The sequence below is a fragment of the Flavobacterium aquidurense genome, from assembly GCF_002217195.1.
In the GTDB taxonomy this organism is placed as follows: Bacteria; Bacteroidota; Bacteroidia; order Flavobacteriales; family Flavobacteriaceae; genus Flavobacterium; species Flavobacterium frigidimaris.
Genome location: NZ_MUGR01000034.1, coordinates 230,685 through 288,355, shown reverse-complemented (window position 1 = coordinate 288,355; position 57,671 = coordinate 230,685). Strand labels below are relative to the sequence as shown.

Annotated in this window: 50 protein-coding genes and 3 tRNA genes (2 of these 53 cut by a window edge); 32 read left to right on the top strand and 21 right to left on the bottom strand. The window is 34.5% G+C overall.

The window, feature by feature from the left end; translation table 11 throughout:
• Both B0A67_RS17835 and B0A67_RS17830 read right to left on the bottom strand, forming a co-directional pair.
• Window positions 1-2,051: the 5' portion of a TonB-dependent receptor gene (locus tag B0A67_RS17835; RefSeq protein WP_072955246.1), read on the bottom strand. The gene continues 157 nt to the left of window position 1, outside the view; only the first 2,051 of its 2,208 coding nucleotides appear in the window; it begins with the start codon at window positions 2,049-2,051; its stop codon lies beyond the left edge, outside the window.
• A 356-nt stretch (window positions 2,052-2,407) separates the two neighbouring features.
• The gene (locus B0A67_RS17830; protein WP_072955244.1) at window positions 2,408-2,761 is read right to left on the bottom strand and encodes a hypothetical protein; all 354 of its coding nucleotides are present in this window, start codon (window positions 2,759-2,761) and stop codon (window positions 2,408-2,410) included.
• Window positions 2,762-2,952: 191 nt separating this feature from the next.
• Here B0A67_RS17830 and B0A67_RS17825 point away from each other — a divergent pair, with 191 nt between their 5' ends.
• Window positions 2,953-3,687 (top strand): porin family protein, encoded by a 735-nt coding sequence (locus B0A67_RS17825; RefSeq protein ID WP_317044089.1) that lies wholly within the window; start codon window positions 2,953-2,955, stop codon window positions 3,685-3,687.
• On the opposite strand, the gene B0A67_RS17820 is transcribed toward B0A67_RS17825, so the two are convergent.
• Complete coding sequence (locus B0A67_RS17820; protein WP_072955597.1) at window positions 3,682-4,287, bottom strand: hypothetical protein; 606 nt, start codon at window positions 4,285-4,287, stop codon at window positions 3,682-3,684. The two genes, B0A67_RS17825 and B0A67_RS17820, sit on opposite strands and share 6 nt — an antisense overlap.
• A 307-nt stretch (window positions 4,288-4,594) precedes the next feature.
• Here B0A67_RS17820 and B0A67_RS17815 point away from each other — a divergent pair, with 307 nt between their 5' ends.
• The 6 genes from B0A67_RS17815 (at window position 4,595) to B0A67_RS17790 (ending at window position 10,591) form a co-directional block, all read left to right on the top strand.
• The gene (locus B0A67_RS17815; protein WP_072955240.1) at window positions 4,595-7,066 is read left to right on the top strand and encodes a bifunctional UDP-N-acetylmuramoyl-tripeptide:D-alanyl-D-alanine ligase/alanine racemase; all 2,472 of its coding nucleotides are present in this window, start codon (window positions 4,595-4,597) and stop codon (window positions 7,064-7,066) included.
• A gap of 68 nt (window positions 7,067-7,134) precedes the next feature.
• Window positions 7,135-7,515: a large conductance mechanosensitive channel protein MscL gene (mscL, locus tag B0A67_RS17810; RefSeq protein ID WP_072955237.1), complete on the top strand. Its 381-nt coding sequence runs from the start codon at window positions 7,135-7,137 to the stop codon at window positions 7,513-7,515.
• 169 nt (window positions 7,516-7,684) lie between these two features.
• Window positions 7,685-8,674, top strand: a complete 990-nt coding sequence (locus B0A67_RS17805; protein ID WP_072955234.1) for an aspartate-semialdehyde dehydrogenase — start codon at window positions 7,685-7,687, stop codon at window positions 8,672-8,674.
• A gap of 158 nt (window positions 8,675-8,832) precedes the next feature.
• The gene (locus B0A67_RS17800) at window positions 8,833-9,513 is read left to right on the top strand and encodes an XAC2610-related protein (RefSeq protein ID WP_089069557.1); all 681 of its coding nucleotides are present in this window, start codon (window positions 8,833-8,835) and stop codon (window positions 9,511-9,513) included.
• Between the two features lie 24 nt (window positions 9,514-9,537).
• Window positions 9,538-9,939, top strand: a complete 402-nt coding sequence (locus tag B0A67_RS17795; protein ID WP_072955227.1) for an immunity 22 family protein — start codon at window positions 9,538-9,540, stop codon at window positions 9,937-9,939.
• A gap of 151 nt (window positions 9,940-10,090) precedes the next feature.
• Window positions 10,091-10,591 carry an SMI1/KNR4 family protein gene (locus tag B0A67_RS17790; protein WP_072955224.1) on the top strand — a complete coding sequence of 167 codons (501 nt, stop codon included), beginning with the start codon at window positions 10,091-10,093 and terminating at the stop codon, window positions 10,589-10,591.
• An 83-nt stretch (window positions 10,592-10,674) separates the two neighbouring features.
• Here B0A67_RS17790 and B0A67_RS17785 read toward each other — a convergent pair whose 3' ends face one another.
• The 4 genes from B0A67_RS17785 to B0A67_RS17770 form a co-directional block, all read right to left on the bottom strand.
• Window positions 10,675-10,992, bottom strand: a complete 318-nt coding sequence (locus B0A67_RS17785; protein WP_007805184.1) for a 2Fe-2S iron-sulfur cluster-binding family protein — start codon at window positions 10,990-10,992, stop codon at window positions 10,675-10,677.
• Window positions 10,993-11,052: 60 nt separating this feature from the next.
• Window positions 11,053-11,535, bottom strand: coding sequence for a hypothetical protein (locus B0A67_RS17780; RefSeq protein WP_072955221.1), 483 nt, complete (start codon window positions 11,533-11,535; stop codon window positions 11,053-11,055).
• Window positions 11,536-11,750: 215 nt separating this feature from the next.
• Window positions 11,751-11,990 (bottom strand): NifU family protein, encoded by a 240-nt coding sequence (locus B0A67_RS17775; RefSeq protein WP_055097397.1) that lies wholly within the window; start codon window positions 11,988-11,990, stop codon window positions 11,751-11,753.
• 106 nt (window positions 11,991-12,096) lie between these two features.
• The gene (locus tag B0A67_RS17770) at window positions 12,097-13,230 is read right to left on the bottom strand and encodes an Mrp/NBP35 family ATP-binding protein (protein ID WP_072955219.1); all 1,134 of its coding nucleotides are present in this window, start codon (window positions 13,228-13,230) and stop codon (window positions 12,097-12,099) included.
• A gap of 413 nt (window positions 13,231-13,643) precedes the next feature.
• Between B0A67_RS17770 and B0A67_RS17765 the strand changes: the two genes are divergently transcribed.
• Window positions 13,644-15,263 carry a L,D-transpeptidase family protein gene (locus B0A67_RS17765; RefSeq protein WP_072955216.1) on the top strand — a complete coding sequence of 540 codons (1,620 nt, stop codon included), beginning with the start codon at window positions 13,644-13,646 and terminating at the stop codon, window positions 15,261-15,263.
• Between the two features lie 78 nt (window positions 15,264-15,341).
• On the opposite strand, the gene B0A67_RS17760 is transcribed toward B0A67_RS17765, so the two are convergent.
• The 3 genes from B0A67_RS17760 to B0A67_RS17750 form a co-directional block, all read right to left on the bottom strand.
• Window positions 15,342-17,771: an ABC transporter permease gene (locus B0A67_RS17760; RefSeq protein WP_072955214.1), complete on the bottom strand. Its 2,430-nt coding sequence runs from the start codon at window positions 17,769-17,771 to the stop codon at window positions 15,342-15,344.
• 132 nt (window positions 17,772-17,903) lie between these two features.
• Window positions 17,904-18,611 (bottom strand): ABC transporter ATP-binding protein, encoded by a 708-nt coding sequence (locus tag B0A67_RS17755; protein WP_072955210.1) that lies wholly within the window; start codon window positions 18,609-18,611, stop codon window positions 17,904-17,906.
• A 135-nt stretch (window positions 18,612-18,746) separates the two neighbouring features.
• Window positions 18,747-19,991, bottom strand: coding sequence for an efflux RND transporter periplasmic adaptor subunit (locus B0A67_RS17750; RefSeq protein ID WP_072955207.1), 1,245 nt, complete (start codon window positions 19,989-19,991; stop codon window positions 18,747-18,749).
• A 157-nt stretch (window positions 19,992-20,148) separates the two neighbouring features.
• On the opposite strand from B0A67_RS17750, the gene B0A67_RS17745 reads away from it, so the two are divergent.
• Window positions 20,149-21,492, top strand: a complete 1,344-nt coding sequence (locus tag B0A67_RS17745; protein WP_072955593.1) for a sigma-54-dependent transcriptional regulator — start codon at window positions 20,149-20,151, stop codon at window positions 21,490-21,492.
• Between the two features lie 148 nt (window positions 21,493-21,640).
• The gene (locus B0A67_RS17740; RefSeq protein WP_072955588.1) at window positions 21,641-22,966 is read left to right on the top strand and encodes a sensor histidine kinase; all 1,326 of its coding nucleotides are present in this window, start codon (window positions 21,641-21,643) and stop codon (window positions 22,964-22,966) included.
• Window positions 22,967-23,155: 189 nt separating this feature from the next.
• Here the strand turns inward: B0A67_RS17740 and B0A67_RS17735 are convergent, their stop codons facing one another.
• From B0A67_RS17735 to B0A67_RS17715, 5 genes are all read right to left on the bottom strand, one after another.
• Window positions 23,156-23,482, bottom strand: coding sequence for an MGMT family protein (locus tag B0A67_RS17735; RefSeq protein WP_072955204.1), 327 nt, complete (start codon window positions 23,480-23,482; stop codon window positions 23,156-23,158).
• Between the two features lie 186 nt (window positions 23,483-23,668).
• A complete protein-coding gene (locus B0A67_RS17730; RefSeq protein WP_072955201.1) occupies window positions 23,669-24,304 on the bottom strand; it encodes a LysE family transporter in 636 nt (211 codons plus the stop codon).
• Window positions 24,305-24,344: 40 nt separating this feature from the next.
• Entirely contained in the window at window positions 24,345-25,022 is a 678-nt protein-coding gene (gene trmB / locus B0A67_RS17725; RefSeq protein WP_026982683.1) for a tRNA (guanosine(46)-N7)-methyltransferase TrmB, read from the bottom strand.
• Between the two features lie 202 nt (window positions 25,023-25,224).
• Entirely contained in the window at window positions 25,225-26,607 is a 1,383-nt protein-coding gene (locus B0A67_RS17720; protein ID WP_072955198.1) for an ammonium transporter, read from the bottom strand.
• Between the two features lie 262 nt (window positions 26,608-26,869).
• Window positions 26,870-27,361, bottom strand: a complete 492-nt coding sequence (locus B0A67_RS17715) for a nuclear transport factor 2 family protein (RefSeq protein ID WP_072955195.1) — start codon at window positions 27,359-27,361, stop codon at window positions 26,870-26,872.
• A 389-nt stretch (window positions 27,362-27,750) separates the two neighbouring features.
• On the opposite strand from B0A67_RS17715, the gene B0A67_RS17710 reads away from it, so the two are divergent.
• Window positions 27,751-28,404, top strand: a complete 654-nt coding sequence (locus B0A67_RS17710) for a hypothetical protein (protein ID WP_072955191.1) — start codon at window positions 27,751-27,753, stop codon at window positions 28,402-28,404.
• 527 nt (window positions 28,405-28,931) lie between these two features.
• On the opposite strand, the gene wrbA is transcribed toward B0A67_RS17710, so the two are convergent.
• The gene (gene wrbA / locus B0A67_RS17705) at window positions 28,932-30,092 is read right to left on the bottom strand and encodes an NAD(P)H:quinone oxidoreductase (protein WP_072955188.1); all 1,161 of its coding nucleotides are present in this window, start codon (window positions 30,090-30,092) and stop codon (window positions 28,932-28,934) included.
• A gap of 730 nt (window positions 30,093-30,822) precedes the next feature.
• Between wrbA and B0A67_RS17700 the strand changes: the two genes are divergently transcribed.
• Complete coding sequence (locus B0A67_RS17700) at window positions 30,823-31,482, top strand: oxidoreductase (protein ID WP_072955185.1); 660 nt, start codon at window positions 30,823-30,825, stop codon at window positions 31,480-31,482.
• 54 nt (window positions 31,483-31,536) lie between these two features.
• On the opposite strand, the gene B0A67_RS17695 is transcribed toward B0A67_RS17700, so the two are convergent.
• Entirely contained in the window at window positions 31,537-31,851 is a 315-nt protein-coding gene (locus B0A67_RS17695; RefSeq protein ID WP_072955183.1) for an HPF/RaiA family ribosome-associated protein, read from the bottom strand.
• A gap of 455 nt (window positions 31,852-32,306) precedes the next feature.
• On the opposite strand from B0A67_RS17695, the gene B0A67_RS17690 reads away from it, so the two are divergent.
• Complete coding sequence (locus tag B0A67_RS17690) at window positions 32,307-32,540, top strand: hypothetical protein (RefSeq protein WP_072955179.1); 234 nt, start codon at window positions 32,307-32,309, stop codon at window positions 32,538-32,540.
• Between the two features lie 364 nt (window positions 32,541-32,904).
• On the opposite strand, the gene B0A67_RS17680 is transcribed toward B0A67_RS17690, so the two are convergent.
• A complete protein-coding gene (locus B0A67_RS17680) occupies window positions 32,905-33,174 on the bottom strand; it encodes a hypothetical protein (protein WP_072955171.1) in 270 nt (89 codons plus the stop codon).
• Window positions 33,175-33,254: 80 nt separating this feature from the next.
• Between B0A67_RS17680 and B0A67_RS17675 the strand changes: the two genes are divergently transcribed.
• From B0A67_RS17675 to B0A67_RS17665, 3 genes are all read left to right on the top strand, one after another.
• Window positions 33,255-33,461: a helix-turn-helix domain-containing protein gene (locus B0A67_RS17675; protein WP_072955166.1), complete on the top strand. Its 207-nt coding sequence runs from the start codon at window positions 33,255-33,257 to the stop codon at window positions 33,459-33,461.
• A gap of 63 nt (window positions 33,462-33,524) precedes the next feature.
• Entirely contained in the window at window positions 33,525-34,976 is a 1,452-nt protein-coding gene (locus B0A67_RS17670) for an McrB family protein (RefSeq protein ID WP_242670983.1), read from the top strand.
• Entirely contained in the window at window positions 34,973-36,343 is a 1,371-nt protein-coding gene (locus B0A67_RS17665; RefSeq protein WP_072955163.1) for a hypothetical protein, read from the top strand. The genes B0A67_RS17670 and B0A67_RS17665 overlap by 4 nt, the downstream gene beginning before the upstream one ends.
• Window positions 36,344-36,657: 314 nt before the next feature.
• On the opposite strand, the gene B0A67_RS17660 is transcribed toward B0A67_RS17665, so the two are convergent.
• Window positions 36,658-39,120, bottom strand: coding sequence for an AsmA family protein (locus tag B0A67_RS17660; protein WP_072955160.1), 2,463 nt, complete (start codon window positions 39,118-39,120; stop codon window positions 36,658-36,660).
• A 247-nt stretch (window positions 39,121-39,367) separates the two neighbouring features.
• Between B0A67_RS17660 and trxA the strand changes: the two genes are divergently transcribed.
• The 11 genes from trxA to B0A67_RS17600 all read left to right on the top strand — a co-directional run bounded on the left by trxA (window position 39,368) and on the right by B0A67_RS17600 (window position 51,683).
• A complete protein-coding gene (trxA, locus tag B0A67_RS17655; RefSeq protein WP_041516662.1) occupies window positions 39,368-39,685 on the top strand; it encodes a thioredoxin in 318 nt (105 codons plus the stop codon).
• Between the two features lie 325 nt (window positions 39,686-40,010).
• The gene (locus B0A67_RS17650; RefSeq protein ID WP_072955158.1) at window positions 40,011-42,584 is read left to right on the top strand and encodes a M1 family metallopeptidase; all 2,574 of its coding nucleotides are present in this window, start codon (window positions 40,011-40,013) and stop codon (window positions 42,582-42,584) included.
• Complete coding sequence (locus tag B0A67_RS17645) at window positions 42,581-43,507, top strand: DUF58 domain-containing protein (protein ID WP_072955155.1); 927 nt, start codon at window positions 42,581-42,583, stop codon at window positions 43,505-43,507. Before B0A67_RS17650 ends, B0A67_RS17645 begins: the two co-directional genes overlap by 4 nt.
• An 86-nt stretch (window positions 43,508-43,593) precedes the next feature.
• Window positions 43,594-43,667, top strand: a tRNA-Asp gene (locus B0A67_RS17640).
• A 543-nt stretch (window positions 43,668-44,210) separates the two neighbouring features.
• Window positions 44,211-44,284 (top strand) — tRNA-Asp (locus tag B0A67_RS17635).
• Between the two features lie 239 nt (window positions 44,285-44,523).
• On the top strand, window positions 44,524-45,345 hold the full coding sequence (locus B0A67_RS17630) for an AraC family transcriptional regulator (protein ID WP_072955152.1): 822 nt from the start codon (window positions 44,524-44,526) through the stop codon (window positions 45,343-45,345).
• Between the two features lie 376 nt (window positions 45,346-45,721).
• On the top strand, window positions 45,722-47,032 hold the full coding sequence (locus B0A67_RS17625; RefSeq protein WP_242670982.1) for a TolC family protein: 1,311 nt from the start codon (window positions 45,722-45,724) through the stop codon (window positions 47,030-47,032).
• An 86-nt stretch (window positions 47,033-47,118) separates the two neighbouring features.
• Window positions 47,119-48,171, top strand: coding sequence for an HlyD family secretion protein (locus tag B0A67_RS17620; RefSeq protein ID WP_072955146.1), 1,053 nt, complete (start codon window positions 47,119-47,121; stop codon window positions 48,169-48,171).
• Between the two features lies 1 nt (window position 48,172).
• Window positions 48,173-49,756, top strand: a complete 1,584-nt coding sequence (locus B0A67_RS17615; RefSeq protein ID WP_072955143.1) for an MFS transporter — start codon at window positions 48,173-48,175, stop codon at window positions 49,754-49,756.
• Between the two features lie 421 nt (window positions 49,757-50,177).
• Window positions 50,178-50,840 (top strand): HAD family hydrolase, encoded by a 663-nt coding sequence (locus B0A67_RS17610; protein WP_072955582.1) that lies wholly within the window; start codon window positions 50,178-50,180, stop codon window positions 50,838-50,840.
• Between the two features lie 609 nt (window positions 50,841-51,449).
• Window positions 51,450-51,683 (top strand): hypothetical protein, encoded by a 234-nt coding sequence (locus tag B0A67_RS17600; protein WP_072955137.1) that lies wholly within the window; start codon window positions 51,450-51,452, stop codon window positions 51,681-51,683.
• A 304-nt stretch (window positions 51,684-51,987) separates the two neighbouring features.
• On the opposite strand, the gene B0A67_RS17595 is transcribed toward B0A67_RS17600, so the two are convergent.
• A tRNA-Leu gene (locus B0A67_RS17595) sits at window positions 51,988-52,069 on the bottom strand.
• Between the two features lie 109 nt (window positions 52,070-52,178).
• Between B0A67_RS17595 and B0A67_RS17590 the strand changes: the two genes are divergently transcribed.
• The 5 genes from B0A67_RS17590 to B0A67_RS17570 all read left to right on the top strand — a co-directional run bounded on the left by B0A67_RS17590 (window position 52,179) and on the right by B0A67_RS17570 (window position 56,810).
• Window positions 52,179-53,567, top strand: a complete 1,389-nt coding sequence (locus B0A67_RS17590; protein ID WP_072955134.1) for a dipeptidase — start codon at window positions 52,179-52,181, stop codon at window positions 53,565-53,567.
• 547 nt (window positions 53,568-54,114) lie between these two features.
• Window positions 54,115-54,537, top strand: coding sequence for a toxin-antitoxin system YwqK family antitoxin (locus B0A67_RS17585; protein WP_072955131.1), 423 nt, complete (start codon window positions 54,115-54,117; stop codon window positions 54,535-54,537).
• Window positions 54,538-54,759: 222 nt separating this feature from the next.
• Window positions 54,760-55,131, top strand: a complete 372-nt coding sequence (locus B0A67_RS17580) for a BlaI/MecI/CopY family transcriptional regulator (RefSeq protein WP_065449167.1) — start codon at window positions 54,760-54,762, stop codon at window positions 55,129-55,131.
• The gene (locus B0A67_RS17575) at window positions 55,128-56,351 is read left to right on the top strand and encodes a M56 family metallopeptidase (RefSeq protein ID WP_072955128.1); all 1,224 of its coding nucleotides are present in this window, start codon (window positions 55,128-55,130) and stop codon (window positions 56,349-56,351) included. Before B0A67_RS17580 ends, B0A67_RS17575 begins: the two co-directional genes overlap by 4 nt.
• A 27-nt stretch (window positions 56,352-56,378) precedes the next feature.
• Window positions 56,379-56,810, top strand: coding sequence for an energy transducer TonB (locus tag B0A67_RS17570; RefSeq protein ID WP_072955109.1), 432 nt, complete (start codon window positions 56,379-56,381; stop codon window positions 56,808-56,810).
• A gap of 78 nt (window positions 56,811-56,888) precedes the next feature.
• Here B0A67_RS17570 and B0A67_RS17565 read toward each other — a convergent pair whose 3' ends face one another.
• On the bottom strand, window positions 56,889-57,671 hold the 3' portion of the coding sequence (locus tag B0A67_RS17565) for a saccharopine dehydrogenase family protein (protein ID WP_072955106.1). It continues 582 nt past the right edge of the window; 783 of the gene's 1,365 nt are visible here — the last part of the coding sequence; the start codon falls outside the window, past its right edge — the gene reads right to left on this strand; it ends in the stop codon at window positions 56,889-56,891.

Sequence of the window (57,671 nt, the reverse complement as noted above, 5' to 3'; positions counted from 1 at the left end):
CCAAAACCCAGATTTACCAAAGTATATCCGTCTGAAGCTGTTTCGAAACCGCTCACATTTTTCTGCGCGAAAGTAGATGAAACGTTTAAGGAAGCATAACCTTCTTCGAACCAGTTTTTGATTTTAAATTCAGTTCTTAATGTATTGTTCCAGTTGTTGGCAGGAATTAAAGGCAGATAATCATTGTTTTGTTTTTTACCCGTTACAGTTTCAAAACTCGTTTCAAAATGCAGCCAGTCTAATGGATGCGGGTGAAAGTGTAAACCAACTTCACCACCATATAATTTTGCATTGTCCTGAACATAAGCAAAAACATCATTATCATCGCGGGTTTCTCCCGTTGGCGAAGTAAAAATATAATTGTTTACGTGGTTGTAAAAACCATTAATAAAAAACTCGAAATGCGTGTTTTTAAATTCTAAATTTAAATCAGTCTGAACGTTTTGTTCTGTTTTTAAATCAGCATTTCCAATTTCATATCGGTTGGTTCCTTCGTGAACCCCATTTGAAGTTAGCTCAGCTAAATTTGGAGCTCTAAATCCAGTTGCGACATTCAGTCGAAGTGTCAGCGGTTCAGCCAGTTTTGTTTTATATCCCAAAGAAGCATTAAAGCTGTCAAAAGATCGGTCTAAAGGTAAAAAATACCCTTCTTCACCTTCAGTACCATGTGCTATTGAAGTAATGTTTCGGTTGTCAAAACGCAATCCTGCTTGTACAACACTATTGTCCCATTCGTAGTTTGCCGTTCCAAAAACACCAATATCATTTGTGGTAGCATCCGGAATTAAATATTCTTCTCCGGAATTTTTATTCGTTTGATGCATTCCCTGAACACCCAGAATCGTTTCAATCTTGCCCAATTTCGGAAAATGATACTTCGCATTATAATTAAAGGTATTCAATCTCATATGAAGAGAGGCTTCATTGCTGTCTTCAAACTCACTTCTGTCATTCGCGATATAACCCAAATCAACATCTAATTTAGAATTTTGAAAAAAGATAACGTTGTTTAAACTCAATAAATGATTGAAAATTCCTTGTCTCGGGAACATCGTGTTTTTGCTTGACGATTGTTCTGCGATTCCATCTTCAGGCATTCCAAGATCAAGCTTGTTGTAATTGTATCTCAAAACACTGGAGAAACTAGAGTTACTGTAGCCAATTCCGGTTTTAAAATCAGTTTCATTATAACGGGTATTGGTTACGCGATCACCATCGGCAATTTTATAATCAGAATGGGTGTTGAAACTTCCGCGAGCCAGAAATTTCCAGTTATCGGTTGAAGTTTTTAATCCAATAGAAGAATTGCTTCCTTGTGTATTGGTGAAATATTTTTGACTGAAATTTGCCTTGAAAGTGTTCGCATCGGCAAATTTTTCGGGGTTAAAATACAGAACTCCACCCAAAGCATCAGAACCGTATAATAAAGAAGCAGGTCCTTTGATCACTTCAACACTTTCGACTCCGGCATCGTTTAAACCCAAACCATGTTCGTCGCCAAATTGCTGGTTTTCGATACGAACACCCTGAGAATATACTAAAACACGATTTCCGCTCAATCCGCGAATTACCGGTTTTCCGATAGAAGTTCCCGTAGAAATCTGTGAAACTCCGGGAATTGTTGCCAAACCTTCAATTAAAGTAGAAGTCCCTTTTTGTTGTAATGTTTTGATGCTTTCATGTTCAACCTTCATCACGTTTTGCGATTGCAGTTTATTGAAAGGTGTCGAAACCACTACTTCATCCATTTCAAAAACAGATTCAGTAAGCGTTATGTCAATGGTGTTTTCTTTTAATAATTTAGAGATTGATTTACTTTGAGTAGTAAACCCGACAAAAGTGAAAGAAAGTCGAAAACTCCCGTTTGGAAGGTTTTTAAATTCATATTTTCCGTTTGTATCCGTAGTTGTTCCTTTGTGTAATTCCGGTGCATAAACGGATACGTTTGCCAACGGTTGGTTTTCAAGATTTGTTACTGTTCCTGAAACCGAATTTTGAGCAGAAAGAATGCTCGAAAACCCTAAAATAAGGGCTAATATTAGTTTTTTCATTTGAAAAAGATGCTATAGTTAATTGATTTTGATCCTTTGAAAAATAAAAATTATAACCCATTGGTTGTAATTAGTTTTAACACATAGAAACATAGATTCTAAACGCTTAAAAAAGGCGTTTCACTTGTTTATAAAGCACAGAGTTCAGCTTTGTGTAAGAAACATGCTTCTTTTTACAATCTTTTTTACAGATTCTAAATCTATGTTTCTATGCGTTAAATGAATTTTTTAGTAATTGCAGCCAACAGATAAATTATAGTAAAATTTGCCGGTCCTGAAAGTTTCAGAATGGGAAATTGACTAATTTTTAAGAATTAGATTCAAAGGATGTTGATTTTATTTCGAAGGTTTCGAAATTAAGAAGCTATAGCTGCAGGCGGGCCACGTAATTGATACGGGTTTTCTGAAATTGAAAATATTTTTTCTGAAAGGGCGAAAAAATAAGGGATTTCGTTGTTGAAAGTATGAAATTGAAAAGCAAATTGTTCAGGAACAATATAACTTCCAAAAACAAAATGACAAACAAAACATACATCATAATCATGATGCTGATGTGTGATCTCGCCATTAGGATCATTATAATTGTGATGGCATTGTTTTTCTGAAAGTTGCTTTACAATATGCTCATAACTGTGTATCGACTGAAACAATATTGAGAACAATACTGTCAGAGCCAAAGAAACACTTAATATGAGTTGTTTTCTTTTCATTCCCGACAAAGGTATAAAAGATCAAAGTAAAATTGATTTATTTTTTGGATTCTGTTGTCTATTTGTTGAAAAAAGTGCAACAAATGATTTTATTATGAACGAAAAAGCGAATAATTACGATCTAATTGCATCCTGAACTAGCATTATATTATATTTGTAAGTAAAATAAATTTACTCTAAAAAACGTTTACTTGAAAAACTCTTTAAAACCAAAACACGATATGCGATTACTTTTCAGTTGTTTATTTTTAGTATCGTTTTTTAATTCCTTTGCGCAGGAGGTTAAGCCGGAGATAAAACCTATCGTAAAAATTGATTCTTTATACCGCGAAGATCAGTTTTATTTTTCGGTAACCTATAATCTATTGCTGCAGGGGCCAACCGGTTTAAAGCAGGATAAATTCTCGGCAGGACTTTCAGGAGGTTTTTTGCGTGATATGCCTATCAATAAAACCAGAACTATTGCAATTGCAGCCGGTTTAGGGTTGAGCTATCAAAATTTTTATCAAAATCTGACCATCTCCAAAGATCAGAACGGAGGCAACATTTATGGAGTAAACAGTTCCAGTGAATATGTTTCGAATAGATACAAACAGTATTCAGTTGATGTTCCGATTGAGTTTAGATGGAGAAATTCTACCTATGAAAGCTATAAGTTCTGGAGGATTTACAGTGGTGTAAAACTGAGTTATATTTTCTCTGACAAATCAATTTTAAATGATGGAGAAAACACCTATAAAATCTCAAATAATAAGGATGTCAATCAGTTTCAGTACGGCGTATATGTGTCGGCAGGATACAATACCTGGAATGTGTATTGTTACTACGGACTGAATGGTTTGTTTGATAAATCTGTAAAAACACTTTCAGGTGAAAGTATAGGATTGAACACTATGAATATTGGTTTGATTTTCTATATTTTATAACCATAAATATAAAAACAGCAATTGCGGCAGTATTCCAATAAAGGTCCCAATCAACAATTCGTTTGGCGAATGTGCCTCCATTTCTAATCGTGACGAAGCTACAATACCAGTCATTAAAATCAAAAAAGCAGCCCAATAAGGGTTTTGCATTTGAAGATGCATATTCAGTCCGATAACAAAAATGGTAAACCCGCTTATTGCCATCATGTGCAAGCTGGCTTTTATCTTAAATAAAGAGCATACCAAAGCTAAAATAGTACTAAACAAAGCGCCCAGAAAAAAGAAATGTAACTCAGGATATCGTGCGATGACAATGCTTCTTTTTACCAATAAAATGTACAAAAAACACTGTAAAATAAGTGGAATTTTGCGCTGCGAAGTTTCATGAATCATCACTGATTTTACATGTCCTGTTGAACGAAGCAATAAGTAAAACAATACCGGCACCAGAATCGTAATGATCAGGATCTGAAATAAAACATAATATTTTTCCTGATTGGTAAAAGCATCATTTTTGCAGAAAAGATAGAATAAAGTGGCATACATCGAGATAAAAATCGGATGTAATATATACGAAAATAAAGGAAGGATTCTTTTCAAAACGTTGTATTTAGCGGTGTTAAACAAATATAAACAAATAATGTTTTTTTGCCACGAATTAAAAGAATTACACGAATTTTAATTTGTGGCAAACTTTTTAATATTTGTTTCACGCAGATTCTGCAGATTTAAAGAATAAAAAATCTGTGCACATCTGCCAAAATCTTTTTAAATCTGTGTGAAAAATAATTTGTGCACTTTGTGGCAAACTTTTTTATCTGTGAAAGAATGTCTCGTAAATAATTAGTGAAAATTTGTGAAATTCGTGGCAAACGTTTTTTTAAATTTGACAAAAAAGAATTTCTAAATGAGCCTAAATATAAAAAGCCTTATCCCTGTTCTTGATGCCGAATGGATCGGTTCAGACACTGATATTTTTGTCGATCATATTTCAATAGATAGCCGTTCGTTACAAAACGGATCCGGAACTTTGTTTATTGCCTTGTCAGGTCTAAATAATGATGCTCATTTGTATATTGCAGAGTTGATCGAAAAAGGAGTTCGGAATTTTGCGGTACAGCATATTCCTGAGAATTCTGCAGGAAAAGCCAATTTTCTGGTAGTAAAGGACACGCTTAAGACGCTTCAGAAATTTGCCGCGTATTATCGGGACCTTTTTCATTTTCCTGTTATCGGATTGACCGGAAGCAATGGCAAAACAATAGTAAAAGAGTGGCTTAATTTCTTGTTGAGTCCGGATTATAATATTATCAGAAGTCCAAAAAGTTATAACTCACAGGTTGGGGTTCCGTTATCTGTAATTGCCATAAATGAAAAGCATAATCTAGGTATTTTCGAAGCTGGAATTTCTACGGTTAACGAAATGGTAAATCTGGAAAAAATGATCAAACCTACAATTGGAGTGCTTACCAATATAGGAAGTGCACACGATGAGGGTTTTTTGAATTTAGTACAAAAGATTGACGAAAAATTAATTTTATTTAAAGACTGTCCGGTAATAATCTATCAAAAGAACGAAATTGTCGACTCTTGTTTGTCTCAGTTTGTGGCTGAATATATGATGCATCCAAGAACACTTTTTTCCTGGAGTTTTACAGATACTTCTGCAGATGTTTTTATTTTAAATAAAGAAAATAAAAGCGATTCAACTCATATTCAATACCAATATAAAGAGGAAGTTTTCAATTTAGAAATTCCTTTTAGTGATACGGCTTCTATAGAAAATGCCATTTCATGTTTGGTAGTTTTGCTTTATTTGAATTATGATTTCGAAACAATTCAAAATAGATTTGAGCGTTTGTATCCTGTGCATATGCGTTTGGAAGTAAAAAACGGAATCAATAACTGCAGCATAATAGACGATAGCTACAGTTCAGATTTTGAGTCGCTTACAATTGCTCTGGACTTCCTGGAAAGCCAAAAGAAAAAGAATGCTTCAAAAACGATTATTCTGTCTGATATTGTTCAAAGCGGATTTTCTAATGAAGAATTATATTCGAAAGTAGGACAATTAATTACCGATAATAAGATTAATAGAGTAATAGCGATTGGAGCTACAATTTCGGCTTTTAAGTCTAAATTTTCTAATGTTATTACTTTTCAAAATACAGCCGAATTTATTGCTCAGATCGAAAATCTGAATTTCGAAAATGAAACTATTTTAATAAAGGGAGCCAGATCATTTCAATTCGAAGAAATTGTGTCGTTACTGGAAGAGAAAACGCATGAAACAGTTCTCGAAATTAATCTGAACTCTATTAGCTATAACCTAAATTATTACAAATCGAAATTAGCCAATAATGTCAAATTGATGGTGATGGTAAAAGCATTTGGTTATGGCAACGGCGGGTTGGAAATTGCCAAATTGCTCGAACATCATAAAGTAGATTATTTAGGTGTGGCTTTTGCCGATGAAGGCATTTCATTAAAAAATGGCGGAATAAAATTGCCTATTATGGTTTTGAATCCGGAATCGACCAGTTTTCCTTCTATTATTCAGTACAATCTCGAACCTGAAATTTATAGTGTCAAAGGTTTGAAAGCTTTCCTGAAAATTGCACGGGAAAAGAATTTAGAAGATTTCCCTATTCATATAAAACTAGATACAGGAATGCATCGTTTGGGTTTTGAAGAAAACACACTCGACGAACTGATTCAGACCTTAAAAGGAAATTCAACAGTAAAAATAAAAAGTGTTTTGTCACATCTGGCAACAAGTGACGAAGTAAAACATTTTGATTTTGTTCATTCTCAAATTAATTTATTCGAAAAATTATCGTCGAGATTAATTTCAGAATTAAATATAGACCCTATTCGTCATATTCTGAATACATCCGGAATTAGTAATTTTCCTGATGCGCAATACAATATGGTGCGTTTAGGAATTGGTTTGTATGGAGTTTCAAACGATCCGGCAGAACAAAAATATCTTGAAAATGTTGGAACCTTAAAATCAATAATTTCTCAGGTTCGTACCATTCCGGCCGGAGATAGTGTAGGGTATGGACGTCGTTTTATGGCCGAAAAAGAAACTAAAATTGCGACAATTCCAATTGGTTATGCTGACGGAATTTCGCGTCTATGGGGAAATCAGGTTGGCTATGTAGTGATTAAAAACCAAAAAGCATCAATTGTGGGCAATGTTTGTATGGATATGCTCATGGTTGATGTGAGTCGTATTGATTGTAAAGAAGGAGATTCGGTTATTATTTTTGGAGAAAATCCAACCGTTATAGAGATGGCAGCAGCCTTAAAAACAATTCCTTATGAAATAATGACCAGTATTTCGCAACGGGTAAAAAGGGTATTTTTTAGATAGAATTATGAAATTATGCAGAAAATTACGTATTTTCGATATCAATTAATTATAAACTAAAATAAACAATTATGGGGATGTTTTCAGAATTTAAGGAATTTGCAATGAAAGGCAACGTAGTCGATTTGGCTGTCGGTGTGATCATTGGAGCTGCTTTTGGTAAAATTGTAAGCTCATTAATTGAAAATGTAATTACACCATTAATACTAAAACCGGCACTAGATGCAGCGCATTTATCGACGATAGAGGAGCTGACAGCTTTTGGAGGTGTTAAGTACGGTTTGTTTCTTTCAGCAGTAATTAACTTTTTAATTGTTGCTTTTGTTTTATTCTTGATCATTAAAGGAATAAATCATGCAAAAAAGAAAGAAGTTCCGGTACCGGCTGCACCAGCAGGACCAACACAGGAAGAATTGCTTATTCAGATTAGAGATCTGTTGAAAAATAAATAATATACCGCTACACTAAGTCTAATTTAACCGTTCCTTAATTGGGACGGTTTTTTTTAGTTTTGTTTGATTTGTAACATTTTGTTATTTTTTGTGAAGCGCCTTGTTTTGATTTTTATTATGTATACTTTTGTACTGTAAAATTAGATTAATTCATACTAAAAATATAAAAATGAGAATAGCCGTTGTAGGTGCCACTGGTATGGTTGGCGAAATAATGCTTAAAGTTTTAGCAGAAAGAAATTTTCCTGTTACTGAGTTAATTCCTGTTGCTTCTGAAAAATCAGTAGGAAAAGAAATTGAATATAAAGGTCAAAAATATAAAGTTGTAGGATTGCAAACTGCTGTTGATATGAAAGCTGATATTGCTCTTTTCTCAGCCGGAGGTGATACTTCATTAGAATGGGCACCAAAATTTGCTGCTGCCGGAACAACTGTTATCGATAATTCTTCGGCATGGAGAATGGATCCTACAAAAAAGTTGATCGTTCCTGAAATCAATGCAGATACTTTAACAAAAGAAGATAAAATTATAGCAAACCCAAACTGTTCAACCATCCAGATGGTGTTGACTTTGGCTCCATTGCATAGAAAATACAACATCAAAAGAATCATTGTTTCTACTTACCAATCGATCACCGGAACGGGTGTAAAAGCAGTAAGACAATTAGAGAATGAATACGCAGGAGTTCAGGGAGAAATGGCTTATAAATATCCAATTCACAGAAACGCGATTCCACATTGCGATAGTTTTGAAGAGAACGGATATACTAAAGAAGAAATGAAATTAGTTCGTGAAACTCAAAAAATACTTGGTGATAATACAATTAGAGTTACGGCAACTGCAGTTCGTGTACCTGTTGTTGGCGGACACAGTGAAGCAGTAAATGTTGAGTTTACAAATGATTTTGACGTAAACGAAGTACGCGAGATTTTACACCATACAGACGGAGTAGTAGTTCAGGATAATTTAGATACTTTTACCTACCCAATGCCATTATATGCTGAAGGTAAAAATGATGTCTTTGTTGGAAGAATCCGTCGTGACGAAAGCCAGGAAAACACTTTAAATATGTGGATCGTTGCTGATAACTTAAGAAAAGGAGCTGCAACAAACACGATTCAAATCGCTGAATATTTAATTCAGGCAGGTTTGGTATAATCAGAGATTAAATAAAATTGTTATAAAGGAAAGACCGCGATTGCAGCAATGTAATTGCGGTTTTTTTGTATTTTTAAAATAGCTTATTTTAATATTTTTATACTCTTTTGAGAAAATCCTGTAATTTAATTTGAGCTAATTTTATAAAAATTATACAAATGAAAAACATACAATTCATATTGATCTTAATTTCAGGTTTCTGCGTAGCACAAAATAAATTTGAAATAAAAAACGGTTCAGGAAAATATTCTGCAGAAATTTCTGTAGATAGTTGCAGTAATGAAAATTGCGAAGGAAAAGCAACTATAAAGTTAATGGATAAAAAAACAAATCGATTTTTTCAGACATTGAGCTCAGATAATTTGTATTTTTTTCTGGATGAAAAGCAAAATCCAACTGTAAATGTAATTCAGCTTTACAATGAACAAAGCCCATTAATATTTAATGATTTTAATTTTGACGGAACAGAAGATTTGGCCATTAGGAATGGAAACGAAAGTGCTTACGGAGGTCCGTCTTATGATGTGTATGTCTATAATTCGACAAAAAAACAATTGGTTTTTAGTGAACAATTAACCAATCTGGCTGTGGATAATTTAGGTATGTTTGAAACAGATCATAAAAGGAAAAGACTAATTACGTATTCTAAGTCAGGATGTTGCTGGCATATAACGGCAGAATATGAAGTTGTTCCCAATAAAGGGCTGCGTAAGGTTTATGAATTTGAAGAAGATGCAATGAATGGTGAAGTTGTAACGGTGACTACAAGAAATCTTGTAAATAATAAGTGGCAAAGTAAAACTAAAAAGTATAAAATTAGCGAGTATTATAAGCAATAGAGGCTAAATAAAAGAAATGAAATAATGAGAACAGAGATTAGTCATTTTTGGTTGGGGAAATTTAAATCAGAAAAAGAATATTCTGATTTTTTAGGTGAAAGTGAAACGTATTATGAAGACGATGATATTGAAGAAAATTACATATCTGAGTTTGCAAAGTCCCAAAATGAGAATTTTTTAGATCATGACTTTATGGAAAGCGGATTTGAAAATGAGGCTGTTTCCTTCGAAGAAAAATTCCTGAAATATTCCTATGCTGAGCAATGGATTCCCGAAGTGAAAAACAGATTACGTTACCAAAATCAAAATCTGGAAGATATTAATACGCTCGTATTTATTTCGAAAGACCAAATTGAAAAGCCTGTTTCAATAGGTAACTTACAATTTGATTTATTATATATAGGAGAAATTGAATATAATATTTGAGTAACATAGACATAGTTTTGTAATTATGCTCCGTGTTTTTATTTAAAGTGAAGCGACTATTGTACATTTTCGAAATCTATGTTTCTATGTGTTAAAATAAAACACAAAGATTTATGAAAAGCGTATCTTAGCTATTAAAACTACGAACAAGATGAACTTCGATAATTATAAAATCATTCCGAACTATAAAACCAATCAAACCAATTTATTCCTTGCCGAAAGAGAAGAAATCCTGGCTTGTGAAAAGACTTTAAATATTGTTTTTGATGAAGATTATAAAGAATACGTTTCTACTTACGGAAGTGGGATCCTTGGCGGAACTTATATTAGAATTTATCTTCCCGAAACTATAATACTAACGATGGATGAATGGAAAAATCGTATTACTGAATATTGGTTTTGGGATGAAGGCAAAGAGGTGCTGACAAAAGAGGAAGTATTAAACTCTGTGAGAATTGGCGATACTTTTGATGGAGATGAAATTATTCTTTATAAAGGAGAATATTTTGTTTTACCAAGACATAGCGAAATGATTTATAAAGCCGGAACTACGCTGGAGGAAACCATAACCTGGTTGTGTACATCAGATATTCTGACTGAACCATTTTCTGAAAGAGAATTTGAACCTTTTGATCCAAATGAACTTACGTAAGATTCAAATAAAAAATTCCAAATACCAAAGAGCAATTGCTATTTTTGGAATTTGGAATTTTTAAAAATTGTAATTTATTTTTTTTAGTATTCAGGTGCTAATTCTAATTCTAATCCTTCTAACTCGGTAGTAATTGGAATCTGACAGCCCAAACGGCTATTTGATTTAACATAAAATGCTTCCGACAACATGGCTTCTTCATCATCTCCCATTTCAGGTAATGCAACATCATTAAGAACATAACACTGACAAGAAGCACACATGGCCATTCCGCCACAGGTTCCTTCAACAGGTAGTTCGTATGCTTTGCATAACTCCATTATGTTCATTGCCATATCAGTTGGAGCTTGTAACTCGTGTATAACTCCTTCTCGATCTTTAATCTTTATTAATACATCCATTTTAATTATTTGGAATTTTACTGTTTAGGATTTTATAACGTGAAAAAATCCCTAATTACATTAACTATTTTTTATACTAAATGCGTATTCTTTTTTGTTGCCTTCTTTAAGGCGCATTTTTACACCAAGGGTATTTCCGTTTTTCTCCAGTATGGTTACAAAAGCAATTACGGAATAATAATCTTTGTCTCCCTGAAAGATTAGAGTTCCTTCGTAAGTCGAATTCATTACTCCTTGTTTGTCTGTTGTTACAGATACTTTTCTAGGATGACTAAAATTTGCTGTGCTATAAGTCGCTTTGTTTGCAAATTTAGCTTTTCCGTTACAGAAATCGAATAAGAAATCATAATTGCCAATTCTCAGGCTGCCTTCTTCATCACTTGCATTAGTCGAAAATACAATCTGACCTGCGTATTTAAAGTCGGACCATTCTTCTGCTTCGTTTAACCAGGCTTTATCAACAATTAGGGTTTGTGTAGTTTGCTGGGCATAACTTACAGAAACAAAAAATAACAATAAAAACAGAGCGTAATAGTTCTTCATAAATTTAAGATTTTGGGGTTATGTGACAAATTTAAGTTAAAAATGTAACAATTCCTTAACTAAAACTCTTAAATCTTTACGTTGTTTTTTGCTAAATTCGCAATAACTGGCTTTGTTCGTATTGAATTTTTGAAAATTCACAAATCAAAGCACTCAAAGAACTATTATTCTTGTTAATTGATAAAATCTAAAAACAGAAAAAAACATGGCTTTTATTACATTATATTAACCACAGTTTCTATTTGTGGAGCATATTTTTTTATTGTTGTTTCAACTCCTGCTTTTAGAGTCATTTGGTTTACGCTACAGCTAATGCAGGCTCCTTCAAGACGAACTTTGACATGTTTGTCATCGTCTATAGAAATTAGCGTAATGTCTCCTCCGTCAGAATTTAAAAAAGGTCTGATTTCGTCTAAAGCCAATAATACGTTGTTTGTTAATTCTTCTGTTGTCATAATATTAATGTGTCAATTAAAGAATGTGCCAATTAGAAAATGTCTCAATCAGATAATTTTTAAAATTACCAATAGCATTACCTAATTATCTCATTATCTAAATTATCTAATTTTTCTTTACTGCTGAACAACCTGCCATAGTTGTAATTTTAATGGCTTCTGTTGCTGGTAAATTATCATTTCTGTTTACTACTTCCTGAACTACATTTCTGGTTATTTCTTCAAAAACGGTTTCGATTGCTGATGCGGTCTGCATTGCTGCAGGACGGCCATAATCTCCCGCTTCACGAATAGATTGTACGATTGGTACTTCTCCTAAAAATGGAACATTCAGATCTTCAGCAAGGTTTTTTGCACCTTCCTGACCAAAGATATAGTATTTATTGTCAGGTAATTCTTCAGGTGTAAAGTACGCCATATTTTCGATGATTCCCAAAACGGGAACATTAATGTTGTCCTGCATAAACATCGCAACTCCTTTTTTAGCATCGGCAAGAGCCACAGCCTGAGGTGTACTTACTACAACAGCTCCGGTAATTGGTAATGATTGCATGATCGAAAGATGAATATCTCCGGTTCCCGGAGGTAAATCGATTAACATAAAATCAAGTTCTCCCCAATCAGCATCAAAAATCATTTGGTTCAAAGCTTTTGCTGCCATTGGACCTCTCCAGATTACAGCCTGACTAGGAGCTGTGAAAAAACCAATAGACAGTATTTTTATGTCATAACTTTCAACCGGTTTCATTTTTGATTTTCCATCAACAGTGATAGAAATTGGTTTTTCGTTTTCAACATCAAACATAATAGGCATCGATGGCCCGTAAATATCTGCATCAAGAACACCAACATTAAAACCCATTTTGGCAAGTGTTACAGCAAGATTTGCAGTAACAGTTGATTTTCCAACGCCACCTTTACCAGAAGCAACGGCAATAATATTTTTGATTCCCGGAATAGCCTTTCCTTTTATTTCGTTCGGATTTTCCTTGGCTTCAACTTTAATGTTTACTTTGATTTTTGCCTCAGGAGATACCAATTCAAGAATTGTTTTTTTGATATCATCTTCAGCTCTTTTTTTAATGTGCATTGCCGGTGTATGTAAAACTAAATCTACTACAACTTCATCGCCAAACGTGATTACATTGGCAACAGCACCACTTTCAACCATATTTTTTCCTTCGCCAGCTATAGTGATTGTCTCTAGAGCTTTAAGAATTTCTTTTCTATCTAATTTCATTTTAATCTACTGTTTTCTATTGAATGAAACCGATTTAAGCATTGTGTTTATTTAAACTGATTTCAGACTACAAAGATAACAGATTATGTTCGGATTCAAACCCTTTTAAATTGTATTTATTGATATTGAGATTGTTCAAAATGATTCTGTTGTTTGTATTTGCTTTCTCAAATGGCAAAAATCTAAATACGGTTTCATTTACAGAGTGCTTTCTGAGTAAAAACAGATGAATTTTACAATAAATTTTAAGAATAGGCGGACTAAAATCTCAATAATCTTCGCTATATTTGAGTACCCTAAATTTGTTATTGCAACTATTTTTTAAAAACTATCTGAAAACTTGGTTGTAGTAAATCATGGGTTTTCGTTATTTTTTGATACAATTTATTTATTAAAATTAAAATCTGAAAAGTATGCGAAATTTTACTTCTTTGTCTGTTGTTGCAGCCGTTATTTTTTCGATGTTTTCCTTTGAATCTTCAGCGAAGGAAATCGATATGAAAATTAAAATGGCCGAATTTGAGAATACTTTTATGAGCAATAAGTATGTTTCGAAAGTTACTGTCGATGCTGCTTCAATTGATCAGTTTTACAAGAAATACCCCAAATTAAAGAAATACCAAAATGACGTTTTAGATCTTTATAAAAAGAAAGAGTACAATGCCATCTGGCATGATGATAAAAGGGTGAGCGAATTTGGTTCATTGTTGTATCATAAAATACGTTTATTGAGTGATCAGGGAATCAAGGCAACGATGCCTTATATGGATTTGGTAGATGATGTTTTTAATGAAAGTGTATCGAACAAGCTTCCTCAGATCGACACAGAACTTTTATTGTCTAATATGTATGTGTTTTATGCCAGTAATGTCTACTCTGGTGTTGACCCCGCAACGTTAAAGAAAATAGGCTGGTTTTTGCCTGCAAAAAGTATTTCGTATGCAAAGATATTAGACTCCTTAATGGTGGATCCGGACAGATTGAATAAAGACGAAAATCTTTTATTTGGACAATATTATAAGCTGAAAGCAATGTTGAAAAAATACCGAACTATTGAACAAAATAATCAATGGACAAAAATCGATATCGACAGTGCGACTTACAAAGACTTAAAACCTTTTGATAGTGGTGTGGCGGTAAAGCAAATCAGAACACGATTGTTTGTGGTGGGAGATTTAGCGCAGGATTCTAAAAGAGATGTATACGATGAGGAGATGATGGCCGGGATCCTGAAGTATAAAAAAAGATACGGACTTAAGCTGAATTATGCCCTTACAAGAGAGCATATCAATCAGATGAATGAACCAATTGGAAATAGAATTAAGACCATAATGCTGAACATGGAAAGATGTCGCTGGATACCAGCAAACTTAGCTCAGGCAAGCGAATATATAATGGTAAACATACCTTCGTTTGTACTGGTATATGTAAAAGATGGTAAATATGAACTAATGTCTGATGTTTTTGTTGGAACGAGAATGACCGAAACAGTGATTTTTAGCGGAATGATGGACAGGATTGTGTTTAGTCCGTATTGGTATGTACCGCAGAGTATCATTAAAAATGAATTAAAGCTAAAAATGGCTGAAGATAAAAACTATCTGGCAGATCATAATATGGAATGGAACGGAGGCAATGTCCGACAAAAACCAGGACCTAAAAATTCTCTGGGATTGGTTAAATTCATGTTCCCGAACCCCAATGATATTTACCTGCATGATACGCCGGCCAAAAGTTTGTTTGATTTTGAGAAGCGTATTTTTAGCCACGGATGTATCAATGTAAAAGAAGCAAAAGGTTTGGCACTTGCGATTTTAAAAGACAATCCGGATTGGCCAGTCGATAAAATAGATCAGGCGATGAGCGGTGAAAAAGAAACGACTTGTACGCTAAAAAATAAAATTCCTATTTATATTGGTTACTTTACAGCCTGGGTAAATAACGACGGCGAAATAGGTTTTTATCCGGATGTATACGACAGAGATCCTCAATTGGATAAATTATTGTATTCTGACGCTGTAGCTGCAAAATAAAAATAAGCTAAATAGAATAAAAGAAACCCACCAGATTTCAGTAATCTGGTGGGTTTCTTAAAAAAATGGTCTACAAGCTTATTCGTATTTTAAATATTTCAGAATGTCTATTCTGGTTACCTGATAGGCTTTAGCCAAAACGATTATTAAAGTAAGAGCCAATAAAGAAACTAACGCAATACTAAAAGGAATAACCGAAACATTGATTCTGTAAGCGAAATCTTCAAGCCATTTTTGCAATAAAAGGTAAGCAGGTACAATGCCAATTACAAAACCTATTAAGCAAAAAACGACGTATTGTTTTGATAGCTCTTTGAGTAAGATATCCGTTTCTGCGCCCAATGTTTTTCTGATCGCAATCTCTTTCAGTCTTCTCTCCATCGAAAAAGAAGCCAAAGCGAATAATCCAAAAACAGCTATAATAATTACTACAAGGTTTAAGATGAAAAATAAATCTTTTTGTTTCACCTGTTCCTGATAAGTTTTAGCAAATCCCTTGTTTACAAATTCGTATTGAAAAGGATAATCCTGATTGATATTTTTCTCCCAATAGGTTTTGAGTTTGTCCAGAGTTTCCGTCAGATTATTTGGAGAAACCTTTACATAAACATTGTCAAAATTATTCCATTTTAAAGTTTTAATACTAATAAAAACCATTGGCGGTACTTTGTTTTGAAGTCCGGTAATGTGAAAGTCTTTGACAACACCAACAACTTTAAACTTTAAGTTCCCTTTTTCATTTCCCCAACCGGAACTTATTATTGTATTTATTGGGTTTTTAAGTCCCAGTGTTTTGGCGAGTGTTTCATTTATCAGCCAGTTGCTAATAGTGTCTGAAGCATATTTTGGAGACAAATCCCGTCCTTTTACAACCTTAATTTTCATCATATCAAGAAAACCAAAATCCATATCGACATTTCGGGGCTGTACAAAAACACCATTGTATGTAAATCCGGAACTTGAGTTGGTGCTGTTGCCAAAAGAACCGGCAAAAGTAGAGACATCCTGAACACCGGATAATTTTTGGATTTCTTGTTTTATAGTCAGGTATTTTTCTATTTTTTTATTGCGGTCGGCAGTTTTAAACGGAATTTTGATTACCTGATCACCACTAAAACCAAGATCTTTACTAGACATGTAACTTACTTGTGAGTTCACAATCAAAGCACCAATGATAAAAAAAGCAGCAATACCAAATTGAAAAATCAGCATAGAATTTCGAATCCAGATACCGCTTTTGCTTCTGGAAAAGTTTCCTTTTAAAACTTTTAATGTTTCAAAATTTGAAATATAAACGGCAGGGAATATACCGGCAAGAACAATCACTAATCCAAATATAAAAATAAGCTGGAGGTAAAATTCACTGCCATTCATGGTCAAAGATTTGCTCAGGAAGTTGTTGTAGTAGGGTAACGAAAGTTCTACTATCGCCAGAGCAAAAAGAATGGCTAAAACTACAATAATAGCCGTTTCAAATATAAATTGTCTGGTAATTTGCATTTTGCTTGCCCCTACAACTTTACGCACGCCTACTTCTTTAGCGCGTTTTACGGCAGAAGCAGTTGCTAAATTGATGTAATTTACAAGTGATAAGATCAGGATCAATACAGATAAACCTACCATGATATAAAGCAGTTGCAAATTGCCTCTTCCTTCAGGAAAATTATAGCTGGCAGCAGATTTTGTACCGTACAATCGGGATTCATCCAATTGATCAAGGATAACCTTAACCTCACCATTTTCTTTCACATATTCTTCAGGAGTCTGGCCATTTGCTTTAGCGTCTTTCATGGTCCTGTTGACAAAATTTACATTTTGCATCTTCTTTAAAACAGTTTCCCTGTCAGCACCTTTTTTGGTTTTGATCATCAAGGTGTAATTGAAGTTTCCCCAACTGTTAACGTCGCCACCTTCTAATAAACCTCCAAAAACATAATTTGGTTCAATAGAAGAAGGGCTCATAACTTTATAAACTGATTTTATGACATAAGGCTTGCTGTCGTTTATAAGAATTTTGCCAATAGGATCTTCGTTTTTAAAGATTCTTTTTGCTTCATCTTCTGAAATGGCGACACTATTTTTCTCTTTAAGAATATCCTTTTTTGCGCCTTTAACAATTGGAAAAGGAAAAATGTCAAAAAAGTCATAATCAGCAACTATTATTTTTTTGCCCATCCATTTTTGATTTTGGTATTTTATTACCTCTTCATAATACCAGCTGTCAAAAAAGCAAATAGATTCGATTTCAGGAATTGTTGCCTTGCAGGTTACGCCAAACGGAATAGTACTTGAGGCCCAGATGTCCCCAGTTGCTCCAATTTTGTTAAGAACCTGATAGACATTTTTTTTCTCAGGATTCCATTGGTCATAGGCGTTTTCATTGTTCCAGTATAAAATGGCGAAAACTACTCCGGCAATTCCAATGCTTAATCCCAGGACATTTAAAAACGAAAACAATTTGTTTTGCTTTAAATGATATATGAATATTTTAAACCAGTTAAAAATCATTTTGTGTTTTTTTATAGTTATTACAGTTGCTTTTTTAGTAACCTGACAGGTTTTATATCATTGCTAATACTTTGCAAACAAATCCAATTAGGATCAAAATTGCTGTTACAATAAACTTTATCATTTTTGAAATTATTTAGCGTCCATAAAAACATCAACATTTCTCTGGTTTAATTTTTCAGAAAATATAACGCCATCCTTCATATGAATTGTTTTTTGCGAGAACGAAGCATCATAATCAGAGTGTGTTACCATCAAAATAGTAGCGCCTTTAGCGTGTAGGTCAGTTAAAAGTTCCATTACTTCATTACCATTTTTACTGTCCAAATTTCCTGTTGGCTCATCGGCAAGAATAATTTTCGGGTCGTTTACCAAAGCCCTTGCTACAGCAACCCTTTGTTGTTGTCCTCCGGAAAGCTGTTGCGGATAATGTTTTAATCTATGAGAGATATTTAATTTCTCGGCAATGGCTTCAATTTTTTGTTTTCTGTCGGCTGCTTTTACATTGTTATAAAGCAAAGGCAGTTCGATATTATCATAAACCGAAAGCTCATCGATGAGGTTAAAGTTCTGGAAAATGAAACCAATATTTTCTTTACGAACAACAGCTCTTCCTTTCTCTTTTAAACCAATCATTTCCTGATCTAATAATTTATAACTTCCGCCATTGGCACTGTCTAAAAGTCCTATGATATTTAATAAAGTAGATTTTCCGCAACCAGAAGGTCCCATAATAGTGAGGAAATCTCCTTTTTTTATTTCTAAAGAAATCCCGCTTAAAGCTGCTGTTTCTACTTCTTCGGTTCTAAAAACTTTGGTTAAATTTTGAATTGTTATCATAGTTCTAAAATTTTAGTTGTTAATGATTATTTTGATTGATGATTGAAACTTTACTAATTGTAAATTATTAATTGTGAATTATTAATTGTGAATTGTAATCTGTGACTGAAAACTGCGACTGAAAACTGAAAACCGTTACTGAGTATTAATCGACAGCTCCTCAATATCTTTATAGTCAGTATAAGAGGAAGTAATGACAGATTCGCCTTCTTTTAAACCTTCCAGAACTTCGTAATACGAAGGATTTTCACGTCCTAACTTTATATTTCTTCTTACGGCTTTATTTCCTTTTGCGACAAAGATCCATTTTCCTGCTGTTTCCTGATTAAAACTTCCTTTTTGAATCACAAGAGTTTTGTTTTTCTCGGATAAAATCAGTTTCACTCCAAAGCTCAATCCGTCCTGTAATGCAATAGCATCTTTAGAGATAAAAGCCAGTTCTACGATAAAATGTCCGCCTTTTACTTCCGGGATCACTTTTGTAACCAGAACTTCCAGATTTTTTCCTTTGAATTCAACTTGCCCTTTCAAGCCTTCGCGTATTTTTTCAAGATAAAATTCATCAACATCGGCAGTAAGTTTATAACCTTGCTTAGAATCTATTTTTCCAATACTTTCGCCAGCCTGAAATGTTTTTCCTAAAACAGGCTGAAACGAAGTCAGCCGACCAGATTCCGGAGCTGTAATCAGGAAATTCTTTTTATTGTTTCTCAAAATATCCAAACTCTTTTCCATGGTCTGAATCGAATTGTTGATTTGCGAAATCTGAATCTGATTGGTTTGTTTCTCTTTCTGAATACTTTGCTGAATTGTTCTTTTTCGTTCTTCCTGAAAACGAAGGCTTTCTTTAAACGTATTCCAGTCATTTCTGGAAATCACCTCTTTCTCATACAATTTGGCATTCATGTCGTATAATCTTTTGGCATCATTATAATCGTGTTCGATCAAAACCAAATCTTTGTTCAAATTTAATTCCTGATTTCTAATATTCAGTTTCCCTGTGTTCAAATTATTGATTTGCTCGATAATTGCAGTTTCCTGAGTCAGGTAATTCAATTCAGTATTTGGGTTGTACAAACGTGCCAATGATTGACCTTTAGTAACTGTTGCGCCATTTTCGACAAAAATCTCTTTTACAGACCCTCCTTCTGTAACATTGACAAGCATGACATTTAGAGGTTCTACTTTGGCCTGAAAAACAACAAAATCTTCAAAAAAGGCTTTTTCAACTTTTTGAATACTTAGTTCTTCAGCTTTTACATTTAAACTTCTTTTAGTGTTAAATGATAAAAAGACGATTGTAGCCAAAACTAAAAAAACTCCAATTGCTATTGTGAGATATCTAAATTTTCTATTTTTACGAGGAATTACTTTGTCCATTTCTTTAATAATTTACTGATTACCAATAGGTAAATACTGTGCCATAAAAAGTATTATTTGTAAAGCATTGATTTTAAAGAAGCTTTAAAAAACATTCAAAAAAGAAGTGTTCGATAATGAACAGTTGACCGTTCGTTATCGAACAAAAAAAGATACCATGCGAAGAAAACTAGCCCAAATATTAATCGTTGACGACCAGGAAGAAATTCTTTTTTCGGCAAAAATGATCCTCAAAAAACATTTTGAAACCATTTTTACTGCAAATAGTCCTAAAAAAATCATTTCTATTTTAAATGAAAATGAAATAAACGTGGTTTTGTTAGACATGAATTATAGAATTGGTTTTGAAGATGGGCGGGAAGGCATTCACTGGCTCAAAGAAATAAAAACACTTTCGCCTCAAACCGTTGTGATTTTAATGACGGCTTTTGGAAAAATTGATACCGCTGTTGAAGGAATAAAAATTGGTGCTTTTGATTATGTTTTAAAACCGTGGAACAACGAAAAACTGCTCGAAATAATTGATAAGGCCGTAACCGAAAGCCGAAAAAACACCAAAAAAGTAGTAGAAGAAAAACCGGCAAAAAACTATTTTGTTGGCAATTCTCTTAAAATAAAACAAGCCTATTCTATCGCTGAAAGAGTTGCCAGAACAGATGCAAATGTTTTGATCTTAGGGGAGAATGGGACAGGAAAGTATGTTTTTGCCGACTTTATTCACCTGAATTCAGAACGGAAATCACAGCCTTTTGTGCATGTTGATTTAGGTTCTTTGAGTGATAATTTATTCGAAAGTGAACTTTTTGGTTATGCCAAAGGCGCTTTTACAGATGCCAAAACAGATACTGCAGGCAGATTTGAAATAGCTTCTGGCGGTACTATTTTTCTGGATGAAATTGGGAATATTCCGTTGCATTTACAATCGAAACTATTGCACGTTTTGCAAACCAAAACCGTAACCCGTTTGGGCGAGAGTAAAGCAAGACCATTGAATGTTCGGGTAATTGCAGCTACAAATAGTGATATAAAAACGGAGGTCAAAAACAAAACCTTCCGCGAAGATTTGCTGTATCGCATTAATACCATGGAAATTCATTTGCCTTCGTTACGCGAACGAAAAGATGATATTGTACCAATGGCATATTTTATTCTGGATAAGATTGCCGAAAAATACCATCAGGAAAATTGGCGTTTTGATGATAATGTAGCGCCATATTTAGAAAAATATCCATGGAAAGGAAACATACGAGAATTGGAAAATAAAATTGAGCGCGCCTTGATTCTGGCGGATAACAATACTATTTCGGTAAATAATCTGGATATTCTCGATTTCGAAGAAATTCAGGAAAACGATGAAAATCCGTTATCAGAAATGGAAAAAAGTGCGATAGAAAAAACACTCTTCAAATACAACGGAAACATCAGTAAAACGGCCGAAGAATTGGGTTTATCAAGAGCAGCTTTATACAGAAGAATCGAGAAATATGACTTAAAAAATTAATTTTACCGCAAAGCACGCAAGGTATTTTTTAGGTTTGTTTTTAATTGGTTTTATTAAGTTCGCAAAGCTGTTTCTAGCGAACTTTGCGAAACCTTTGCGAACCTTGCGGTTAAATATTCAGCTACAGATGCCAATAAAAAAAATAATAATGAAAAACTGGAAATTTTATAATGCTTTGTTTATAAGGGTTCTCTTTATTATGATTCCCTTTTTCTTTTGCGTTTTTTTGATTTATAAAACGCTTTATTACAACGCAATTTTGGTAGGTTTTTTTATGTTTTTATTGTTGTTTGAAATGTATTTTTATATCAAAAATCATTCATTGTTTTATGATAAAATATTGCTTTCGATTTTGCAGAATGATTTTTCGACCAATTTTCCGGAAGACTATAAAGAGCAGAAATTTAATAATCTGTACCTTTTATATAATACCTTAAAATACCAGCAGCAAGATCAGACTTCAAAAGAATTGATTTATAAATCGATTTTGAATAATATTGATACGGCGACTTTAATTCTTGAAAAAGAAAACGAAGACTGGAATATTTTTTTAATGAATGATTGTTTCTCCGGTTTATTCAAAGTGCCAAAAGTCAGTCATTGGAAATACCTTAAAAATTATTTGCCGTCACTTTGCAATGAAATTGAGCAAACAGAATTTACAGAATTAAAATCCGCAATTTCGATTAAAATCGAAGATCAGGATTTACAGACCTTTATGCTCCAAACCTCTTATACGAAAACCTATAACAAAGAGTATTTTATTATTTTACTGGACAGTATTCAGCGTGTGATTGAGAAAAAAGAAAAAGAGGCCTGGATTAATCTGATGAAAATCATCTCACATGAATTAATGAATTCCTTAACGCCAATTCGTGCGCTTTCGCAGAATTTACTTCATATTGTGGATCAGGAAAAACTGGAGGATGATGATTTTGATGATATCAAGAGCAGTATTTCGACCATCATAAACAGAAGTGACCACTTGCAGGTTTTTGTTGAAAATTACAGAAAGCTGGCGATGCTCCCAACTCCAACCAAACAAATGACGCCAATAAATTTACTTTTCGAAGATTGTATGCGCATTATGAGTCCAATCCTGAAAGCGGAAAATATCGAATTGGTAAACGAAATTAGTAGTCCACGATCTATTTTGATTGATAAAAGTCAGATCGAACAAGTGATTATTAATCTAATTACGAATAGCGTTTATGCCTTGAAAGAAAAGGCTGAAAAGAAAATGTTTCTGTCCAGTTATACAGAGAACAATCGTTTTTTCATCATCATTTCAGACAACGGAAAAGGAATCGATCAGGAAATTAGGGATAAAGTATTCCTTCCATTTTTTACCACCCGAAAAGACGGTGCCGGAATTGGTTTAACGCTTTCTAAAAATATTATCGAAGCCCATGGCGGTTACCTAAGCTACCAAACTGATGAAGATAAAACGAGCTTTGTGATTTGTTTGATTTGATTTTTTTTCACCATATAAGTGATATAAGTTCATATTAAGCATTACGCATAAATCTCTCGCAAAGACGCAGAGTCGCAAAGAAAATTTAAAAATAAAACTTTGCGACTTCGCGTCTTTGCGAGATTAAATGACAAAGTGAATCAAGACAATACTTTAAATGAACTTATATAACTTATATGGTGAAAACCTTTAAAATTCAACCTCAGGCATCCAAAAGTGCTTTTCGAAATCTATAATTTGATTATTTACGACTTCAATTCCTTCGCTTTCCAGCAGCTGCTGCATTAAATTAGTTCCGTCAAAATGGTGTTTTCCGGTCAAAAGTCCTTTTCGGTTTACGACCCTGTGTGCCGGAACGTCTTCCATGTTATGACATGCATTCATTGCCCAGCCTACCATTCGTGCAGAACGAGCGGTTCCTAAGGCTTTTGCAATTGCGCCATAAGAAGTTACTTTTCCGTACGGAATTTGTCTGGCGATCGCATAAACGCGTTCAAAAAAATTATCTTCAGCCATAAAATTGATTTTACTTTGAAGTACTCATTTATAAAATTTCACGCAGATTTAAATAGATTAAAGCAGATTCAAAAGGATTTTTTTTAAATTTTCATCTGCTTTAATCTGCAAAATCTGCATGAAACAAATTCGAAAATCATTTTAATCTGTGAATCTCGATAGCTATCGGGAGTGGCTTATATTTTATTAACCAAAATAGTAATTCAGGATATTGAAAAGCGTAATAATGGCAATTAAACCCGTAATACTTCCTATAATCGTATTCATATTTTTCATCAGATAATCGGTTTTCTTCTCGATTCTTCCAAAGAAACCAATATAGCTGTACAGTGCCGCAAACGAACCTAAAACAGATCCGAATACAAAAGTGAAAATAATGTTGTTTTCAAACACAAAAAGGTGATAAGAAGCTAGCGTAACACTTACCACAACATAATACGGGATAGGGAAGAAGTTCAATCCTGAAAGCAGCATTCCTAAAAAGAACCGGCTTTTTTTACTGCTTTTCTTAATCTTCGATTTCTTGGCTTTTGGTTCTTTTGCGATAAACAAAAAGTAAATCGTCAGAACAGAAAATATAGCAAATCCAACCTCGCGCAGTAATGTTACAACATCAGGGCGATTATCGATTACCTGAGCAAATAAAACGGCCAAAGAAACCTGAAAAAAGATTACTAAAACCGCACCGGCAACAAACCATAAGGCATTTTTCTTCCCTTCTTTTAAGTTCACTTTCGCAGCCGTCATGTTGATTAAACCTGGCGGAATAATCCCAATGAAAGCGGCAATAAAACCTGAAAGTAATGGGGTAAGTAATGCCATTCAGTTATTTAATGGGTTGAAAAATGTTTTTAAAACTTACTTAGTCTTTAATCTTAAAGCGAATATACGTAATTGCCTTGTTAATTTCTAAATATTGTTTCTCGTAAAAAGTCTGAAAAGCAGTAACTTCCTCAGGACTTCCTTCGTTTGTATATACGTTATGATTTGCATATAAAACCTCATGTCCCTCACCGTGAAGCAATCCAAGCGTATAACCGTGCATGAATTCACTGTCGGTTTTAAGGTTGACAACACCGTCTTTTTTAAGGATTTTTTTATACAATTTCAAAAACTCAGAGTTGGTCATTCTGTGTTTCGTTCTTTTGTACTTGATTTGCGGATCCGGAAAAGTAATCCAGATTTCATCCACTTCATTTTCATTAAAAATATGGTCGATCAATTCGATTTGAGTACGAATAAAAGCCACGTTATGAAGTCCGGTTTCTACAGCAGTTTTAGCACCTCTCCAGAAACGCGCTCCTTTAATGTCGATTCCAATAAAATTTTTGTCAGGATATCTTTCTGCTAATCCAACAGAATATTCTCCTTTTCCACATCCTAATTCTAAAACTAATGGATTATCATTTTTAAAGAAATCAGAGTTCCATTTCCCTTTCAGAGGCATTAAATCGCCTACAACTTCTTCTCTGGTTGGTTGAAAAACGTTTTGAAATGTTTCGTTTTCTCTGAATCTTTTTAGTTTATTTTTACTTCCCACTTTTACAAAAATTTTCAGCAAAATTAAGGAATATAAACGAATGAAAATAGCGCAATTGGGTTTTAAAGTTTTTTGCCACCAATTTTTACATTTTGGATCTTTTTTCACCGCAAATTACACAAATTTCCACAAATTAATATAATGAGCAAAGTCAAAAAAAATTTGTGAAAATTTGTGTAATTTGTGGTGAAACTTTTTAATATTACCCGTAATGCGCCTCAGTAATAGGTTTTAATTTTGGATCAAGCGTTTCATCATGTTGTGATAAATCAAGTCCAATGTGTTCGTTTTCTTCTGAAACTCTTAGCGGAATAATAAAGTTCGTTACTTTAAACAAGAAATAAGCCCCGAAGAAAGTAAAGATCGAAACCAAAACTAATGCCATCATGTGGTGTCCAAATACATTCCAGCCTCCGTGAAGTAAACTTGCATCTTCGCCGTGAGCAAAAATTGCGGTTAAAATCATTCCCATGATTCCACCAACACCGTGACAGGCAAAAACGTCAAGCGTATCATCAAATCTTTTAGAGAAACGACAATTTACAACCGAGTTTGAAACTAAAGCCGTGATGAAACCAAAGAACATACTTTCAGGAACCGACACAAATCCTGCGGCCGGAGTAATAGCTACTAAACCTACAACAGCACCAATACAAGCACCAAGAGCAGAAACTTTTCTTCCGTTCATTCGATCAAAGAAAACCCAGGTCAACATTGCAGCGGCAGATGAAGTTGTTGTTGTAGCAAAAGCCATTGCAGCAGTTCCGTTGGCAGCAAGAGCAGAACCCGCGTTGAATCCGAACCAGCCAAACCATAACATTCCCGTTCCTAATAATACAAATGGAATATTGGTTGGTATATGGGCACTATTTTTTCTTTTTCCTAAAACCAGTACTCCTGCCAAAGCAGCAAATCCTGAACTCATATGTACTACCGTTCCTCCGGCGAAATCTTTTACGCCAAAATAACTTCCTAAAATTCCTGTTGGATACCAAACCGAATGGCACAAAGGAGCATAAATAAATATCGTAAATAAACTAATGAATAATAAATAAGAGATAAATCGAACGCGTTCTGCAAACGAACCCGTAATAATGGCCGGAGCAATAATGGCAAATTTCATCTGGAATAAAGCAAACAACATAAACGGAATTGTATTGGCCAATTGTTTATGAGGCAAAACACCCACATAATCCATAAAAGCAAAAGTGGTTGGATTCCCGAAAAAGCTATAAAAATGTTCTCCGGAGCCAAAACCTACAGGATCACCAAAAGCCAGACTAAAACCCACTACAACCCATAAAAGCGTTACAACGCCCAAACAAATAAAACTTTGCAACATGGTCGAGATTACATTTTTTCGGCCTACCATTCCTCCGTAGAAAAAAGATAATCCGGGCGTCATGATCAAAACCAGACAACAGGAGGTCAACATCCAGGCAACATCGGCAGGAACGATATGATCGGTTGTGCCAAATTCAGATAATACGTAACTATTTTCAGTAACAGTTGGCCAAAATGCGCCCGTAATACAAACAATACTTATAATAATAAAGGAGATGATCCAGCGTTTTTCTATTTTCATTTTTCAAATACTTTATTGAACCCTATTTTTTTTGGGGTCAAAGTTAAAAAAAAATAAAGATTTTGATTTTAAGGGCTGTTAAAATAGAGGTAGTGTTTTTATTTTAGTCAATTTTGTAAAATTCGATCCATTTTTTTGAGAGTATCTTATTTTGAACTTCTAATTTACGGATAAAATTGTCAATTGTATTATAATTAATTTAGTATTAGAATGGGTAAAGTACTATAAAAGTTAGGATTATAATAAGAAAGTTCGAAATTGTTTATTTTTTCTGAAGCTTCGCAATCAAAACGTCTTCGATAGGCGCTTTTATTTTAGTAACCGCATCCACTTCGTCATTTGGGATTGTCATCGATAACACATAATGCTGAATTTTCCATTCTTTCCCCACTTTAACCAAAACACCCGAACCGCGGCAAATTTTCATCTGCGTATTCAGCAATTCATCAAACCAGGCAATTTTTCCTGATTGATCAAAAAAGATATGACGTTCCAGAGCCGTAAAATTCCAGGTAGTTCCTTTGTCGAAAAATGGTTTAGCCCAAACTTTAAAATCTTTTTTTGTCCAGTTTTCAGTAGCATCAGTTCCTATGAAAATTCCGTCTTCAGCAATTAGATTAAAGTAAGCATCGAATTTTACATCGGCCGCAGCTTTATGCCATGCATCGATAGTTTGACTGACTTTGTCTTTCTCAGAAGTTTGTGCATTTGCAAAAGTTGCAACGAATAATAAAAGGAGGATTGATTTTTTCATGAGAGGTTTTATTTTGGATTTAAAGTTAAGGAATATTGCAGTATTCTTTCACCATATAAGTAATGTAAGTTCATTTAAAAAGTTTCTTTGCGCAATTTTCTAACACATAGAGACATAGCTTATCCTTGTGGGAAAAGGCGCTTCACTAAAAATAAATCGCATAGTACTATGCGAAAAAATCATGATTTTCTATTAGCATCTTCATTCTCCAATTCAAAATCTATGTTTCTATGTGTTTCATCAAGTAATTGTAACATTTATAAGGCTTGTCATAATTAATATGAACTTACATTACTTATATGGTGAAAATTTTACCGCAATCTTAAATTGTCTTATATTACTTATATGGTGAAATCTTACTATATTTGAGAGCTTTAAAAATCTACATCATGAATCCAAAAATACTTATCACCTCCATATTTGTTACTTCCCTGGTTTTTACTTCTTGCAAAAAAGAATTAGAACCACAGGAAAACACACCAACATCTGAATTGGTAAAACTAGGACTGGCAAAAGACACCACAAACACACAGCAAGCAGTAGTTCAGAATCCGGCAACGAATCCTAATACCGTAATGGGTGAAAACAACGGAATAAATCCTGCTCACGGGCAACCCGGACATCGTTGCGATATTGCTGTTGGCGCACCTTTAAACTCAGCTCCAACGCAAGGACAGACAACGCAAACTGCACAACCTGTACAAGTAAATGCGGGTCAGCAAAATGTAGTAACCACAACAACTGTTGCGCCTGCAAAAGTAGCCAAAGGAATGAATCCTGCGCACGGACAACCCGGACACAGATGTGATATTGCGGTTGGAGCACCTTTAAATTCTGCGCCGGCGAAACAACCTGCCACCACTACAGCCCAAAGCGGTACGACATCACAAAACTTTACCGTTACACCACCGCCTGCAAATAATGCAGTTCCGGCCTTATTAAGCACCGAAGAAACAGCAGTAGCAGACGGAATGAATCCAGCACACGGAAAACCCGGACATCGCTGTGATATCGCCGTTGGAGCGCCATTGCCAAAATCATAATAGTAAGTCAATAATAATCTGGGCGTGCCACCAATAAAAAAAGGGGCCAACTATGCAAATCGCTTAGTCGGCCCCTTCTTTTATTGCTGTCGGGCTATCACTGCTACTGCGGTAGCTTAGCTCTATCCCAATGTCATTAAGTTAAGCACTTTTGATCTAATAATGGTTAATTCTTTTTCGCGCAAAGACGCAAAAGCGCAAAGGTTTTAGGCGTAAACTTGGCGGCTTGGCGACTTTGCGTGAGATTTATTCGGTACAGTATTGCGGCTGTTTTTCTTAACTTAATGACATTGAGCTCTATCCCTCACGCAAAAAAAATAGATCATGTGTAAAATAAATGAGATAAAAAATATTTAACACATAGAAACATAGATAATAAAATAAAAAGAATGCAAAAAAGTAAACATCTTTACTTCACATAGCTCTGTGTGCTTAAATAAGTGAAACGCCTTTTTTCTGCATTTACATAGTCTATGTTTCTATGTGTTAAAATCAATTTTGTACCAACAAGTTATATTTATCAACCCTTATTCAATCTCAAAAATCGCCTGAATTTCTACAACAGAATTTATCGGTAACGAAGCAGCTCCAATAGTTGCTCTCGCGTGTTTTCCTTTTTCGCCAAAAACCAAAGCCGTCAAATTCGAAGCCGAATTCATAAGTCCGGCATGTTGCGTATATTCCGGAGTGGTATTAAAATATCCTGTTAGTTGCACACATTGTTTTACCTTGTTCAAATCGCCTCCGCAAGCCTCTTTCAATACCGCAATTACATTTAGCATTGTTTGGTATGTGGCTTCTTTCGCCTGATCTTCAGTAACTGTTGCGCCAACTTTACCCGGATTCAGGATTTTGCCCTCTTTCAAAGCGACTTGATTAATATATACTTTATGATCCGAAATCGTAAACGGAACATAATTTCCAACCGGTTTAGGCGCTTCAGGAAGCACAATATTATTGTCTTTTAATGTTTTGTTGATATCACTTTTACTTTCAATCGAAGTTGTTTTAACACCTTTTATGTTTGCCGTATTTTTCAATCCCGATGCCACTCTTGCCAAAGCTTTTCCTTGTTCTTTAGCCAGATTCAATTCGCTTTGCGACGGACGAGTTCCGGTTGATCCCGCTAATGAAGTGGCACCAAAAGGCGTATTTCCTTGCGGAACCGTTTTGTCTAAAGTAGCCGTTCCCATAATTCCGGTTGGTACAATCACCATTCCGTGAGATGCCAGGATATTCCAGAAAGATAAAATCGCAGCTTCTTTTCCTGCGCCCGATCCTGCCGACATGAATACGGTTGCCGGTTTTCCTTCCAGAGTTCTTGATGTCCAAAGCGGAATACTCTGGCTGAAAAAGTAATTCATATCAGCACTAATATTCGCAAAATGAACCGGACTTCCAAAAGCGATTCCGTCATAATTGGCCAATTCTTCTATTGTTGCAACAGGTAATTTCTCTACCTCAGCATTTAGTTTTTCTTTTGTGTTAATAGAAGGAACACGTTTTAAAATTGCTTTTGTATTAGGATATTCCTGAACACCTTCGGCAATTGCTTTTGCCATTTTGTATGTTCCGCCGTTTTGAGAATAAATCAAAACCAGCACATTGGTTTCAGATGATTTTGTTTGCGCAATGGCACCAAAACCTATAAAAACTGTGATTAATAATACGAGTAGTTGCTTTTTCATGAAGATATTTTTTAATAATTTGTAATGGACAATCTCAATTAAGAAACTGTTTTTATTTCAAAAACGAGTTCCTTTTTTGGGACTGCAAAATTACTTCTTACAATACCAAAAAGCGTTATTATTATCTTAATTGTCCAATGAAGCATAGTTAATTTTAGTCCCATCGGGACAACATATTTATAGAAAACAACAGGATGATAGCTTCTATAGCTCCATCAGTGCGGCACATCTATAGAACAGCATGACACTATATTTATAGCTCCATAGGAGCGAAATATTTATAGAAAATTAAAAACAACACCCACCAGAACCCCGTCGGGGTGATATATTGAATCGTGATAAAAAGCATATGCCGCACCGCTGGAGCTGATTTTAGGGACGGATAATAAATTAGCTATAAATATGTCGCTCCTATGGAGCTGTAAATTAAAAATTATAGGTTTGTTTTTTGCCAAGACCTGAGCAACAGCAGACAGGCGAAGCCATCTTCAAAATCTCCATGAAAAAAAATTAACACATAGAAAGTAGATTAATCATTTTAATCCTTTAATCTGTGGTAAAATAATTTTAAGAATTCAAAATCTATGTCTCTATGTGTTTAAAAGATAGCCGCATATAAATAGATCAGAAAAAAAATCTGCAAAATCTGCGTGAGACAAAAATATATTAATCATTCTAATCTGTGAAATCTGTGGCAAAATTTTCTAACTTCGAGAAAACAAATCGCCTTATGATAAAAAAAGCAATTGTATACGGAGCAAGCGGATTAGTAGGATCTTATATTCTCGAAACATTGTTGAATAACGCCAATTACGAGCAAGTCATAATTGTAGTCAGGACAGCGCTGAACATTGAGCATCCAAAACTAAAAACCATAATTGGAGATTATAATTCATTATCCGAAGTTGTAAAAGGTATTCAGGCAGATGAAATTTTTATTGCGCTTGGTACCACGCAAAAGAAAACCCCGGATAAAAAACTCTATTATCAAATCGATCATGATTATCCGGTTTTAGCCGCAAAACTGGCCAAAGAAAACGGAGCAAAAGCAGTTTTTCTGGTTTCGGCAATTGGAGCAAATGCAAAATCGTCAATATTTTATACGAGGATGAAAGGCGAAACCGAACAGGATATTATCAATCTGAATTTAGATCACACCAATATCTTTCGTCCATCGATGATTTTAGGAGACAGAAAAGAAAGCCGGCCTCTGGAAAAAGTCTTTATCGGAATATTCAAATTCATCAATCCGTTGTTTGTGGGAGAAATGAATAAATATAAAGGAATAGAAGCGAGCGATATCGCCAAAACAATGGTAAAGAGTGCGGACCAACTCAACGAAAAAGTCAAAATACTGCAGTGGGAAGAAATGACCAAATTGCTGAAATAAAAAATGGCATTATCCTGATTAGAGATAATGCCATTTGCATTTGATATATATAAATTAAAACGATTTCTGTTTTTCGAAAGTCGTAGTAAGTGATTTTTTTGCTTTGGCAAGAGCACCGCTAAACGCTTTTTCAATTGTTTCGGAGTGGTCTGTTACGGTTAAAGGTTGTAAATTGGCTACACGAACTTCAATTACGCATTTTTTATCGTTTAAGCTGAATTTTTCTCCATTTTCATCTCCAAAATGTACTTCGATGCGGGTTATTTTTTCTTCAAAACGCGCTAAACCTTTTTCTAATTCTTCAGAAAAATAAGCTGCTAATCTTTCGTGTCCTTCGATGTTCTTGTCGGTATTGATTTGAATTTTCATATCGGTTTATATTTAATGATTATTCTCAAAGCTATCTATTTTAGAATGAAAAGCCAAGTGAGTTAATAAAACATTATGAAAAAATGTTGGAGAATTTCAAGGCCATTTTTTTATCAGACTTAGCGATTCAGAAATGTTATTATCGAACGCGGATTTAACGGATTCACTTCGTGAAAACGCGGATAAGAACAGATTTTTTTATTGTATTTTTTGTCAGGCCGAAGGTCCCGAGACTTCGGGAGAAGCCCTGTAATAATAAGCAAGTTAAAAACTAAGAAAATTACCCGTAACTTTTTTGATTTTCGTATGTTTGCAGTCCTAAATGCAAGAACTTATGATCTCAAAAAAACTTTGTGCCCGTGTGGTATGGTGGCGGTATTGGAAACAACTGCAACGCTCTTGCAGCGTAGGACACCTAACCTGCGCGGGTTTTATAATTCCTAAAATGCAAGATTATGAGTATAAACACCCTTTCAAAAGAAACCGAATTGCGGTTAACTGATTTCTTCAGCAATTCGATTGATCCTGAACTAATGGCCAAAACCATCAGAAAATTAAATTATATCCTCGCCTTAAGCATAATGCGGGATTGCGAAACTCTCGAAACCGAAAAAACAAACCTCGAACAAGGTTTTTATTGGCTCAATGAATTAGCAGAAATTCTAAATCCTTATCTGGATGTTGAATAATTAAAAATGAGAAAAGCCACTGTGAAAAGTGGCTTTTTTTGGTTTTTTGTTTTTTCCGCCTGCTTTGTCATTTCGAAGAATGAGAAGCGCAACATTGTCAGGCTGAGCGAAGTCGAAGCTCCGTTGCGATTTTCAAACTTGTCTTTCTGCAATTGTGTTTTAACAATTCAGATTCTTTTAATTTTAAATTTTGTTATGTGTTCGCATACATTACATTTTACAAAACTATTATCATCAACAAACATATCGATTTCAATTTCGTAATCACAAACAGGACAATTGTAAATTATATCTATAAGTTCTATAGGCGGATTAAGTACAGTTGGTATTTCTAAGATTGAATATTCTAGCATGTTTTTTAAAATTAACCAAATTGTAGATAATCATATATAAAATCATTTATTTCTTCTCCTTCAGAATCAAACTTCAAAATAATTCTTGAGCATAAATTATCAACCCAATTTTCAATTTCTTCTAAAGAGTGAATGTTATTTAGAAAAGTTAAAAGTTCATTTTGATCTGAAAAATCATCTATGAACATATTAATATCTTCTTTAAAACTATCTGCATAATTTTCATTTGGTTGAGATAAGTAATTTTCTAAATGCTGAATTTTTTCATTTAAGGTTAACATAGGAATTTTATTTCAAAGATAAATAAAAACCTGACTATACTCCGTTGTTTTAGAGTCTACATTTTGCAACTTTTGTTAACATGGATATTAAGCAAAAATTCGGACTTAAAATTAAAGAGCTTAGAAAACTCAAAGGATTATCTCAAGAAAAGCTAGCCAATTTAGCAGAGATAGATCGAACTTATTTGCCAACTATTGAAAAAGGTGAAAGAAATGTTTCTATTGAAGTTGTTGAGCGATTAGCAAATGCTTTGGATGTAAATATAAAAGATCTTTTTGATGAATGATATTAATATGATTGTAATGAATAAAGTTGAGGATAATTGTAAAACAATACTCTAATAGAAAATATGAGCGAAGAAAATATAAGTATTACAAATGTATTAGAATTCATTAGGGTTAAGGCTGAAGAATTTGGAGCAAACAATGATAAGGAATTTAATAAATCATATGTTGAGAGGAATAATACCAAGCCAGATGTACTTAAAGATAGAGGAGCTTTTTTTGGTTTTATTCATCCGGAGGAAGAATCTGGAGGACCATTTCATGATTTTTCATTAACTATTTTCCCAAGTATTGACAATAAACCTTGGTTAGTTTGTTTAGGTATTGGGTCAAACGGTTTCAAAAATGATTACGAGCTTGCCAACTATCCTGGAGTAAGAAGACTTTTTTCAAAACTTATTAATGAAAAAGGTTATTGTAAATCAGATTTTGCAGATATAGAAACACCTCTACCAAAAACGATTGCTAATAGTGAAGATCTAGAGCAAATAAAAAATACAATAAAGACTTATACAAAAGTTTTACCTGCTTGCCAAATTGTTGAAAATCCTGAAAGTGAAGAAGGAAAGAAAATAATAACTGCATTTGTTGCTGGTTATGCGAAACTTAGAAATTGGCCATCTAATAAGGATCAACGTAAAGCAATTTCAGACGCATTAAATCCTTTTTTTGAAGAAGATAAAATAAATGAAGTTGAAGAAATAAAAAATCTCCTTAGTGAGAGGAAATATGTTGTTCTTCAAGGATCTCCCGGAACCGGTAAGACTAGAACGGCGAAGGAAGTTGCAGAAAAAATGAAAGCAAAAACATTTTTTACTCAATTTCATGCAGAAACAAGTTTTTCTGATTTTATATTCGGTATACGACCAGATTTGAATAATGAAAATCTTAGCTATAAAGAAAATTTAGGGATTTTAACTAAGGCTTTGAAGCATGCAAAAGAAAATGACGAAACCACACTTTTGATAATTGATGAGATTAACAGAGCAAATCTTTCTAATGTTTTAGGGCCAATTTTTTATTTGTTTGAACACAAAATGGACAAATGGGATGTTGAAATAGAAATTTCTCCAGATTTTAAAATTAATAAATTACCTAATAATTTCCATGTCATCGCCACAATGAATACGGCCGATAGAAGTTTGTCGGTAATTGATTTTGCTTTGAGAAGAAGATTTGCATGGTATAATTTAAAACCAAGACCTATTATTGGTAAAAAGAAGAATTTAGAAAATGCTAGCGTATATGAAATAAATAATTCTGAAGAATACTTCTTTTTTGAAGATTTTTTAAAAATTAATGAAATTTTTGATTGGTACGCTTCTAGTAATGAACTTTCATTACAACCTGGACAAGGCTACTTTATTGCAAAAAGTGAAGAAGAAATGAAAAGTAGAATTCAATATGAAATATTTCCATTGATAAAAGAGTATTTGCAAGAAGGATTGGTTAGAAATGCCAAAGAAGAATTCAATAATTATTTTACTTCACGTATAAATCAATCACTTTTTGAATGAGTAAGCCATTAGATGTTTTTTTTGAGATACCTTGCCTAACTGAACAATCCAGACAGTTAAGTGGAATTTATTTGCAAAAAAAATGGTTTAAATCAGCGGATCGGAGAATTATCGGTCAGAATCTTCAAAAGTTTATAGAATACAATTTAACTCAATTTAAATTTTTAGGTATTCAGCCATTGATAATTGGTACTGATCAAAATACTTCCCTAGTTTTTCGATCATCTGGCTTTATTGGAACTATTCCACTAAGAGCATCTGATACCGGTAAACAAATAGGTGATTTTGTAGTAATGCCAAGATTTACTGGTCGTGATCGCTTTGAAGATTATATCGAAATTCTGAATTTACTTGGTGGTGAAATAAGCCCTGAAGTAATTGATAGCTTATCTCTTGCTTCGGGTAAAAATTTCCGACCACCACTATATTTAGAAGCGGTAAAATTCATTGCCTCTCTTGAAGTATTATTGTCTAAGCCTTGGTGTAAATTTGATAATGTTGAAAAAATATCAAATCAACCAAGTGGACAAATCAATTGGAACAAATACATCAACAATGAATTCAAAATTGAAAATCGATTAAAGTTTCCTATCCGAAAAAATATATTAAGCGAATTTCATAGTGAGTATGCAGAAGTACGTTATGTATTTGACATTTGTAAGGGCGAGTTGCTTTCTCCAAATACTCCTCAAAGAATTAAAAACACAATGAGAGCAAGGATAAATTTCATTGAAGAAAAATTATACTATCACAAACCGAAAATAACAAATAACATTACAGTTAAAACATCTGATAATGTAATTGTAAAATCTTGCAAAGAACAAGCTAATAAGATATTAAACTTTGATCTAATTGATTGTACTGCCTGGAGAGTTGATTTTTGTGATGTTTTTGAAAAATTTGTTCAATATATTTTCAGAGAAGTTGCTAAAGAAACTGGTGGTAGATTGTTTTCAAATTTTAAATTTCATTCTAAAACTACTAAACATTATTCTTGGGAGCTAAAGCATATTGAACCGGATGCTATTTATCAAAAGGAAAATTTCATGATATTCATTGATGCAAAATATAAATCAAATTTATATAATAAGTTTAGTAACAGTGGAGCTCTCCAAGATGATTATAGACATGACTTACATCAGATTATGGCTTATTCTTCATTTGGTAAGACAGATTTAAAGTTTGGTTTTTTATGTTATCCATCTGACCAATTAGAAATAAAAACAATTGAGTATAAAAACAAAATAAATGAAGTTACAAGTATGATTTTTGTACTTGGAATACCATTAAAAAAAGACTGTATATTTGAAGCAAAACGCTTACTTATAAAGGAATTTAATATCATAGAAAATATGATAAAAATCTAAATTATCAATTATTAATATTTCTAAACTTCTTATAAAACCAAAATCTCTAGCCCTGATGGGAACGGCATCCTTTTGTTGCTTTCTTTAAGCAATAAAAGATATAGTGGACAGCAGGAAATAGCTCCTAGAAAACTAAATTATAATATTTTATCCCGAAGCATTGGGACCAAATTCCAAGTTGCAAAAGACTCTTCGACTTCGCTCAGAGTGACAAATCTTTGGCGAGTTACTAGTGTGATCTCTCCTTTCGTCGAGATGACAAGATTGTGGTAAGTTTTGCGATAATTGATTCGTTCGGAATTGCGATAAAAAAACTACTTCTCCTTCTTTCCCCATTTAATTTTCATTTTTCCTGCATCATCAACTGCAATTAAATGCAGGACAATTCCGCGTTCTCGAACGGCGTCACGCTCGGCTTTGGTGGCGAGTTTGATGTCGTTTTTGGAGTTTCGGAGTGGGATGGTAAGGGCGAGATTGGTGCCTCGGCCAAAGGAATAAATACCTTCTGCATCGAGGTTTAAGACGCTGGAACTAATGGTGAAATTATTGACATCGATTTGCTCGCCGCGCAATTTTAGAGTACCGGATAAATCGCTAAACGTGATATTCTCGACATCGCGGAAGGGAAAAGCAAACTTGCCAATTTTTACGATAGGCTCAAAGTTTAACAAAGCGCCCTGATTGACGTTGAATATCAGATTGCCGTGCATAGAATTGGTGATCAGTTCGCCATTGCTGTTGATAAATCCGGTAACATTGGCCTTACTGCTAAGTTTTCCTTTGATGTTATTGGGCTTAAAAGACGTAACGCCAAAGTTGTTGAACGATTTTAAAAAACTCGCAATATCTACACGATTTACCTGCGCGTTAGAGCTAAAGGCAAAGTTTTTTCCGCTTGGTTTTACTTCACTGTCAAAAGTGATGCTTCCGCCGGAAGTCTGCAGCGAACCGTTTTTAATAACCAATCTCGAATCGATCATCTGCACGGTTGCGGTCGTGTTGGTCGCCGTTAGTTTATTGTAGTTGATTTTGTCGGCTTTGATGTCGATAACTACAGCACATTTGTCGATTACGGTTCTTAGATGATTCGAAATCGTGGGTCTTTTAGTGGTTTTGGCAGTGACTTTTGCTTTTTGAGAAGTGGCCAGAACACCCAGAAATTGTTTCAGGTCGATATTGGGACAATAGATTTTCCAGTTTACAACCATTTTTTCAGGTGCATCATAATAAAGGTTCAGGAAATTGTCGATTTTTCCTTCGATGAAAATCGTGTTCTTATTGTGTTTGTAGGTGATTTGTTTGATCAGCAGCGCTTTTTCGGTAAAATCAAGATGAATGTTGGTTTTTACGGCATGAACATTTTTCGGGATATAATGAAACGAAGCGTCATCGACATCTACTTTGCCAATAAAACGTGGTTTGGTGATGTACAAATCGACAATATCAAACTGAAATTTCAGATTGGCTTTTGCGTGTCCGGAACTGAACTGAATCCATTTGTCGTTGCTGATTTGGTTGAGTCTTTCGACATCAAAATCAGAACTTACGTTTCCGGTGGCCAATGGTTTTTCGAGATTGTTAATCGTCAATTGCGGAATCGTAAGGGGAATATTCTCGTATTCGCCCGCAAACTGTGTTAAGATAATAGCCGAATTGGCATCGTTGTAACCGTCTTTTGGTTTGAAATTATTGGTAAAAATTCCTTTAAAATGACATTTTTGAATTATCCCGTCGGGAATACTCAATTCGTTGTCTTTTATAATGGCCTGAACGACAATTCTGGGATCTCCTTCGGCATTAAAATCACCTTTGATGTCGCAATTGACGTCGATGGGTTTGCTCAGATTAAAGCGATTCAATTTTGAACTGATATTGCCGGACAGTAAATTTGAGGCATTTTGCCATAAAATAGAAGTCCCAATATTGATTCCGAATAGCGCGTTTCCTTTGGCAAGATTAAAAAAGGCAATGATATCAAAAGAATCTGTTCCTATTTTTAGATTTCGGGTTACGACATCAATCTTCTCTTTTTTGGAAGAATATGAAACATTAAAAGTTCCTTTGAGTTCTTTTTCTTTGGCAAAACTTCCGTGCACGGTATTAAAAGCCAGACTCTTTATCTGCGTATCCAGAAATACATTAGTTTGCCAATCATCTCCGTTATAATCGACTTTTGTGGTTAAATTGGCCACATCAAAATCGAATAATTTATGCCCAAGCCGATTGTCAAGAATAAAATGTACGTCGTTGAGTTCGACCTGATCAATTGTGGTTTCCCGATCTGATTTGTTTTCAGGAGTTTTTTTCTTTTTAGGTTTAAAGATATCAGCATTCGAATAGCCATCTTCGGCTTTATAAACATAAATGTTGGCGCCGTTAATGAGGATTTTGTGAATGTTGATTTCGTTATGCAGTAAACTCCAAACGTTTAAGCGGGCTTCGATTTCGGTCGCTTTCAGTAAAGTGTGTTGGTGTGTCGCCCATTGATTGTCTTTGAGTTCGACATCTTTTAAGGCCAAAGTAAAATTAGGGAAACCAGTTAAAAACTTATAATGAAAATCGCCAATATGGAATTTTCCGTTGATGTTTTCGTTGATTTTGGTATTGATCCTGGCAATGATTTCGGTTTTATTTCGATTAAAATAAATCGACAATCCACCACAAGCGATTAATAACAATGCAATGAGTCCCAATATGAAAAAGCCAAAACGCTTTGCATATTTTTTGAAATGAACGGATTGAAAGAAGTTTTTGATGTGGCGTAAAATTGTTTTCATCTCGTGGAATTTTCTGGATCATTAAAGATAAGGTAAAAAACTGACGTTATTCTAAAAAGATGACTCTCAATTATGCGTAAGGTAAAACTTATGATTGGATTTTTTCTTGTTAATTATAATTATTGACAATACATTTATAATGAAAACTAATCTGGTTATGGTGTTTCATTAGTATTTAATTTTTAAATTTGTACTTTAGTTTGAGATGAAATAAATTCAGACAATAATTTTAAAAAGACAAGAAATTATGGCATTAGCAATAACAGATGCTACTTTTGATGAAGTAGTTTTGAAATCAGATAAACCTGTAATGGTAGATTTTTGGGCAGCATGGTGCGGTCCTTGTAGAATGGTTGGTCCAATCATTGACCAAATCAGCGAAGAATACGCTGGTAAAGTAGTTGTTGGTAAAGTAGATGTAGATGCTAACCAGGAATTTGCTGCAAAATATGGTGTGCGTAACATACCAACCGTTTTGGTTTTTCATAACGGTGAAGTAGTAGGTAAACAAGTAGGAGTTGCTCCGAAACAAACCTACGCAGATAGTTTAGACGCTTTGTTGTAATCGTAAGATTATGATTTATATAAAGAAGGTTTGGCGAAAGTCAAGCCTTTTTTATTTGTGTTTTTTTGCCACAGATTAAAAGGATTTTTTTTTCACCACAACCCGAGCGATAGCGAACAAGCGAAGCAATTACACTAATCTTCTTGAATTATTTATTTTGATGCTGCTTAAAAAGGTTGCCACAGATTAAAACGATTCGCACGGATTTAAAAAAAAAATCATTTTAATCTGCGTAATCTGTGGCAAAAAGAATTTTAATTCATGCTAATTCGTGAAATTCGTGGTAAACTTTTTTTATTTTTACAGATCTAATATTCCCTTAAAAATGAAAATTTTCTACAGCTTTCTTTGTCTTCTCGCATTTACTACAATTGGTTTTTCTCAATCGAAACAAAAAGAAAATCTTCTTTTAGAGAATGGCGTTTCAGAGCAAATGGCGCGTTTTCGAAAACATCAAATATCAAATGTAACTTATGGACTTTCGTTTGAAATTCCACAGCAAAAACAACAGGAAATCAATTCGAATCTGACTTTGAATTTGACAATATCAGATTTGACTGAGCCTTTGTATCTGGATTTTAAAGTGAAATCTCAAAATATAAAATCAATTCAGGTTAACGGAAAAAACACGAATGTCGTTCATGAAAAAGGACATATTGTTATTGCTGCTAAAGATTTGATTCAGGGAAAAAATACAATTTCGATTTCCTTTGTCGCCGGAGATTTATCTTTAAACCGAAATGATGATTTCTTATATACCTTATTAGTTCCGGATCGCGCCAGTACTTTGTTCCCGTGTTTTGATCAGCCGGATATTAAAGCGACTTATAAATTGAGTTTAACGGTTCCAAAAGACTGGACCGTTTTGGCTGGGGCCGATGTAAAAGAAAAAGTAGAAAAAGGAAATTTTACGAGTTATACTTTTGGAGAGTCAGATAAAATGAGCACGTATTTGTTTTCGTTTGTGGCCGGAAAATTCAAAACGGTGAAGCAGCAGCCGGGGAATAGAAAAATGACAATGCTGTATCGTGAAAACAATGCAGAAAAAATACGCGTGAGCACCGATACTATTTTTAATTTACACCAACAATCAGTAGACTTTTTAGAAAAATATACCAATTATAAATTCCCTTTTCAGAAATTGGATTTCGCTTCGATTCCTGTTTTTCAATATGGCGGAATGGAACATGTTGGGGCGATTCAGTATAGAGAATCGACTTTGTTTTTAGATAACAGTTCTACCGACAGCGAGAAATTAGATCGTGCAAAATTGATTGCGCACGAAACCTCGCATATGTGGTTTGGCGATTTGGTTACTATGAAATGGTTCGACGATGTCTGGATGAAAGAGGTCTTTGCCAATTTTATGGCCGATAAAATCATGAACCCGATTTTCCCGAAAGTCAATCATAATCTCCAGTTTTTAACAGCGCATTATCCTAACGCTTATGCGGAAGATCGTTCGCTGGGCACACATCCGATAAAACAACATTTAGCGAACTTAAAAGATGCCGGATCACTTTATGGGGCGATTATTTATAATAAAGCCCCAATTATGATGCGCCAGCTTGAAGCTTCGATGGGAAAAGAAGCTTTTCAGAAAGGAATCGAAAAATACATTAAAAAATACGCCAACGACAATGCCGACTGGAATAATCTGGTCGAAATTCTGGATGCTGAAACACCGCTTGATATGCAAAAATGGAGTGAAGTTTGGGTAAACAAATCAGGAAGAGCTATTTTTAAAAATAAGATCGAATACGAGGCTAAAAACCGTATCAAAAAGTTTGAAATAAGTCAGCAAGCCGAAGATAAATCAACAAATATCTGGCCTCAGATTTTTGAGATTGGTCTGGTTTATCGCGATCAGGTAAAAGTTATTGCGGTTAATATTAAAGATCAAAATCTATTGGTAAAAGAAGCCATTGGGCTTGAAAAACCACTTAGTATCATTTACAATTATAATGGTTTTGGTTACGGTGTTTTTCCGCTTGACGGGAATATAGAATCTGTTTTGACTTTGAAAGATGAGGTAGCGAGAGCATCAACCTATATCAATATTTATGAAAATACCTTAACGGGAAATGTTGCGCCAGGTAAAGCTTTTGATTGTTTTTTAAAAGGAATTCAGCAGGAAGAAAATGAATTGGTTTTGAAAATAATTACCAACCAAACAAGTAATGTGTTTTGGAAATTCCTAACCGAAAAGCAACAAACCAAAGCGCAGAAACAATTAGAAGATGTTTTGTACAGTCGTTTACAAGCCAATTTGCCAGGCAATATCAAAAAGACCGTATTTAATTTATTCAGTTCAATTGCGTATTCAGATTCGGCGAAAGCCAAATTATATTCGTTATGGGATAAAGAAAAAGTGATTCAGAGCTTAAAACTAAATGAAGACGATTATACCAATATGGCAATGAATCTGGCGGTATTTAAACATGATAAAGCAGATGAAATCCTGAATAAAACCAGAACAACAATCACCAATCCGGACAAACAAAAGCGATTTGAGTTTTTGCTTCCTTCTTTATCGAAAGATGAAATGGTTCGTGATGCTTTTGTAAAATCATTGAAAGACGATGAAAACAGGGAAAAAGAATCGTGGGTTGCTGTAGGTTTGGCGAATATCAACCATCCGTTACGTCAGGAAAGTGCTCAAAAGTATATCAGATTTTCATTAGATTTGGTGGAGGAAATTCAGCGTACCGGAGATATTTTCTTTCCAAAAGACTGGCTGAATAATACGATTGGGAAATATTCGTCTAAATATGCGTTTGATGAAGTGCAGCGATTCTTAAAAGAAAACCCTAATTTTAGTCCGATATTAAAACGAAAACTGTTGCAGGCGACAGACGGTTTGTACCGCGCACAAAATATTAAAAAAGAAACGGAATGAAAATCGAATCGGAAATAGAGAAAGTATCCAGTTTTCAGCATCTCGAAATGCTGGCAAATCAGGTTGTAGAAGGTTTTATATCCGGAATGCACAAGAGTCCGTTTCATGGGTTTTCGGCTGAGTTTGCTGAGCACAAAGTGTATAATGCTGGCGAAAGCACCAAACATATCGATTGGAAATTGTTTGCCAAAACAGACCGTTTGTATACCAAACGTTTTGAGGAAGAAACCAATTTGCGCTGTCATCTTATTGTTGATAATTCGTCGTCGATGCATTATCCGGAACTAAAATCCGGTCAGCCATTTTATGAAAAGAAGATTGGTTTTGCAGTTTTGGCATCGGTAGTTTTAATGAATATCTTAAAGAAACAGCGTGATGCCGTAGGTTTGAGCGTTTTCTCAGACAGTTACGAATACTATGCTCCTGAAAAAGGAAGTGATCGCCATCACAGAATGCTGCTCAATAAACTCGAGCAATTATTAGAACAGCCGAAAATAAAGAAAACGACCAACACGATTACATATCTGCATCAGATTGCAGAGAAAATGCACCGTCGTTCGATGATTATTATATTTACCGATATGTTTCAGTCAGAAGATGATGAAAAGCTTTTTAATGCTTTACAGCATCTTAAACACAACAAACACAAAGTTGTTTTGTTTCATGTCGTCGATGATAAAACAGAGCTTAAATTTGATTTTGACAATACGCCAAGAAAGTTTATTGACTTAGAATCAGGAGAAGAAGTATCTATTTTTGCTGATAATGTAAAAGCAGAATATGAAAAGAGGGCAGAAGAGTACTTTAAAAAACTCTCTTTGACTTGTGCAAAGAACCAAATTAAGTACGTTCCGGTGAATGTTGGCGATAATTTTGAAAAAATATTGACTACATATTTAGTTGAAAAACAAAACTTTGGCTAATAATTTGAAAATATATTTTATTTTTTTTAGCAAAACGCTTGCAGAAACGAAATTCTGTACTATCTTTGCAACCGCAATAACGCAGAGGTTTGGTAGTTCAGTTGGTTAGAATACATGCCTGTCACGCATGGGGTCGCGGGTTCGAGTCCCGTCCAGACCGCAATATTGGGAAAAGCCTTTCTTAACGGAAAGGCTTTTTTGCCCAAATACGGTATCTAAGATTAGTTGTGTTGTTTTGCTACGACTTTGTAACTCGTAGCTGGTTTAGTAGTTAGACCAATGAAAAGCTTTCCACTTTTGTGGATGGCTTTTTTGATTTAGGACACTTTTGATTTAACCGCAAAGAACACAATCCTGATAGCTATCGGGATACGCAAAGTCCGCAAAGTTTTTTTAAAGCTTTGCGGATTTTTTGTTTTACTTTATATTAGGTGGAGAAAACACAAAGTTCACAAAGTTGATTCAAGGCTAAGCTTTGCGAACTTTACGTTTTTATAGACCAATCATGAATAAAAGCTTTGCGCGCTTTGCAGTTAAATTCGACTTTTTGGCTTTTTAGATCTGGAATTTGGTCCCGAAGCGTCGGGATTTAACTTTGGAATTTCTTTAAAATCAGTTCATTAAAAATTTCTCAAATTTTATTCGCAAAAAGCCTTGTATAATCCAAGTTCTGTTGTATTTTTGCACTCACAATAACGCAGTTGGTTTGGTAGTTCAGTTGGTTAGAATACATGCCTGTCACGCATGGGGTCGCGGGTTCGAGTCCCGTCCAGACCGCAAATATTGGGAGAAGCCTTTCTTAACGGAAAGGCTTTTTTGTTTTTAAGACTGAACCGCAAAGAGCGCTAAGATTTACGCAAGGTTCGCAAAGTTTTTAATTAAGCTTTGCGAACTTTGCTTTTTTACCTTGTGTCCTTTGCGGTTAAATCTACACAATCCAGTTTTGGAATTTTTTAAAATTTTGGAATTTAAATTTCCCTACATTTATAGCACAAGAAAGATATTCGATTACTTCAATGGAACATTCCGGTCAGAAACTAGATAAATACTATATCAAAAAAGTAGATGCCGATAAAAAAAGCATTTACTGCCACCATGATTTGATGGGTGAATTGTTTGTGCCTACGCATAAACACGACAAAGCACAATTGCTATATGCTGAAGGCGATGTAGTTTTTGTAACGACAGAAACTAAAACCTATTTTTTACCGGCAAGACATTTTATCTGGATCCCCAGTGGTGTTGCGCACAGTATTGAACCAAAATCTGAAAGTGTGACCATGCGTAATTTGTATTTTCCGGTTGAAAAAGACGAAGACCTATTTTATAAGAGCGAAGGTATCTATCCGGTTAATAATTTATTATTACAAATGATGCTTTTTACCAATAGGTGGAATGGTGATCTTAAAAAAGGAAGCCCGAATTTTGCCATTGCCAAAGCGATCAAAGCAATATTACCTCAAATTTGCCTGGCCAATTTGCCTTTAGAATTACCGCAGCCCAAAGATCCGCGTTTGAGTAAAATTCTGCGACATATAGAGAATAATCTGGGAGACACGATTCTGTTTGCTGAGGTGGCACATCAATTTGGGTATAGCGAACGCTCTTTGTATCGCTTGTTTCAGAAAGACCTTAATATGTCATTCATTCAATATTATACTATTCGAAGAATTCTAAAAGCTATTGAGCTTTTATTAGAAAGAAAACTTTCCGTAAAAGAGGTAGCGCTAGAAGTGGGTTATAATAGTGTGCCGACATTTAGTAATACATTTTTTAAATTCCTCGGCCAAAGACCTTCTGATTACTTAAATAGGGAAGAGATTTTAGAAAGGAAGTAAAATTTTTTATTTCAAGCAGATTTGGCAGATTTTAGGAGATCAGCGCAGATTTATTTAAAAATATCTTTCTAAATCTTTACTAAATTTCCATAAGAAATAAAATAATCTGCGTACATCTGTCTAAATTTTTATCCCGATAGCTATCGGGAGCGTGAAACCCCAATTTATATATTTTTTTACAACGTGTTGTTTTTCAATATTTTAATATAACGTTTTCGATAAATAAAATTTTAACATTTGTCCGAAATGAATATGTTATTGACTTTTTAGAATTATCAGTCACCAAAAAAATGCAGGAACTTTGCAGTATTAAAATCTTAAAATATTCATGTTCCTTAAAACAACAAATTCTACAGAAGATTGTTTTCTCAAAATCGTGTTACTATTTTTAATCGTATTGACATTTAATAGTTTACAAGCACAGGAAATTCATTCGGTTTCGTTAAGTGAAGCGGTGAAACTGGCCAAAGAAAACAATAAAAAAATCCTTAGATCTCAGTTAGAGACTACGCTCTCTGAGCAAAACATCAAAGAAAGAAAAGAACTCCGTTTGCCGGATATCGAATTAAACGGCGAATATTCCAGAATTACCAATATAACGGAATTCAAAGGAAATGGTTTCTTAAATGGTAAAGAAGTAACAAAGGCAATTCCGGAGATTTATCAGGTCAATTCTGCTTTTAAAATGCCAATTTATGCCGGAAACAAAATCAACAACGCTATTAAAATTGCCAATCAGGAAAATGAAATTGCCAAAATAAAAACCGAAAAGACCGAAAATGATATCGAGCTTGAAGTAGTGGCCAATTATCTGGCGATTTATAAAATGATGGAACTTCAGAAGATTTTTGAAGAAAATATCAAAGAAGAAAAAAGCCGATTGAAAGAAGTTCAGTCGCTTCAAAAACACGGAACCGTTACCAAAAACGAAGTTCTTAGGGCAGAATTACAACTTTCAGACCGTGAATTAAACTCTTTGACGAATTCAAAAAATATAAAGATTGCATTGCATGATTTAAAAACTTTGATTCAGATTCCTGAAAACGAAGAAGTAGCGATCGATACTACGGCCAATATGGATAAAATGAATGGCTTGGATCCGTATAACTTTTATTTGGAAAAAGCTTTTCAGAACGAAGAAATGCGAATTGCCAGCCAGGAATTAAACATCAAAAAAACAGAACTGAAATTGGTGAAAGGAAATTATCTGCCAACGGTAAACTTCTTTGGGAATTATGGTTTTTATTATCCCAACTACAAGTTTTTTCCACCAAATCCGTATTTGTACACTTTAGGGCAAATTGGTATCGAAGCGCATTTTGATATTTCGGCTTTGTATAAAAACAAGACCAAAGTAGAACAGGCTACGACGCAAATCGAATGGCAAAAAATGCAGTCTGAAATTATAAAAGATGAAATTCAGGATAAACTGTTTAAAGAACATACCCAATACCAGGAAATCCTTGAAAAATTTGTGGTTGTAGATAAAGCTTTGGATTTGGCCAATGAAAATTACCGAATCGTAAAACTAAAATACCTCAATCAACTGGTTTTGATAACCGAAATGGTTGATGCCGATAACGCTTTATTACAGGCGAAATACAATAAGATTTCTACAAGATTAGATGCGATTCTTAAACATTATGAATTACTTCATACGGCCGGAATAATGCCAAGCGAAATTTAGTTTAAGAAGAAAGAGAATAGAGGCAAGAAGAAAGAAGTTAGAATCAAGAGAATAGAATCAAGATAATAGAAAAAGATATAGAGTTTATGGTTAAGATAAAAAATGAAACTAAAAGAAACAGAACGTTTCATGTGTTAATAACAGTTATTGCCTGCATTTTGGTGGCAAGCGGAATCATTTTGGGAATTTGGTTTTATGTGTTCAATAGTAATCACGAAGAAACCAATGACGCGCAGGTCGAACAATATGTAACGCCTATTATGTCGCGTATTACAGGTTATGTGCAGGAAGTTCGTTTTGATGAAAATCAGTTTGTGCATAAAGGCGATACTTTGGTGGTGATTGATAATCGAGAATATAAATCGAAATTGAATGTGGCACTGGCCGATGTTCAAAGTGCGAAACAAAGCAGTGTTGTTGCCGAAAGAAATGTGGCCACAACAGCAAGTACAACCACAATTGGCGAATCGCAATTGGCGGCTGCAAAAACCAATCTTTGGAAAACAAAATTAGAATACGAACGTTACCAGGCTTTGGTAAAAGACGAAGCGGCAACATCGCAACAATTAGAGAAAGTACGAGCGGATTACGAATCGGCGCAAGCACATTTTCAGGAAATGCGAGACAGGATTCAGTCATCCAATTTAAGTACGTCTCAGGCGCAGGCAAATGTTCCTACGATGCAAACCAATATTGCGTCGAAACAAGCTGTGGCAGATAACGCTGCATTGTTTCTTTCGTACACCATAATAACCGCGCCATATGACGGTTGGGTGGGTAAAAGAACTTTGCAGCCGGGACAAATGGTTAAGGAAGGGCAATCACTGCTTTCTATAGTAAGTAAAGAAAAATGGATTACGGCCAATTTCAAAGAAACACAATTGCAATATTTAACCGTTGGTCAGGAAGTTCGCATTCAGGCCGATGCTTTGAGTGGTAAAGAATTTACAGGAATCATCACTTCATTATCTCCTGCAAGTGGCGCGAGATTCTCGTTATTGCCACCGGATAATGCAACAGGAAACTTCGTGAAAATCGAACAAAGAATTCCGGTTAGAATTCAATTAAAAGAAACCAGTAAACAAGCCGACTTTTTAAGAGCCGGAATGAACATCACGGTTATTGCAGAACACCAATAAAATGGAAGATAAAAGTATTTTTAAATCCTGGGTTCCAAAATGGGCAATCATTATTATTTTGTTTGTCTGTTTGCTGCATTCCATGATTTTATTGGGAGTTTATACGTCAAACGTAACCTACGCAGCAAGTTTTCTGGACATTGAGCCCGAAGATTTGCAGTTTGCGATGTGCGTTACGTACGGAACTTTGCTGGCCACGATTTTGATCGAAAGTAGATTTTCGAGTTTTTTTCCTGCCAAGAATTATCTGATGGCGGTGTATTCTGTTATCGGGATTACGATAATTTCATCAGCCTATATTACGAATTTTTATGTTTTTTTATTGCTGCGTGTTGCCGAGGGAATTTTAATGGCGCTTCCGGTAATTACGATCAGACAATTATTGATTGAGCAATTCAATTCTAAAAACGCCATCATAATTGGTTTCTCTTTTTATTACGGTTCCTTGTTGTTGTCAACGCCCTTTATCATGAATATCGCGGTTTGGTTTCTGGATCATTACGATTGGAAATACATGTTGTATGTTTCGGGCGGACTTCAGGTTTTGAATGTTTTTTTGATTCTGGTGACTTTTCGCGGACATAGAATCACAAAGAAAATTCCGTTGTATCAAATTGACTGGATCAGTTATATTTTGGTTCTAACGGCAATTCTTTGCGGAGCGTACTTTTTTGTTTATGCCGAAAAAAAATACTGGTTTGAGTCTTCTCAAATGGTTTTAACATTGATAATCGCTTTGATTACGGGAGGTTTATTCATCTTTAAAGAACTTTTGGTAAAAAGACCCACTTTTGATTTTGAAGTTTTTAAATACGCCAATCTCCGAATTGGATTTTTATTGTTCTTTCTCTTTTATATCAGCAGAGCAACGTTAAGTCTTTGTCATTCGGCGATGTTTTCGATCTGGAATTGGGATCCGTCCAGGGTTGCCGGCGTACAATACATAAACGGATTAGGAAACGTAATCGGTCTAATTTTGGCTGCTTTTTTTCTAATGAAATCCGTTTCGACCAAAGTCATTTTTATCATTGGATTTTCGTTAATTGCGGTATTTCACTTTTGGTTTACCTTTCTTTTTGTGCCCGATGTCGCTTTATCAGATATTATCATTCCGTATGTTTTGCAAGGTATTGGTGTTGGATTTTTATTTGTTCCTCTGATCTTGTTTACCACATCATCGGTTCCGGCAAAAATGGCGGTTTCTTCTGGAATTGTTGGCGTTTCAGGACGTTTCTGGGGAAGCACAATTGGATTTTGTGTCATGCAGAATGCAATGGTATTCCTGAATAAGAAACACTTCCTAAAGTTAAGTCAATTCGTAACCGGAGATAATCCGCAAGCTCAGGAAACGATCTCTAAAACTGCTCAAAGTTTTGCTGCAAAAGGATATTCGCTTGACGAATCGAATACATTGGCGCTCAAAAAAGTTTTTAGCACCGTCGCCAAACAATCGACTCTATTGGCCGATATGGAGATTTATACCATCGTTGGCTATGGTTTGGTGGTTTTAATTATTCTTATCGCATGCAATCAGCATTTAAAACAAACCATGACATTGGTTAAAAGTAAGATTTGGATAGGGTAGGTTTGTTTCAAGTTTGAGGTTTCAGGTTCAAAGTTGTTCGCATTTTTTGTCATCCTGAGCGAAGTCGAAGGACACGCACGGAACTCTGCAACGAAAGCCCAATCTTTGTCGGGTTTAATCTCGCAAAGTCGCGAAGGCGCAAAGTTTTTTGTTTCACGCAGATTTTAAAAGATTTAAGCAGATATGCGCAGATAATTATTATAATTCATCAAAAATAAATCTGCTTAAATTCTGCAGAATCTGCGTAAAAAAAATCCTTTTAATCTTTCTAATCTGTGGCAATAAACAAAACTTTGCGACTCTGCTCCCAATAGCTATCGGGATTGCGAGATTAAAAAAACTCAGCGAATCTCTGCGAGAAACCTTCGTGCAACTCTGCGGAAAAACTTATCTTGCAACCGTTAAAAAAACAAAATCCAGAATGAAACAGCAATGTGTAATTTTTGATATGGATGGCGTGATTTGTCACACCAATCCGCATCATGCAAAAGCTTTCGAGGCATTTTTCGATAAATACCAAATTCCTCATTCAGAGCAGGAATTTGAAGAACATATGTACGGAAAACATAATGGTTATATTATGAGTCATTTTTTCAAACGCCCAATTGCGGGAGAAGAACTCATAAAACTAGAAGATGAAAAAGAAGGAATGTTTCGTGAGATTTATAAAGACAAAGTCGAAACCATTCCGCATTATTTGGAGTTTTTAGGCGAACTGAAATCTCGAGGTTTCAAAACGGCTGTGGCAACATCGGCACCGCGCGCAAATCTTGATTTGATTATGGGAGCATTAAAATTCGAAGACAAAATGGATTCTGTAATGGCAAGTGAAGACGTAAAATTTCATAAACCAAATCCCGAAGTTTATCTGGAATCCGCCAAACGCGTTGGTGTTGCTCCGTCTGATTGTGTGGTTTTCGAAGATTCATTCTCAGGTGTTACAGCGGGACTAAATGCAGGAATGAAAGTCGTAGGTGTTTTGAGTACGCATACAAAAGAACAACTTCCGCCATGTAGTTTTTATATCAATGATTATAGTGAAGTGAATGTTGATAAGATTCTGGAGCTTTTGGGTGAAAAGTAATTTGTAAAAAGTGGATTGTGAAGATTTGAACCACATAAGAAATATAAGTTCATTTTAGTAAAATGAGCATAATTTGAATAGCCTTCAGTTTTAACTGGAGGTTTTTTTTATGTTTTGAAAAGGTTTAGTCGGAAATTAATCCTTATCTAAAAAATGTAATTATTAAGGCAATAGCGACGTATAGAAAAACTGATAAGCTTAATAAAATCCATAAAAGTTTTGGAAGAAGCTTTGTTTTTAAATCCCTGATAAGTAAAATAGAATTGGCAAAAGAAAAAACAACAAGAAAAATACATAAAATTAAAGTGCCAAAACTACCATTTTCATATATCCATCGAAATTCGTCAGAAAATCTGAATCTTTCAATATAACTTTTTGTTAAACAGCTCAAAATAAACAAAATAGGAATTGCTATTGCTAATTTTTGTGTTAGATCAAGTTTTTTGAGTTTTTTTATTGTGATGGTTCGTAACATTTCTTTACGGATAATAAATTATGTCGAATTTACGATTTCTGTCTATACAAAAATAATAATTAGAGTTGAACGCATATATGAGTTCAAATGAAAATAAGTTCTAAGGATTTTTGCTTTTTTAAAACCTTAAAATTATGAGTATAGAAAATTATTCAAAAGAAGTTGAAGCCAGACTAAAAGATTTTTTTATTGATGTTATGGATCCTAAAGATGTGGCAAAGGCAATACGTCAAGTAAATTATGTTCTTTCTTTAGCGGTAATGAGAGAATGCGAAACGGTCGAATCTGAAATAAAGAATATTGAAGATAATTTTTATTGGCTCAATAAATTAGCAGAAGCTTTAGATCCTTATTTAGATCTTGAGTGAAAAGAGTTTTATGCCTAGTTTGTCATTTCGAGCGAAGGAGAAATCACATAAAGTATTCGACAAAGATTGACGACATCCTGTGCGGAGTTTCTGGTGTGATTCTTCGTTCCTCAGAATGACAAACTTTGGGTGTGCGTTACGTTTCAAGGGATTGATCCCGATAGCTATCAAGACTAGCTACAAAATAAATAATTCCTCCGGAATTTTATAAAGAGTTCCGGGGAAACGGAACATATTGTAGGGATGGATTTTAATCCATTCTAAAAACAAAAAAGCTTCTGATTTCTCAGAAGCTTTTTTTCAGTGCGGATAATAGGACTCGAACCTACACGCCTTGCGGCACCAGATCCTAAGTCTGGCATGTCTACCAATTTCACCATATCCGCTCAATTGTGGGTGCAAAGATAAACATAACTTCTATATTTCAAAGCATTTTTTGAAAAAAAATATTAATTCTCTTTTTTGTATTTTTGAACTTCTATAAAAATTATTTCAATGGAAAATATTAAGTCCTACGTTCAACAACATAAAGATCGCTTTATCAATGAGTTGATCGAATTATTAAAAATTCCGTCGGTAAGTGCTGACACTGCATATTCGCAAGATGTTATCGATACTGCCGAGGCAGTAAAGGAAAGTTTATCAAAAGCAGGCTGTGATTTAGTCGAAATTTGCGATACTCCGGGGTATCCAATTATATATGGAGAGAAAATAATCGACCCAAATTTACCAACAGTTCTAGTTTACGGACATTATGATGTTCAGCCACCAGATCCAATCGAATTATGGACATCGCCACCATTTGAACCCGTAATCAAAAAAACCGAAATTCATCCGGAAGGCGCAATCTTCGCTCGTGGTGCCTGCGATGACAAAGGACAAATGTACATGCACGTAAAGGCGCTTGAATATATGGTGCAAACCAATAATTTGCCTTGTAACGTAAAATTCATGATCGAAGGCGAAGAAGAAGTAGGGTCGGCAAGTTTGGCCTGGTTTGTAGAACGCAATCAGGAAAAACTGAAAAACGACGTAATCCTAATTTCAGATACGGGAATGATCTCGAACCAACAACCGTCGATCACGACAGGTTTACGTGGTTTAAGTTATGTAGAGGTAGAAGTTACAGGTCCAAATCGCGATTTACATTCAGGATTATACGGTGGAGCAGTGGCGAACCCAATTAATGTTTTGGCAAAAATGATCGCTTCTATGCATGACGAAGACAATCATATTACCATTCCTGGTTTCTACGACAGAGTACAGGAATTATCTGCTGAAGAAAGAGCCGAAATGGCAAAAGCACCTTTTAGCTTAGAAAAATATAAAAAAGCCTTAGATCTAAACGATGTTTACGGCGAAAAAGGATATGTAACGAACGAACGCAACTCAATTCGTCCAACATTAGACGTAAACGGAATCTGGGGCGGATATCAAGGCGAAGGGGCAAAAACGGTTATTGCAAGCAAAGCATTTGCGAAAATCTCCATGCGTTTGGTTCCTAATCAGGATTGGCATGAAATCACAGAACTTTTTACCAAACATTTTCTAAGTATTGCACCAGCTGGAGTTACCGTAAAAGTAACGCCTCATCACGGCGGGCAAGGTTATGTTACGCCAATTGACAGTATTGGATATCAGGCGGCAAACAAAGCATATACAGAAACTTTTGGAGTTCCTGCAATTCCGGTTCGCTCAGGCGGAAGTATTCCGATTGTAGCCTTGTTCGAAAAAGAACTAAAAAGTAAAACCATCCTTATGGGCTTTGGTCTGGATTCTGATGCAATTCACTCGCCAAACGAACATTTCGGAATCTTCAATTACTTAAAAGGAATCGAAACAATTCCGTTGTTTTACAAATATTTTGTAGAATTAAGTAAGTAAGGTTTTGCCACGAAGTCGCTAAGACACAAAGTTTTTTTCCTCACAGGTTTTTAAAACCTGTGAGGTATCAAAATAAAATCCGTTTATTCTTTAAGAGTAAGCGGATTTTTTTATGGGCGTTCCCTACGGTCGGGCTATCCGCTATATCTTTTTGTTTTTAAAGAAAAAACAAAAAGGATATCGCTCCTATCCCTAACGCTTAAAGAAGATTCAAAGGTTTAAAAAAGGTTCAAAGTTGCAAAGGAACAAAGTGACAAAGGTTTTTCTCATCAGAATTGAATAGCCCCTAGCTTTAGCCAGGGGATTTTTTAGATGAAAAGAATTGTCTTTAGCCGAAATTTTTAAACACCTGAGAAATTATTCGGCTAAAGCCATTTTCTACGCATTTATTTTAAACCCCAGCTAAAGCTGGAGCCTATTCAACTTTCGGCCAACTTGAAACCTGAAACCTGAAACCTGAAACAAAAAAAGCTTTTTTCTTGCATATTAAAAAAATAACTCTACATTTGTAGAGCAACATCTATAAATGTAGAGATAAACTAAAAATATGAAAAACCTTCTTTTACTATTTTTTTGCGGAATGATGCTTTTTAGTTGTAAAAGCAAACTCATTAATCAGAAGATTGATAAAAAGAAAGAAGGTCTTTGGGTCGATAATTACGAACAAGATAGCACTACATACAAATCGTTCGAATATTATAAGAATGATCAGCCGGTAAAAAAGTGGAAATCCTACATCAATGGAAAAATCTACAAAACCGAAAAATACAAAAACGGAATCTGTATTGTAAGATATTATTATGAAAACGGAAAACTACAATCAAAAGGAAAAACCAAAATCGAAGTCAATGCGGTAGAAACACATTGGTTTTATTTTGGTGATTGGAAATTCTATTCAGATAAAGGAAAACTAACCGAAATTAAAAACTATAAGAATGGCGATTTGATTTCAGAAAAAGCAATACAATAGCCCACGGGTTTTGCGGATGAAAAGGATTGTCGCGGATTTTTTTTTAAAGAATATAGAATATAGAATATAGAATATAGAATATAGATTAATCGTAATCATCAAAAAATCCTTTAATCATTCTATCCCGATAGCTATCGGGAGTGGCAAAAAAAATTGAGAAGATTAGCGCAATTCGTGGCAAAAAAACTAGAAACTTAGAACCTTAGCACCTTAGAAAAAAACATGCAACTATCAAACTCAGAAGAACAATTAATGCAACATCTTTGGAAGCTTGAAAAAGCTTTTATGAAAGATTTACTCGAAGCCTATCCCGAACCAAAACCCGCAACCACAACCGTGGCAACGCTTTTGAAACGAATGATCGACAAGAAATTCGTAGCCTATAACGAATTCGGAAATTCGAGAGAATATTATCCTTTGGTCGAAAAGACGGTTTATTTTTCGAAACACGTAAACGGATTAATCAGCAGTTTTTTCAATAATTCGGCATCACAATTTGCTTCTTTTTTCACGAAAGAAACCAATTTGTCGACTTCGGAATTAGAAGAACTTAGAAAAATAATCGATTCAGAAATTCAAAAAAAGAAAAAATGACACTCTATCTTTTAAAATCAGGAATACTGCTTTTGGTTTTTTACGCAGTATATAAATTGTGGCTTGAAAATGAAAAAATGTTTCGTTTCAATCGCATTTATCTATTAGGAAGTTTGGTTTTTAGTTTCGTGATTCCGTTGCAACTTATTTCGATTGCTTCTGGTTTTTCTAACAAAATTGGATTCATTCAACTTGAAGAATTGGTTATTCAAAAAAGCAATGAAAATGCTGAGATGATTTCAGTAAATGATTTTGTGTTTGTTTTAATTGGAATTTTTTACGCCTTTATAGTTTTGATGTTAACGATTCGTCTTGTCCTGAATTTGTATTCATTTTATAAAAGAATAAAAAATAATCAGGTAGAATTTATACAAGGCGAAAAAATAGTTTTAATCGAGCAACCTATTTTGCCACACTCTTTTTGGAAATCGATTTTCATCAATAAAAATGAATTCGAAAAAGGTAAAATTCCGTCAGAACTAATAGCGCATGAGAAAGCACATTTAGATCAGAAACATACTCTGGATATTCTTTTTATAGAAGTTTTGCAAATTGTTTTTTGGTTCAATCCATTGTTGGTCTTTTATAAAAAAGCAATTAAACTCAATCACGAATTTTTGGCAGATGAAGCAGTGAATAAACAGTTTGGATCTGTAAAAAGTTATCAGAATCTATTATTGGACTTTGCTTCACATAAAAATACAGTTGCCTTAGCAAGTAATATTAATTATTTAATAACTAAAAAACGTTTACTTATGATGACCAAAAAAGAATCCCCGATTAAAATTGTGTTAAAGGTATTTAGTGTAGGTGTAGTTTATGCTTTGTTATTGTTTGTTTTTAGTACAAAAGCAACGGCTCAAAAAGCATTGAACAAAGCTGATGTTAAAGAAAAAGACCTTTATGTACTCGCCGATGTTGAAAAATTACCTGAATTTCCAGGCGGTCTCACAAAATTCTATAAATTTATTGGAGAAAATTTTAAAATGTCTGCAGAAGCTAATAAAAATAAAATCGAAGGAAAGGCTTATATGCAATTCATCATTGAAAAAGACGGAAGTTTATCTGGTATTAAAACATTGCAAGATCCCGGTTACGGAATAGGTGATGAGGCAACCCGAGTTTTGAAACTTTCTCCAAAATGGACAGCGGCTACTCAGGAAGGAAAACCTGTTAGGGTCATGTATAGTTTGCCAATAACGCTTCAGGCTGAGAAATAATTTATTATATTAGATAAAAACTATATTATGCTAGCTAAGTTAAACACTGGAAAATTAAAAGTCTTTCCGTTTCTATTTTTCTTTCTTATTGTAAATAATTGTATCTATTCACAAAAAAAGACAGATAATTTAGATGAAAAACTACCGTATAAAACTGTAAGGGAAGTTGAAGTTAAACCAGAATTCCCGGGTGGTATGGAGAAATTTTACAAATTTGTTGGGACTAATTTTAAAATATCTGATAAAGAACCTTCGGGAAAAATATTTGCTCAATTTATAATTGAGACGGATGGGACATTATCTGATATCGAAATATGGAAGAATGAAGTTGGAATTATTTCAGGACAAGAATTTATTCGTGTTTTGCAAAAATGTCCAAAATGGATTCCAGCATCTGACAATGGAAAGCCTGTACGGGTAATTTATATGTTGCCAATTACGTTACAAGGTATTAAATAAAAAATCCGCTTCTAAAATCTAGAAGCGGATAAAATTAAAAACTAAAAAAATTCTAAAAAAAACCAACAAAACCAGACCTTAAAATAAGTCTGGATTATATCCAAAATAAGGCATATCCTGTTCATTAAAAATAACCCCATATTCTTCTAACTCTTTTAAAATAGGCTGATACACTTCTTTTTTTATCGGAAGCTGTACGCCGGGAGTTGTAATTTTTCCGTTCAAAATCAATAACGTTGCGATTGCAACGGGTAGTCCAACGGTTTTTGCCATTGCAGTATAAGTTTGGTCATCGCCAATACAAACCATTTTCGAATCGATTTGCTGTTTTTTGCCATGAAGTTCGTATCCAAATTTATGGTACATGACAATCATATCTTTGTCGTTGGGTTCCAGAGTCCAGCTGTCTGACAATATTTTTTCTAATATCTGGGCAGGAGTGGCGTTGGGTAAATTGACTTTTTTGTCCGGATTAAACAAATCCAGTTCCAGAAGTTTATCCCACATGATATCGTCCTGATCGATTTTTAAGATCAATCGTGTTTTTATTTCTACAGAATCCGTCGGGTGATACGGCAAAAAAGAGTTCACAAACTGACGGTAGCTCATGTTTTCAGAATCTTCCATGATATAACTATCATCTGTCATTCCTAATTGCACAAACATATTCCACGCTTTCGAATAACCGACTCTTCTAATCGTTCCGCGATATAAAGTCAGGATATCATCTAAGCCATAGATCGATCTGTATTTGAGCGAATCACGGTTCGAATAGGCTTCGAATTTTCCGTAATCTTCTACTTCCAGAAATTCGGTTCTGCGAAAAACCGTTCCGTACGGGATATATTTATAAGTGCCTTC

Excerpts from the sequence above, each read along its gene's own strand:
- B0A67_RS17720 (WP_072955198.1), bottom strand. The coding sequence starts at position 26,607 with ATGAAAATAGAAAAACGCTGGATCATCTCCTTTATTATTATAAGTATT.
- B0A67_RS17765 (WP_072955216.1), top strand. The coding sequence starts at position 13,644 with ATGCGAAATTTTACTTCTTTGTCTGTTGTTGCAGCCGTTATTTTTTCG.
- B0A67_RS17795 (WP_072955227.1), top strand. The coding sequence starts at position 9,538 with ATGAGAACAGAGATTAGTCATTTTTGGTTGGGGAAATTTAAATCAGAA.
- B0A67_RS17700 (WP_072955185.1), top strand. The coding sequence starts at position 30,823 with ATGATAAAAAAAGCAATTGTATACGGAGCAAGCGGATTAGTAGGATCT.
- B0A67_RS17740 (WP_072955588.1), top strand. The coding sequence starts at position 21,641 with ATGAAAAACTGGAAATTTTATAATGCTTTGTTTATAAGGGTTCTCTTT.
- mscL (WP_072955237.1), top strand. The coding sequence starts at position 7,135 with ATGGGGATGTTTTCAGAATTTAAGGAATTTGCAATGAAAGGCAACGTA.
- B0A67_RS17735 (WP_072955204.1), bottom strand. The coding sequence starts at position 23,482 with ATGGCTGAAGATAATTTTTTTGAACGCGTTTATGCGATCGCCAGACAA.
- B0A67_RS17675 (WP_072955166.1), top strand. The coding sequence starts at position 33,255 with ATGGATATTAAGCAAAAATTCGGACTTAAAATTAAAGAGCTTAGAAAA.
- B0A67_RS17750 (WP_072955207.1), bottom strand. The coding sequence starts at position 19,991 with ATGGACAAAGTAATTCCTCGTAAAAATAGAAAATTTAGATATCTCACA.
- B0A67_RS17755 (WP_072955210.1), bottom strand. The coding sequence starts at position 18,611 with ATGATAACAATTCAAAATTTAACCAAAGTTTTTAGAACCGAAGAAGTA.
- B0A67_RS17690 (WP_072955179.1), top strand. The coding sequence starts at position 32,307 with ATGAGTATAAACACCCTTTCAAAAGAAACCGAATTGCGGTTAACTGAT.
- B0A67_RS17785 (WP_007805184.1), bottom strand. The coding sequence starts at position 10,992 with ATGGATGTATTAATAAAGATTAAAGATCGAGAAGGAGTTATACACGAG.
- wrbA (WP_072955188.1), bottom strand. The coding sequence starts at position 30,092 with ATGAAAAAGCAACTACTCGTATTATTAATCACAGTTTTTATAGGTTTT.
- B0A67_RS17670 (WP_242670983.1), top strand. The coding sequence starts at position 33,525 with ATGAGCGAAGAAAATATAAGTATTACAAATGTATTAGAATTCATTAGG.
- B0A67_RS17760 (WP_072955214.1), bottom strand. The coding sequence starts at position 17,771 with ATGATTTTTAACTGGTTTAAAATATTCATATATCATTTAAAGCAAAAC.
- B0A67_RS17650 (WP_072955158.1), top strand. The coding sequence starts at position 40,011 with ATGAAAATTTTCTACAGCTTTCTTTGTCTTCTCGCATTTACTACAATT.
- B0A67_RS17570 (WP_072955109.1), top strand. The coding sequence starts at position 56,379 with ATGCTAGCTAAGTTAAACACTGGAAAATTAAAAGTCTTTCCGTTTCTA.
- B0A67_RS17830 (WP_072955244.1), bottom strand. The coding sequence starts at position 2,761 with ATGAAAAGAAAACAACTCATATTAAGTGTTTCTTTGGCTCTGACAGTA.
- B0A67_RS17610 (WP_072955582.1), top strand. The coding sequence starts at position 50,178 with ATGAAACAGCAATGTGTAATTTTTGATATGGATGGCGTGATTTGTCAC.
- trxA (WP_041516662.1), top strand. The coding sequence starts at position 39,368 with ATGGCATTAGCAATAACAGATGCTACTTTTGATGAAGTAGTTTTGAAA.
- B0A67_RS17665 (WP_072955163.1), top strand. The coding sequence starts at position 34,973 with ATGAGTAAGCCATTAGATGTTTTTTTTGAGATACCTTGCCTAACTGAA.
- B0A67_RS17600 (WP_072955137.1), top strand. The coding sequence starts at position 51,450 with ATGAGTATAGAAAATTATTCAAAAGAAGTTGAAGCCAGACTAAAAGAT.
- B0A67_RS17745 (WP_072955593.1), top strand. The coding sequence starts at position 20,149 with ATGCGAAGAAAACTAGCCCAAATATTAATCGTTGACGACCAGGAAGAA.
- B0A67_RS17800 (WP_089069557.1), top strand. The coding sequence starts at position 8,833 with ATGAAAAACATACAATTCATATTGATCTTAATTTCAGGTTTCTGCGTA.
- B0A67_RS17730 (WP_072955201.1), bottom strand. The coding sequence starts at position 24,304 with ATGGCATTACTTACCCCATTACTTTCAGGTTTTATTGCCGCTTTCATT.
- B0A67_RS17585 (WP_072955131.1), top strand. The coding sequence starts at position 54,115 with ATGAAAAACCTTCTTTTACTATTTTTTTGCGGAATGATGCTTTTTAGT.
- B0A67_RS17575 (WP_072955128.1), top strand. The coding sequence starts at position 55,128 with ATGACACTCTATCTTTTAAAATCAGGAATACTGCTTTTGGTTTTTTAC.
- B0A67_RS17615 (WP_072955143.1), top strand. The coding sequence starts at position 48,173 with ATGGAAGATAAAAGTATTTTTAAATCCTGGGTTCCAAAATGGGCAATC.
- B0A67_RS17805 (WP_072955234.1), top strand. The coding sequence starts at position 7,685 with ATGAGAATAGCCGTTGTAGGTGCCACTGGTATGGTTGGCGAAATAATG.
- B0A67_RS17645 (WP_072955155.1), top strand. The coding sequence starts at position 42,581 with ATGAAAATCGAATCGGAAATAGAGAAAGTATCCAGTTTTCAGCATCTC.
- B0A67_RS17815 (WP_072955240.1), top strand. The coding sequence starts at position 4,595 with ATGAGCCTAAATATAAAAAGCCTTATCCCTGTTCTTGATGCCGAATGG.
- B0A67_RS17695 (WP_072955183.1), bottom strand. The coding sequence starts at position 31,851 with ATGAAAATTCAAATCAATACCGACAAGAACATCGAAGGACACGAAAGA.
- B0A67_RS17790 (WP_072955224.1), top strand. The coding sequence starts at position 10,091 with ATGAACTTCGATAATTATAAAATCATTCCGAACTATAAAACCAATCAA.
- B0A67_RS17660 (WP_072955160.1), bottom strand. The coding sequence starts at position 39,120 with ATGAAAACAATTTTACGCCACATCAAAAACTTCTTTCAATCCGTTCAT.
- B0A67_RS17590 (WP_072955134.1), top strand. The coding sequence starts at position 52,179 with ATGGAAAATATTAAGTCCTACGTTCAACAACATAAAGATCGCTTTATC.
- B0A67_RS17580 (WP_065449167.1), top strand. The coding sequence starts at position 54,760 with ATGCAACTATCAAACTCAGAAGAACAATTAATGCAACATCTTTGGAAG.
- B0A67_RS17715 (WP_072955195.1), bottom strand. The coding sequence starts at position 27,361 with ATGAAAAAATCAATCCTCCTTTTATTATTCGTTGCAACTTTTGCAAAT.
- B0A67_RS17680 (WP_072955171.1), bottom strand. The coding sequence starts at position 33,174 with ATGTTAACCTTAAATGAAAAAATTCAGCATTTAGAAAATTACTTATCT.
- B0A67_RS17770 (WP_072955219.1), bottom strand. The coding sequence starts at position 13,230 with ATGAAATTAGATAGAAAAGAAATTCTTAAAGCTCTAGAGACAATCACT.
- B0A67_RS17620 (WP_072955146.1), top strand. The coding sequence starts at position 47,119 with ATGGTTAAGATAAAAAATGAAACTAAAAGAAACAGAACGTTTCATGTG.
- B0A67_RS17630 (WP_072955152.1), top strand. The coding sequence starts at position 44,524 with ATGGAACATTCCGGTCAGAAACTAGATAAATACTATATCAAAAAAGTA.
- B0A67_RS17780 (WP_072955221.1), bottom strand. The coding sequence starts at position 11,535 with ATGAAGAACTATTACGCTCTGTTTTTATTGTTATTTTTTGTTTCTGTA.
- B0A67_RS17710 (WP_072955191.1), top strand. The coding sequence starts at position 27,751 with ATGAATCCAAAAATACTTATCACCTCCATATTTGTTACTTCCCTGGTT.
- B0A67_RS17775 (WP_055097397.1), bottom strand. The coding sequence starts at position 11,990 with ATGACAACAGAAGAATTAACAAACAACGTATTATTGGCTTTAGACGAA.